At 56.8% G+C, this 56,315-nt stretch carries 55 protein-coding genes, 2 tRNA genes and 1 pseudogene (1 of these 58 only partly in view); 40 read left to right on the top strand and 18 right to left on the bottom strand.

Annotation, left to right across the window (positions count from 1 at the left end):
* Positions 1 to 168 precede the first annotated feature (168 nt).
* From JMN22_RS14905 to JMN22_RS14860, 10 genes are all read left to right on the top strand, one after another.
* Positions 169 to 2,394: an AsmA family protein gene (locus JMN22_RS14905; protein WP_198797087.1), complete on the top strand. Its 2,226-nt coding sequence runs from the start codon at positions 169 to 171 to the stop codon at positions 2,392 to 2,394.
* Entirely contained in the window at positions 2,391 to 3,458 is a 1,068-nt protein-coding gene (gene mutY, locus JMN22_RS14900) for an A/G-specific adenine glycosylase (RefSeq protein WP_198797086.1), read from the top strand. The genes JMN22_RS14905 and mutY overlap by 4 nt, the downstream gene beginning before the upstream one ends.
* A complete protein-coding gene (locus tag JMN22_RS14895; protein ID WP_030141485.1) occupies positions 3,455 to 3,727 on the top strand; it encodes an oxidative damage protection protein in 273 nt (90 codons plus the stop codon). The genes mutY and JMN22_RS14895 overlap by 4 nt, the downstream gene beginning before the upstream one ends.
* 102 nt (positions 3,728 to 3,829) lie before the next feature.
* Positions 3,830 to 3,905: transfer RNA gene (locus JMN22_RS14890), tRNA-Phe, on the top strand.
* 118 nt (positions 3,906 to 4,023) lie between these two features.
* Positions 4,024 to 4,353 (top strand): DHCW motif cupin fold protein, encoded by a 330-nt coding sequence (locus tag JMN22_RS14885; protein ID WP_030141486.1) that lies wholly within the window; start codon positions 4,024 to 4,026, stop codon positions 4,351 to 4,353.
* A gap of 61 nt (positions 4,354 to 4,414) precedes the next feature.
* A complete protein-coding gene (locus tag JMN22_RS14880; RefSeq protein WP_030141487.1) occupies positions 4,415 to 4,822 on the top strand; it encodes a hypothetical protein in 408 nt (135 codons plus the stop codon).
* Between the two features lie 223 nt (positions 4,823 to 5,045).
* Positions 5,046 to 6,095, top strand: a complete 1,050-nt coding sequence (locus tag JMN22_RS14875) for a PDDEXK nuclease domain-containing protein (protein WP_030141488.1) — start codon at positions 5,046 to 5,048, stop codon at positions 6,093 to 6,095.
* A 98-nt stretch (positions 6,096 to 6,193) separates the two neighbouring features.
* Entirely contained in the window at positions 6,194 to 6,799 is a 606-nt protein-coding gene (locus tag JMN22_RS14870; RefSeq protein WP_030141489.1) for a biliverdin-producing heme oxygenase, read from the top strand.
* Positions 6,796 to 9,030 (top strand): ATP-binding protein, encoded by a 2,235-nt coding sequence (locus JMN22_RS14865; protein ID WP_198797085.1) that lies wholly within the window; start codon positions 6,796 to 6,798, stop codon positions 9,028 to 9,030. Before JMN22_RS14870 ends, JMN22_RS14865 begins: the two co-directional genes overlap by 4 nt.
* A gap of 40 nt (positions 9,031 to 9,070) precedes the next feature.
* Positions 9,071 to 9,517 (top strand): hypothetical protein, encoded by a 447-nt coding sequence (locus JMN22_RS14860; RefSeq protein ID WP_030141491.1) that lies wholly within the window; start codon positions 9,071 to 9,073, stop codon positions 9,515 to 9,517.
* A gap of 9 nt (positions 9,518 to 9,526) precedes the next feature.
* Here the strand turns inward: JMN22_RS14860 and JMN22_RS14855 are convergent, their stop codons facing one another.
* A complete protein-coding gene (locus JMN22_RS14855; protein ID WP_198797084.1) occupies positions 9,527 to 9,976 on the bottom strand; it encodes a carboxypeptidase regulatory-like domain-containing protein in 450 nt (149 codons plus the stop codon).
* 175 nt (positions 9,977 to 10,151) lie between these two features.
* Between JMN22_RS14855 and vapB the strand changes: the two genes are divergently transcribed.
* The 15 genes and pseudogenes from vapB to JMN22_RS26855 all read left to right on the top strand — a co-directional run bounded on the left by vapB (position 10,152) and on the right by JMN22_RS26855 (position 24,196).
* Positions 10,152 to 10,382, top strand: a complete 231-nt coding sequence (gene vapB / locus JMN22_RS14850) for a type II toxin-antitoxin system VapB family antitoxin (RefSeq protein ID WP_030141493.1) — start codon at positions 10,152 to 10,154, stop codon at positions 10,380 to 10,382.
* Positions 10,382 to 10,798, top strand: a complete 417-nt coding sequence (gene vapC, locus JMN22_RS14845; RefSeq protein WP_198797083.1) for a type II toxin-antitoxin system tRNA(fMet)-specific endonuclease VapC — start codon at positions 10,382 to 10,384, stop codon at positions 10,796 to 10,798. The genes vapB and vapC overlap by 1 nt, the downstream gene beginning before the upstream one ends.
* Before the next feature lie 360 nt (positions 10,799 to 11,158).
* Positions 11,159 to 11,932 carry an ABC transporter ATP-binding protein gene (locus JMN22_RS14840; protein ID WP_198797082.1) on the top strand — a complete coding sequence of 258 codons (774 nt, stop codon included), beginning with the start codon at positions 11,159 to 11,161 and terminating at the stop codon, positions 11,930 to 11,932.
* A gap of 13 nt (positions 11,933 to 11,945) precedes the next feature.
* Entirely contained in the window at positions 11,946 to 12,701 is a 756-nt protein-coding gene (locus JMN22_RS14835; protein ID WP_030141496.1) for an ABC transporter substrate-binding protein, read from the top strand.
* A 79-nt stretch (positions 12,702 to 12,780) separates the two neighbouring features.
* Positions 12,781 to 13,476 (top strand): ABC transporter permease, encoded by a 696-nt coding sequence (locus JMN22_RS14830; RefSeq protein WP_198797081.1) that lies wholly within the window; start codon positions 12,781 to 12,783, stop codon positions 13,474 to 13,476.
* Positions 13,473 to 14,162, top strand: coding sequence for an ABC transporter permease (locus JMN22_RS14825; protein ID WP_198797080.1), 690 nt, complete (start codon positions 13,473 to 13,475; stop codon positions 14,160 to 14,162). Before JMN22_RS14830 ends, JMN22_RS14825 begins: the two co-directional genes overlap by 4 nt.
* Positions 14,143 to 15,372 carry a methyltransferase gene (locus JMN22_RS14820; protein ID WP_198797079.1) on the top strand — a complete coding sequence of 410 codons (1,230 nt, stop codon included), beginning with the start codon at positions 14,143 to 14,145 and terminating at the stop codon, positions 15,370 to 15,372. The genes JMN22_RS14825 and JMN22_RS14820 overlap by 20 nt, the downstream gene beginning before the upstream one ends.
* Before the next feature lie 421 nt (positions 15,373 to 15,793).
* A tRNA-Thr gene (locus JMN22_RS14815) sits at positions 15,794 to 15,869 on the top strand.
* Positions 15,870 to 16,041: 172 nt separating this feature from the next.
* Complete coding sequence (locus JMN22_RS14810; protein WP_198797078.1) at positions 16,042 to 17,364, top strand: tyrosine-type recombinase/integrase; 1,323 nt, start codon at positions 16,042 to 16,044, stop codon at positions 17,362 to 17,364.
* 911 nt (positions 17,365 to 18,275) lie between these two features.
* Positions 18,276 to 19,264: pseudogene (locus tag JMN22_RS14805) on the top strand (integrase domain-containing protein).
* Entirely contained in the window at positions 19,261 to 19,533 is a 273-nt protein-coding gene (locus JMN22_RS14800) for a hypothetical protein (protein ID WP_045121690.1), read from the top strand. The pseudogene JMN22_RS14805 and the gene JMN22_RS14800 overlap by 4 nt, the downstream one beginning before the upstream one ends.
* A 452-nt stretch (positions 19,534 to 19,985) precedes the next feature.
* Positions 19,986 to 21,293: an ImmA/IrrE family metallo-endopeptidase gene (locus tag JMN22_RS14795; protein WP_139646352.1), complete on the top strand. Its 1,308-nt coding sequence runs from the start codon at positions 19,986 to 19,988 to the stop codon at positions 21,291 to 21,293.
* A 258-nt stretch (positions 21,294 to 21,551) separates the two neighbouring features.
* Positions 21,552 to 22,934, top strand: coding sequence for an adenylosuccinate synthetase (locus tag JMN22_RS14790; RefSeq protein WP_198797077.1), 1,383 nt, complete (start codon positions 21,552 to 21,554; stop codon positions 22,932 to 22,934).
* An 18-nt stretch (positions 22,935 to 22,952) separates the two neighbouring features.
* Complete coding sequence (locus tag JMN22_RS14785; RefSeq protein WP_007952580.1) at positions 22,953 to 23,606, top strand: DUF7002 family protein; 654 nt, start codon at positions 22,953 to 22,955, stop codon at positions 23,604 to 23,606.
* An 11-nt stretch (positions 23,607 to 23,617) separates the two neighbouring features.
* Entirely contained in the window at positions 23,618 to 24,196 is a 579-nt protein-coding gene (locus JMN22_RS26855; RefSeq protein ID WP_198797076.1) for an AAA family ATPase, read from the top strand.
* A 101-nt stretch (positions 24,197 to 24,297) separates the two neighbouring features.
* On the opposite strand, the gene JMN22_RS14775 is transcribed toward JMN22_RS26855, so the two are convergent.
* The 4 genes from JMN22_RS14775 to JMN22_RS14760 all read right to left on the bottom strand — a co-directional run bounded on the left by JMN22_RS14775 (position 24,298) and on the right by JMN22_RS14760 (position 27,530).
* Entirely contained in the window at positions 24,298 to 24,882 is a 585-nt protein-coding gene (locus tag JMN22_RS14775) for a hypothetical protein (RefSeq protein ID WP_198797075.1), read from the bottom strand.
* Positions 24,883 to 25,359: 477 nt separating this feature from the next.
* Positions 25,360 to 25,917 (bottom strand): ImmA/IrrE family metallo-endopeptidase, encoded by a 558-nt coding sequence (locus JMN22_RS14770; RefSeq protein ID WP_139646345.1) that lies wholly within the window; start codon positions 25,915 to 25,917, stop codon positions 25,360 to 25,362.
* Positions 25,917 to 26,288 carry a helix-turn-helix domain-containing protein gene (locus JMN22_RS14765; RefSeq protein WP_052026225.1) on the bottom strand — a complete coding sequence of 124 codons (372 nt, stop codon included), beginning with the start codon at positions 26,286 to 26,288 and terminating at the stop codon, positions 25,917 to 25,919. The genes JMN22_RS14770 and JMN22_RS14765 overlap by 1 nt, the downstream gene beginning before the upstream one ends.
* A gap of 600 nt (positions 26,289 to 26,888) precedes the next feature.
* Positions 26,889 to 27,530, bottom strand: a complete 642-nt coding sequence (locus JMN22_RS14760) for a BRCT domain-containing protein (protein ID WP_198797074.1) — start codon at positions 27,528 to 27,530, stop codon at positions 26,889 to 26,891.
* 261 nt (positions 27,531 to 27,791) lie between these two features.
* On the opposite strand from JMN22_RS14760, the gene JMN22_RS14755 reads away from it, so the two are divergent.
* Positions 27,792 to 28,142 (top strand): hypothetical protein, encoded by a 351-nt coding sequence (locus tag JMN22_RS14755; protein ID WP_198797073.1) that lies wholly within the window; start codon positions 27,792 to 27,794, stop codon positions 28,140 to 28,142.
* Entirely contained in the window at positions 28,139 to 29,194 is a 1,056-nt protein-coding gene (locus JMN22_RS14750) for a hypothetical protein (RefSeq protein WP_198797072.1), read from the top strand. The genes JMN22_RS14755 and JMN22_RS14750 overlap by 4 nt, the downstream gene beginning before the upstream one ends.
* A gap of 180 nt (positions 29,195 to 29,374) precedes the next feature.
* On the opposite strand, the gene JMN22_RS14745 is transcribed toward JMN22_RS14750, so the two are convergent.
* Positions 29,375 to 30,121 (bottom strand): SDR family oxidoreductase, encoded by a 747-nt coding sequence (locus tag JMN22_RS14745; RefSeq protein WP_198797071.1) that lies wholly within the window; start codon positions 30,119 to 30,121, stop codon positions 29,375 to 29,377.
* Between the two features lie 97 nt (positions 30,122 to 30,218).
* Here JMN22_RS14745 and JMN22_RS14740 point away from each other — a divergent pair, with 97 nt between their 5' ends.
* Both JMN22_RS14740 and JMN22_RS14735 read left to right on the top strand, forming a co-directional pair.
* Entirely contained in the window at positions 30,219 to 31,175 is a 957-nt protein-coding gene (locus tag JMN22_RS14740) for a LysR family transcriptional regulator (RefSeq protein WP_198797096.1), read from the top strand.
* 171 nt (positions 31,176 to 31,346) lie between these two features.
* Positions 31,347 to 32,954, top strand: coding sequence for a methyl-accepting chemotaxis protein (locus tag JMN22_RS14735; RefSeq protein WP_198797070.1), 1,608 nt, complete (start codon positions 31,347 to 31,349; stop codon positions 32,952 to 32,954).
* An 81-nt stretch (positions 32,955 to 33,035) separates the two neighbouring features.
* Here the strand turns inward: JMN22_RS14735 and JMN22_RS14730 are convergent, their stop codons facing one another.
* Together JMN22_RS14730 and JMN22_RS14725 are read right to left on the bottom strand one after the other, a co-directional pair.
* Positions 33,036 to 33,713, bottom strand: coding sequence for an RES family NAD+ phosphorylase (locus JMN22_RS14730; protein WP_198797069.1), 678 nt, complete (start codon positions 33,711 to 33,713; stop codon positions 33,036 to 33,038).
* Positions 33,713 to 34,123 (bottom strand): MbcA/ParS/Xre antitoxin family protein, encoded by a 411-nt coding sequence (locus tag JMN22_RS14725; RefSeq protein WP_198797068.1) that lies wholly within the window; start codon positions 34,121 to 34,123, stop codon positions 33,713 to 33,715. Before JMN22_RS14725 ends, JMN22_RS14730 begins: the two co-directional genes overlap by 1 nt.
* A 327-nt stretch (positions 34,124 to 34,450) precedes the next feature.
* On the opposite strand from JMN22_RS14725, the gene JMN22_RS14720 reads away from it, so the two are divergent.
* A complete protein-coding gene (locus JMN22_RS14720; RefSeq protein WP_198797067.1) occupies positions 34,451 to 35,374 on the top strand; it encodes a LysR family transcriptional regulator in 924 nt (307 codons plus the stop codon).
* Here JMN22_RS14720 and JMN22_RS14715 read toward each other — a convergent pair.
* From JMN22_RS14715 to JMN22_RS14700, 4 genes are all read right to left on the bottom strand, one after another.
* Positions 35,291 to 35,608 carry an AzlD domain-containing protein gene (locus JMN22_RS14715; RefSeq protein ID WP_030141510.1) on the bottom strand — a complete coding sequence of 106 codons (318 nt, stop codon included), beginning with the start codon at positions 35,606 to 35,608 and terminating at the stop codon, positions 35,291 to 35,293. The genes JMN22_RS14720 and JMN22_RS14715 overlap by 84 nt on opposite strands.
* On the bottom strand, positions 35,587 to 36,300 hold the full coding sequence (locus JMN22_RS14710) for an AzlC family ABC transporter permease (RefSeq protein ID WP_030141511.1): 714 nt from the start codon (positions 36,298 to 36,300) through the stop codon (positions 35,587 to 35,589). Before JMN22_RS14710 ends, JMN22_RS14715 begins: the two co-directional genes overlap by 22 nt.
* On the bottom strand, positions 36,297 to 36,674 hold the full coding sequence (locus tag JMN22_RS14705) for a GNAT family N-acetyltransferase (protein ID WP_030141512.1): 378 nt from the start codon (positions 36,672 to 36,674) through the stop codon (positions 36,297 to 36,299). Before JMN22_RS14705 ends, JMN22_RS14710 begins: the two co-directional genes overlap by 4 nt.
* 73 nt (positions 36,675 to 36,747) lie before the next feature.
* Positions 36,748 to 37,494, bottom strand: coding sequence for a 2OG-Fe dioxygenase family protein (locus JMN22_RS14700; RefSeq protein WP_030141513.1), 747 nt, complete (start codon positions 37,492 to 37,494; stop codon positions 36,748 to 36,750).
* A gap of 390 nt (positions 37,495 to 37,884) precedes the next feature.
* Between JMN22_RS14700 and JMN22_RS14695 the strand changes: the two genes are divergently transcribed.
* The 7 genes from JMN22_RS14695 (at position 37,885) to JMN22_RS14665 (ending at position 45,687) form a co-directional block, all read left to right on the top strand.
* Positions 37,885 to 38,631, top strand: coding sequence for a DUF4123 domain-containing protein (locus JMN22_RS14695; protein ID WP_198797066.1), 747 nt, complete (start codon positions 37,885 to 37,887; stop codon positions 38,629 to 38,631).
* Complete coding sequence (locus JMN22_RS14690) at positions 38,631 to 43,355, top strand: RHS repeat-associated core domain-containing protein (protein ID WP_198797065.1); 4,725 nt, start codon at positions 38,631 to 38,633, stop codon at positions 43,353 to 43,355. Before JMN22_RS14695 ends, JMN22_RS14690 begins: the two co-directional genes overlap by 1 nt.
* Entirely contained in the window at positions 43,352 to 43,744 is a 393-nt protein-coding gene (locus tag JMN22_RS14685) for a hypothetical protein (RefSeq protein ID WP_198797064.1), read from the top strand. Before JMN22_RS14690 ends, JMN22_RS14685 begins: the two co-directional genes overlap by 4 nt.
* 106 nt (positions 43,745 to 43,850) lie before the next feature.
* On the top strand, positions 43,851 to 44,255 hold the full coding sequence (locus tag JMN22_RS14680; RefSeq protein ID WP_198797063.1) for a hypothetical protein: 405 nt from the start codon (positions 43,851 to 43,853) through the stop codon (positions 44,253 to 44,255).
* A 53-nt stretch (positions 44,256 to 44,308) separates the two neighbouring features.
* Positions 44,309 to 44,698: an Imm50 family immunity protein gene (locus tag JMN22_RS26850; RefSeq protein ID WP_198797062.1), complete on the top strand. Its 390-nt coding sequence runs from the start codon at positions 44,309 to 44,311 to the stop codon at positions 44,696 to 44,698.
* Positions 44,699 to 44,878: 180 nt separating this feature from the next.
* Complete coding sequence (locus tag JMN22_RS14670) at positions 44,879 to 45,271, top strand: Imm50 family immunity protein (RefSeq protein WP_198797095.1); 393 nt, start codon at positions 44,879 to 44,881, stop codon at positions 45,269 to 45,271.
* A 20-nt stretch (positions 45,272 to 45,291) separates the two neighbouring features.
* Positions 45,292 to 45,687: a hypothetical protein gene (locus JMN22_RS14665; protein WP_198797061.1), complete on the top strand. Its 396-nt coding sequence runs from the start codon at positions 45,292 to 45,294 to the stop codon at positions 45,685 to 45,687.
* 163 nt (positions 45,688 to 45,850) lie between these two features.
* On the opposite strand, the gene JMN22_RS14660 is transcribed toward JMN22_RS14665, so the two are convergent.
* The 6 genes from JMN22_RS14660 to JMN22_RS14635 all read right to left on the bottom strand — a co-directional run bounded on the left by JMN22_RS14660 (position 45,851) and on the right by JMN22_RS14635 (position 53,832).
* On the bottom strand, positions 45,851 to 47,137 hold the full coding sequence (locus JMN22_RS14660) for an OprD family porin (protein ID WP_198797060.1): 1,287 nt from the start codon (positions 47,135 to 47,137) through the stop codon (positions 45,851 to 45,853).
* A gap of 249 nt (positions 47,138 to 47,386) precedes the next feature.
* Positions 47,387 to 48,058, bottom strand: a complete 672-nt coding sequence (locus tag JMN22_RS14655; RefSeq protein ID WP_198797059.1) for a DsbA family protein — start codon at positions 48,056 to 48,058, stop codon at positions 47,387 to 47,389.
* 176 nt (positions 48,059 to 48,234) lie between these two features.
* Positions 48,235 to 48,435, bottom strand: coding sequence for a hypothetical protein (locus tag JMN22_RS14650; protein WP_198797058.1), 201 nt, complete (start codon positions 48,433 to 48,435; stop codon positions 48,235 to 48,237).
* Positions 48,436 to 48,678: 243 nt separating this feature from the next.
* Entirely contained in the window at positions 48,679 to 49,785 is a 1,107-nt protein-coding gene (gene aguA, locus JMN22_RS14645; protein WP_198797057.1) for an agmatine deiminase, read from the bottom strand.
* Positions 49,786 to 49,788: 3 nt separating this feature from the next.
* A complete protein-coding gene (gene aguB, locus JMN22_RS14640) occupies positions 49,789 to 50,667 on the bottom strand; it encodes an N-carbamoylputrescine amidase (protein WP_030141523.1) in 879 nt (292 codons plus the stop codon).
* Positions 50,668 to 50,919: 252 nt separating this feature from the next.
* On the bottom strand, positions 50,920 to 53,832 hold the full coding sequence (locus JMN22_RS14635; RefSeq protein WP_198797056.1) for an aminotransferase: 2,913 nt from the start codon (positions 53,830 to 53,832) through the stop codon (positions 50,920 to 50,922).
* A 199-nt stretch (positions 53,833 to 54,031) separates the two neighbouring features.
* Between JMN22_RS14635 and rfbB the strand changes: the two genes are divergently transcribed.
* The 3 genes in view from rfbB to rfbC are tightly spaced (each overlapping or abutting the next) and all read left to right on the top strand, a layout consistent with a single transcriptional unit that may run on beyond the window.
* Positions 54,032 to 55,114 carry a dTDP-glucose 4,6-dehydratase gene (gene rfbB / locus JMN22_RS14630; RefSeq protein ID WP_198797055.1) on the top strand — a complete coding sequence of 361 codons (1,083 nt, stop codon included), beginning with the start codon at positions 54,032 to 54,034 and terminating at the stop codon, positions 55,112 to 55,114.
* On the top strand, positions 55,111 to 55,986 hold the full coding sequence (rfbA, locus tag JMN22_RS14625; protein WP_030141526.1) for a glucose-1-phosphate thymidylyltransferase RfbA: 876 nt from the start codon (positions 55,111 to 55,113) through the stop codon (positions 55,984 to 55,986). Before rfbB ends, rfbA begins: the two co-directional genes overlap by 4 nt.
* Positions 55,983 to 56,315, top strand: the 5' portion of a protein-coding gene (gene rfbC, locus JMN22_RS14620) for a dTDP-4-dehydrorhamnose 3,5-epimerase (protein ID WP_030141527.1). 213 nt of this gene lie beyond the right edge of the window; only the first 333 of its 546 coding nucleotides appear in the window; it begins with the start codon at positions 55,983 to 55,985; its stop codon lies off the right edge, out of view. The genes rfbA and rfbC overlap by 4 nt, the downstream gene beginning before the upstream one ends.

Raw genomic sequence — 56,315 nt, 5'->3', positions numbered from 1 at the left:
CGCCTGGTTTGGGGCCGCTTCGCAGCCCAGCGGGAGCAAGCTCCCTCGCCACGGGGGCCGCGTCTGACCGGTTAACGGCAGGTCGAAAAATCGATCACCCAACGCTCCACCAACCCGGGACGTTATACTCCCAGGCAAAATTTGAACTCAACCTACAAGGATTCGCCCATGAAAGCGTTCGGCAAAATCCTGGGTCTGGTACTTCTCGGGCTGTTGCTGATCATCGTGGCCCTGGGCTTTGCCCTGACCCACCTCTTCGATCCCAACGACTACAAGGAAGAAATTCGCCAGATAGCCCGCGACAAAGCCCACATCGAGCTGACGCTCAATGGGGATATTGGCTGGAGTCTGTTCCCGTGGCTGGGCCTGGAACTGCACGAAGCCAGCGTCGCCACCCTGGCCAATCCGACGCAGCCTTTCGCCGACTTGCAGATGCTCGGCCTGTCGGTGCGGGTCATGCCGTTGCTGCGCCGCGAAGTGCAGATGAGCGATGTCCGGGTCGAAGGCCTGAACCTGCGCCTCAACCGTGACAAGAATGGCCACGGTAACTGGCAGGACATCGGCAAGGCGCCCGCGTCCGCGCCAACCAAGGACGCGCCGACGCCGGTCGAGCAGCCCGCCCCACCGGCCAACGCACCTGCAGAAAAACCCGCGCAGCCAACGCGCCTGGACATCGACAGCCTGACCGTCAACAACGCCCGGGTCGAGTACACCGACGAACAGACGGGTAAACAGTTCACTGCCGAAAGTATCCAGTTGAGCACCGGCCCGGTCCATGACTCGACCAACATCCCGGTCACCCTCACGGCGTTCCTGTCGAGCAACCAGCCCGCCGTGCGCGTGCGCACCGAAATGACCGGCGAGCTGCGCTTCGAACGCGCCGTGCAGCGCTATCGATTCGAAGACCTGAAGTTGTCCGGCGAAGCCACCGGCGATCCGCTGCAGGGCAAGACAGTCAGTTTCGCAGCCCAAGGCCAATTGTCCCTGGACCGAGCGGCAAATGTCGCGGAATGGACCGGCATCAAGCTTTCCCTTAACCAGTTGCGCGCGTTGGGCGAGCTGAAAGTCAACGATCTCGACAAGACGCCGCAACTGAACGGCGGCATTTCGATCGCCCAGTTCGACCTCGCAAGTTTCGTCGACAGTGTCGGTCAGAAACTCCCGGCCATGGCGGAAGGCAGCCTGACCAAGGTCGAACTGGCGAGCCGCGTTGCAGCCACGCCAACCAGCGTCGAATTCAACGACATCAATCTCAAACTGGATGAAAGCAACTTCAGCGGCCGTATCGCCGTGGAGGATTTCGCCAAGCAGTCGCTTCGCGCGCAGCTCAAGGCCGACACCTTCAATGTCGATCGCTACTTGCCACCCAAGTCCGCCGAAGCCGACAGCGCCAAGGCAGCCCGTGAAGCGGAAGTCAGCAACACCGAGGCCAGCGCCATGGCCGGTGCTGGCAGCACCCCGCTGCCCAGCGCCCCGACCCAGGGCGCCTGGAGCAATGACCGGCTGTTCCCGGTGGAGCGCCTGAGCAAGCTGGATATCGATGCCGACCTGACCTTCGGCCAGCTGACCCTCGACAAGCTGCCGATCCAGAATGCCGCCCTCAAGGCCTCTGGCCAAGGCGGTCTGCTGACCCTGGAGAATCTGCGGGGCGACCTGTACAGCGGCAACTTCGAGGCCAAGGGCACGTTGGACGTCCGCCAGCCCACGCCACAGCTGGGCCTGCAAACCAAGATCAACCGGGTGCCGGCTGAAAAGATCATCGAAAGCCAGGGCAAGAATCCACCCGTCAAGGGACTGGTCACGCTCAACAGCGCAATAACCGCCAATGGCAACAGTCAGAAGGCCCTGATCGACAGCCTCAACGGCAACGCCGGATTCGTCATCAACGACGGCGTGCTGCTCAACGCCAACCTTGAGCAGCAATTGTGCAAAGGCATCGCCACGCTGAACCGCAAGACGCTCAGCGGCGAACCGCGAGGCAAGGACACGCCGTTCCGGCAGCTCAACGGTAACCTCACGTTCAACAACGGCGTTGCCAGCAACCCGGACCTGAAAGTGCGCATCCCCGGCATGACCGTCAACGGCAATGGCGACATCGACCTGCGCGTGCTGGGCATGGACTACCGCGTCGGGGTCATCGTCGAAGGCGACAAGAGCGACATGCCCGACCCGGCCTGCCAGGTCAACGAACGCTACGTCGACGTCGAATGGCCGTTGCGCTGCCGTGGCCCACTGGAGCTGGGTGCGAAGGCGTGCCGCCTGGACAACGACGGGCTGGGCAAGGTCGCGGCGAAACTGGCCGGCGATCGTCTCGGCGACAAGATCGACGAGAAGCTGGGCGACAAGGTCAGTCCCGAGCTGAAAGACGCGCTCAAGGGGCTGTTCAAGCGATGACATCCGAGCAGTTTTCCACCGCCGTACTGGATTGGTTCGACCGTCACGGACGCCATGACCTGCCTTGGCAACAAGGCATCACCCCCTATCGGGTATGGGTCTCGGAGATCATGTTGCAGCAGACCCAGGTCAGCACCGTGCTCGGTTATTTCGATCGCTTCATGGCCGCACTGCCCACCGTCGAGGCCCTCGCCGCCGCGCCGGAGGATGAAGTGCTGCACCTGTGGACTGGACTGGGTTATTACACTCGTGCACGCAACCTGCAGAAATCCGCGAAAATCGTTGTCGAGCAATACGGTGGCGAATTCCCCCGGGACGTGGAAAAACTCACCGAACTGCCGGGAATCGGCCTGTCCACCGCAGGCGCTATCGCCAGCATCAGCATGGGCCTGCGGGCGCCGATCCTCGATGGCAACGTCAAGCGGGTGCTAGCGCGCTTCACCGCCCAGGAAGGCTACCCGGGCGAGCCCAAGGTGGCGAAACAGCTATGGGCGACTGCCGAGCGCTTCACCCCACAGGATCGCGTCAACGCCTACACCCAGGCGATGATGGACCTGGGCGCCACACTCTGCACCCGCAGCAAGCCCAGTTGCCTGCTCTGCCCGCTGAAACAGGGCTGTGAAGCACACATGCTGGGCCTGGAAACCCGTTATCCGATTCCCAAGCCGCGCAAGGAAGTGCCGAAGAAGCGCACCTTGATGCCCATGCTGGCTAACCGCGAGGGCGCCATCTTGCTTTATCGCCGTCCTTCCACCGGTTTGTGGGGTGGATTGTGGAGCCTGCCGGAGCTCGACGACCTGGATGATCTGCAACATCTGGCCTCGCAACATGCCTTGGAGCTGGGCCAGCAACAGGCAATGCCGAGCCTGGTACACACTTTCAGCCATTTCCAGCTGGCCATCGAACCCTGGCTGGTCCGGGTCCGGGAAACCGGCCATCACGTGGCCGAGGCCGACTGGCTCTGGTATAACCTCGCCACCCCGCCGCGCCTGGGCCTCGCTGCCCCGGTCAAGACGTTGCTTGAACGCGCGGCCGCCGTATTGAACGCAGGAGAGTTGCAATGACCCGCACCATCATGTGCCGCAAGTACAAAGAACAACTGGAAGGCCTGGAGCGCGCACCATTCCCCGGCGCCAAGGGCCAGGACATCTACGACAACGTTTCGGCCAAGGCCTGGGGCGACTGGCAGAAACACCAGACACTGCTGATCAACGAAAAACGCCTGAACATGATGAACGCCGAAGACCGCAAGTACCTTCAAGGCGAGATGGAAAAGTTCTTTTCCGGCGAAGAATACGCCAAGGCGGAAGGCTACGTGCCGCCGTCCGAATAAGCCGTCCAGCGCGGGGGCGAATCGTAAGCGACGGTAATAATTAAATATTTTTTGATAACTCGCTTGACGCCCCCCTGAAAAACCCGTTTAATGCGCCCCGTTGCCCAGATAGCTCAGTCGGTAGAGCAGGGGATTGAAAATCCCCGTGTCGGCGGTTCGATTCCGTCTCTGGGCACCAAATACCGAAAACCCCGATCAAGAAATTGATCGGGGTTTTTTATTGCCTGTGATTTTCTTTCCTGTGGCCGGGCGACTCGGCTACATTCGTCCGCTCCCCTCCTCGCAAGCGAGTCGCCATGGATATCACCGGCATCCCCTTCGGCACCACCGATTGGTCAACGATCGAGCCCACCGAACATAAAGGCATCACCGGGACCGCCTATTGGCGCACGCAGCAATTCGGGAACATCCGGGTGCGGATGGTGGAGTACACGGCGGGTTACCTGGCCGATCATTGGTGCACCAAGGGCCACATCCTGTTTTGCCTCAAGGGAGAGTTGAACACCGAGCTCGAAGATGGCCGGCAATTTCTGCTCAAGCCAGGCATGAGCTACCAAGTGGCCGACCAGGCCGAGCCCCATCGCTCCTCGACCTCACCTGGGGCCACGCTCTTCATAGTCGATTGAGATTCGAAGCGTTCGCCATGAAGCTGTAGGATAAGCAGCCTTATTCATCAGGAATCCGACCATGTCATCGGCGAACAAGCAGCAGAAACGCAACCAGCGCGCCAAGGCGAAAGCCAAGAAGAACCGCATTCAGCGAGCTGCTGCGCCGAACGATTTCCTGGACCCGAACGACGAACGCATCGATCTGGAAACCGTGGACTTGTCGGATTTGTTCCGAATCATGAGCGCCGCCGAAAAGGTCAGTCAGCAGGCGATGTGCGAAGCATTCCTGGCGCACCCACTGCTGGCCCTCGTGCTGGAACAGGAAGGTGAGGAAGAAGCGACCGACTTCATCATTACCGCATTGATCGAATACCGTCGCCTGACCACCGGAGTCGACGAACAGGCCGCGCTGGATTGGGTGGAAAGCAAGCCATTCCAGGCCGATTACGTGGCTGCGTCCCAGGCGCTTACTCTAGGCCAGGACTGATCATCACGCCGCCAGCGCTTTCGCAATGAAAGCGTTGGCGGTGGATGACAATCTCTAAGGATCTTTTCCCACACGCCGGGTTAACCGATCTCAGGTCGCGTCAAAACCGTCCTGCACGAATCCGCGTCTTTTCCACCTAAGCAATCAGCCTCGTCTGGCATCATCGAAACTTGCTTTGAAGCATCCTTCTGGTCCGCCCCCCTCTCAATGGCTGGACACCTCGATGACCTCGTCACTGCCCCAGGAAGACCCGCAGCTCGCCCCCTTGATCAACGAACTCGGCGAGCTGATTCGCCAGGCACGCCAGAAAGTCCTGCGAGCCGTGGATACCCTCCAGGTCCAGACCTGCTGGCAGATCGGCCGGCACATCATCGAATTCGAGCAAGGAGGAGCCGAACGAGCGGTCTACGGAGCAAAGTTGCTGCCGTCTTTGGCGAAGGTGCTGACGGCGCGGTTTGGGAAAGGGTTTGATGAACGCAACCTGCGCCACATGCGGGACTTTTATCAAAAGTTTCCAATTTGGAACGCAGTGCGTACCGAATTGAGCTGGACTCATTACCGGACGCTTCTACGCATAGAACGCGACAGCACCCGCCATTGGTACATGAACGAAACCGCCACCCAAAACTGGTCCACCCGCGCCCTGGAACGCCAGATTGGCACGTTCTATTACGAGCGCCTCCTGGCAAGCCGCGACCGACGCGCGGTGGAGCAGGAAGCAATCACCAATATAGGGAAACTGGATTTTGGCCCCAGGGACATCGTCAGGGATCCGGTGGTCCTGGAATTCCTCGGCCTGCCCAACGCCGGCATGCTTCAGGAAACCGATCTGGAACAAGCCTTGATCGATCAACTCCAGGGCTTCCTTCTGGAGCTTGGCAAAGGTTTCGCCTTCGTTGCCCGTCAACAGCGCATCAGTACCGAAAGCAAGGATTTCTATCTCGACCTGGTTTTCTACAACTACGTGCTCAAGTGCTTTGTCATCGTCGACCTCAAGCGCGGCGAACTTACCCACCAGGACATTGGCCAGATGGACATGTATGTCCGGCTTTACGATGACCTCAGGCGCGGCCCCGACGACAAACCCACCGTCGGCATCATTCTTTGCGCTCAGAAGGATGAGTCGGTGGTGCGCTATTCCGTGCTGCAGGGAAACGAGCAACTGTTTGCCAGCCAGTACCAAACAGTGCTCCCCACCGAAGAAGAACTACGCCAGGCGCTGGATCGCGAACGGGTGAGATTGGTGCAAGGACCATCGGATGCGGCGACCTGAAAAATCAGAACGGTGCTGATGACCGCAGACTCGAAAAACCCATGTAACATTGATGCGTTTTTTTTCAGCAACGCGCCATTCAACGAGCTTCGTCCTGCATGCCACCGGTCACCCCTAACCCTTCGTTGATCCAGGCATTGCGGACTGAAACCGCTGAATTGCATGTTGCCCTGGAGAAACGCCTGCCGTTTTTCTCGCCACACTTGGACCTGGGCCTGTACCAACGCCTGCTCGCGGCCTACTACGGTTTTTATCAGCCGCTGGAGGAACGGCTTCACAGGTTGGCGCTGATTCCGAGCGGGCTGGATCAATCCCAGCGTATCAAGCTCCCCGTGTTACGCGCCGACCTCATCGCGCTGGGCATGGATGCTGCCGCTATCGAGGCGCTTCCTGTTTGCCGGGAGCTGCCGCAGATCGACTCCCGGGCAGCCGCCCTTGGCGTTTCCTATGTGCTGGAAGGGGCGACCCTCGGCGGGCAGATCCTGCGGCGCAGGGTGGCCGAGCAACTGGGTCTTGATGCGTCCAGCGGGGCGGCCTTTCTCAACGTCTATGGCGAACTCACCGGCCGGCGCTGGAAGGATTTCCTGCAGTACCTGGACGACAGGAACCTTGGCGAGGCGCAGACGCTCGAAGTCACACACGCCGCCAAGGCGACCTTTACTTATTTCGAACGCTGGCTGGACAGCCAAAAGGTATTGTCATGACCCCGGAAAACAAGGAAGTCTTCGAAGAACTGCTGGCCAATTGCGCAGACGAACCGATCCGCTTCCCCGGGGCCATCCAGCCTCATGGCGTGTTGTTGATGCTGTCGGAGCCCGACTTCACGATCCGCCAGGTCAGCGCCAACGTATTGCAGTTGATGGGCCACGATCCCCACAGGCTGTTGGGCCAGACGCTGGATGCGTTGTTGGGCCAGGAGCAGGCAGAGGCGATCCTCGCTGCCTGTCGCACCGCCCCGGAAAGCGACAGCGCGCCGGTGGCCATCGTCGCAAACCAGCAGCGCTTTGATGCCCTGGTGCACCGCCATCAGGGCGCGCTGATCGTTGAACTGGAACAACACCTGAGCGACTACCGTCCCGAGGGAGTCAGCGGCGAGGCCAACCTGGGCCGCATGCTGCAGCGCCTGCAAAGCGCAAAAACCCTCCAGGCCCTCTATGAAATCAGCGTGCGCGAAATCCAGGCCATGACCGGCTACGACCGCGTGCTGATCTATCGCTTCGAGGAAGAAGGCCACGGCCAAGTCATCGCCGAGGCCAGCGCGCCGTCGATGGAACTCTACAAGGGCTTGTTTTTTCCTGCGTCGGACATTCCGGAGCAGGCCCGTGAGCTGTACCGGACCAACTGGCTGCGCATCATCCCCAACGCCGACTATGCGCCGGTACCGCTGGTGCCCGAGCTGCGCCCCGATACCCAGGCGCCACTGGACCTGAGCTTTTCCACCTTGCGCAGCGTCTCGCCGATCCACCGTCAATACATGAAGAACATGGGCGTGCTGTCATCCATGAGCATCTCGCTGATGAAAGGCGAGCGTTTGTGGGGGCTGATCAGTTGCGGTAATCGCCAGCCGCTGCTTGTGCCCCACGAAATGCGCATGGCGTGCCAGACCATCGGCCAGATCCTGTCGCTGCAGATCAGCGCCATGGAAGCCCTTGAGCTGACCCGCCAACGGGACGCCAAGCTCGAAGATCTACAGGCGCTTGCCACCGTCATGGCCGAGTCCAGCGAAAACGTTTTCGACGGTTTGTGCCGCGAACCGCAACGACTGATGAACCTTACAGGTGCCCACGGCGTAGCGATTCTCGAAGACAACAAGCTGCATCGCCACGGCCAATGCCCGGAACCGGAGCAAATCCGCGAGTTGCACAAGTGGATCATGGAAACAGGCCAGCCGACCTTCTCCCACCACAAACTGGGCAGCGTTTTCGCACCAGCCAAGGCCTATCAGGATGTGGCAAGCGGCGTACTGGCGATTCATTTGCCCAAGCCCGTGGAAAATGGCGTGCTTTGGTTCCGCCCCGAAGTGAAGCAGACCATCAATTGGAGCGGCGACCCACAAAAACCCCTCGACCTGGAAACCAGCGAGGCCGGTATGCGCCTGCGACCGCGCACGTCATTCGAGATATGGAAAGTCGAGATGGACGGCATCAGCACCAAATGGAGCCACGGGGATCTGTTCGCCGCCAACGACCTGCGTCGCTCGGCCCTGGAAAACGACCTGGCCCGACAAGTGCGCAAGGAGCGCCAGGCGGTGCAAGCGCGCGATGACCTGGTGGCCGTCGTCTCCCATGACCTGCGCAGCCCGATGACGGTCATTTCCATGCTCTGCGGCATGATGCAAAAGGCCTTCAGTTCCGACGGTTCCCACAGTTCAAAGCGAATTGCCTCGGCCATCGACACCATGCAACAGGCCACCAGTCGCATGAACGCGTTGCTGGAGGATCTGCTCGACACCTCGCGCATAGACGCCGGGCGCTACACCATCCGTCCCAAGCCAACGGACGTCAGCCAGATATTCGAGGACGCGTGTTCATTGCTCTCGCCGCTGGCCTCCGCCAAGGCCATCGACATCTCTTTCCAGGCCGAACCCAACCTGAAGATCAACGCCGACCCGGAGCGGCTGTTCCAGGTGCTGTCCAATCTCATCGGCAATGCGATCAAATTCACGCCGCAACAAGGTCGCGTGGGCGTCAGCGCAATGTCGGTGGGCAATGAAATCGTGTTCAGCGTTCGCGACACCGGGGAAGGCATCGCGCCAGAACAGCTGCCTCATGTTTTCGATCGCTACTGGACCACCAAGGAAGGCAACCCCAACGGTACCGGGCTGGGGTTGTACATTTCCAAGGGGATTGTCCAGGCGCATGGCGGTAAACTGCATGCCGAAAGCCAGCCAGGCAAGGGCAGCGAATTCCGCTTCACCGTGCCGAAAATCGATTGAGCCGGGCACCGTCCCTTAACGAATTGGAAACCGAAGCCCAATGGCCTCACTGAACAAACAGCAGAAACGCGCCAAGCGTGCCAAAGACAAAGCCAAGCAGATCCGCATGACCGGGCGCAAGTCCATCCCCATGTATGGCGATCCGGCTCACGCCACCGCCCAGCCCCCCGTCTACGTGTTGGAGCTGTTTGCCAAGCTGCGCGAAGCCGAGGCCATCAGCCGTAGCGAGATGCTCGACACGTTGCTGGCAAACGTCAGCGAAATGATCATCGAGCGGCCAGGCCTGTTGGACCTGAAGAACGCCGAAAACGAAAGCATGGCCGCCACCAACCTGGCCGCCGACATGCTCGTCGACTACCGCATGTGGGCCGACGACATGGACCGTGAGACAGCACAGCGCTGGCTCAGCACGCCGGAGTTCATCAAGGATTTCAGCGAGGCGCTGGACCGTTATCGCCAATCGATGGAAACATCGGCCAGCGAATAAACCGGCCTGCTATTCACTGCTGTTCCAATGGAACACCAGATTGCGCGCGGCCCCGCTGCCTACCTCGGCGGTGTCGCGACGCTCTTCGCCGTTACGCGTCGCCACCACACTGTACCTGCCCGGTGGCAGTTGCACATACACCAGCGGCCCTGCATCGCTGAGCGTCAGCAATGTCTGTCCCGATGCGCTCTGCACGGTCACGTCCACGTCCGGGACGTACTTGTTCTCCGGGCCGATTGCAAAAGTCATGTGCAGGTTGTAGCCCTGGGCCTGCCCGATGGCTCGGGCTTCGTCCTCGCCGATACCGCCGGACAGGTAGGTGATACCGTTCTGCTGCATGGGTTGGACCTGGACGCCCGTGTTGTCGATAGGCGTGAGGTTGGTGGCGTCTAGCGCGAGGGGGAACAGCAGCATGCTGATGGCGATGAATGGCAATACTAAATATTGAATGGGCTTCATGGCGAGAACTCCAGGTCCTGGAAACAACTCACATGAGTCCTTCTTGGAGCACAGCCAGGCGTTAACGTTTAGATCGATTGGGACTAGCGATTAGGACGGATCGCAACAGGTATATCCCGTTGACATATCCCTTGATTCACCTATGCTTCCAATAGATTTATTGAAGGATCTTCAAATGGAACAAACTACCATTTTCATGAGCAACCGCAGCCAAGCGGTCCGGCTACCCAAGGCAGTGGCGATGCCAAGCGACGTCAAACGGGTAGATGTAGTCGCCATAGGCAGAGCCCGAATCATCACTCCAGCCGGCGAAGCGTGGGACAGCTGGTTCGATGGCGACAGTGCGACAGCAGACTTTATGGCAGAGCGTGAACAGCCTGCCGATCAGGAGCGTGAGTCTTTCTGATGATCAAGTTCATGCTCGATACCAACATTTGTATTTTCACCATCAAGAACAAGCCCCAGGTCGTTAGAGAAGCGTTCATTCGTCATCACGGCCAGCTTTGCATCAGCGCCGTCACGCTTATGGATTTGATATACGGTGCAGAAAAATCATCCGCACCAGAGAAAAACCTCAGCGTCATTGAAGGGTTCTGTGCACGACTTGAGGTCTTACCTTTTGGTTATGACGCCGCCGCACACACCGGAATGATCCGGGCGGAATTGGCCAAAATAGGCAAACCAATCGGCCCCTACGACCAAATGATTGCCGGCCACGCCCGTTCCCTCGGGCTGATCGTAGTCACCAATAATCTGAAAGAGTTTGAGAGAGTGCCCGGACTGCGTGTCGAGGATTGGACTCCCTTGGCTTTAAAGCCTTGATACGATCCAGCTCCAACGAGACTCTTGGAAATCATGGGATGTTCCAATGCGCTCTTGGATAACCTAATAGCGTTCTTGCAGGCGACGCTCATCCGGTTAACCCTTCCCACCCCCGCCCAAAGCTGGCACCATCGCGCCTTTTTTTACGCGACTCCCCGGGCATTTCGCCGATGTGCATGGTTCAAACAGCCGTTCGGTTGTTGATGGCGCGACAGTCTTCTGCGTCGATGCGACAACCTGTCACACATCATCGGCTTACCGTCCGAAGCGCTGTTGGCTGTCATTCGGACGCATGCTAGCTTGGCCGCCTCGCCAGGAAGGCTGCCAATAGCCAGGGAGCACATATCATGAGGACCGCACATGGCCCAGGCCACGCCCGCGCTTGAAATCCGCAACCTGCATAAACGCTACGGACAGTTGGAGGTGCTCAAAGGCGTCTCGCTGACCGCCCGCGACGGCGACGTGATCTCGATCCTGGGTTCCTCCGGCTCCGGCAAATCCACGCTCCTGCGTTGCATCAACCTGTTGGAAAATCCCAACCAGGGCCAGATTCTCGTGGCAGGTGAAGAGCTCAAGCTCAAGGCTGCGAAAAACGGTGAACTGATGGCCGCCGATGGCAAGCAGATCAATCGCATGCGCAGCGAGATTGGTTTTGTATTTCAAAACTTTAATCTCTGGCCGCACATGAGCGTGCTCGACAACATCATCGAAGCCCCGCGCCGAGTGCTCGGCCAGAGCAAGGCCGAAGCCATCGAAGTCGCCGAGGCCTTGCTGGCCAAGGTCGGCATCGCCGACAAGCGCCATGCCTACCCGGCCGAACTGTCCGGCGGCCAGCAGCAACGCGCCGCCATCGCCCGCACACTGGCGATGCAGCCCAAAGTGATTCTGTTCGACGAGCCGACTTCCGCCCTTGACCCGGAAATGGTCCAGGAAGTACTTAGTGTGATCCGCGCCCTGGCCGAAGAGGGTCGCACGATGCTGCTGGTGACCCACGAAATGGGTTTCGCCCGTCAGGTTTCCAGCGAAGTCGTGTTCCTGCACCAGGGCCTGGTCGAGGAGCAAGGATCGCCACAGCAGGTCTTCGAGAACCCGCTTTCGGCGCGCTGCAAACAATTCATGTCCAGCAACCGCTAACGGAGCCGTACCTATGCAGACCTACAGGAAATTTTTATTGGCTGCTGCCGCCAGCCTGGTCTTCTCGGCCAGCGCCATGGCGGCCGACAAACTGAAAATGGGCATCGAAGCGGCCTACCCGCCGTTCAACAACAAGGACGCCAGCGGCCAGGTCGTGGGCTTCGACAAAGACATTGGTGACGCGCTGTGCGCCAAGATGAAAGTCGAGTGCGAAGTGGTCACGTCCGACTGGGACGGCATCATTCCGGCCTTGATGGCCAAGAAATTCGATTTCCTGATTTCTTCGCTGTCGGTCAACGATGAACGCAAGCAAGCCGTGGACTTCACCGACCCGTACTACTCCAACAAGCTGCAATTCATCGCACCGAAAAACGTCGAATTCAAAACCGATAAAGAGTCCCTCAAAGGCAAGATCATCGGTGCACAGCGCTCGACCCTCGCCGGCACCTGGCTGGAAGATGAGCTGGGCAGCGATATCACCGTCAAGCTCTATGACACCCAGGAAAACGCCTACCTGGACCTGACGTCCGGCCGCCTCGACGCCATCCTGGCGGACAAATACGTGAACTACGACTGGCTGAAAACCGACGCGGGTCGTGCCTACGAGTTCAAGGGTGACCCGGTGGTGGAGGGCGACAAGATCGCCATCGCCGTGCGCAAGGGTGACAATGAACTGCGCAACAAGCTGAACGCAGCGCTCAAGGAAATCGTTGCCGACGGCACCTATAAAAAGATCAACGACAAGTACTTCCCGTTCAGCATCTATTGATACTGACGTGCCTGGCCGGTGCCCGCTCCTGCGCGGCGCCGGTCCTTAGCCAAGCCTGCCGCGATATGAACAAATACCCATGATGATCGACCTCTACGGATTCGGCCCGGCGCTTGCCGCCGGCGCGCTGATGACGGTCAAGTTGGCCCTGTCGGCCCTTTGCCTGGGGCTCGTGCTCGGCCTGCTCGGCGCCTTGGCCAAGACTTCCCCGTACAAGCCGCTGCAATGGCTCGGCGGCACCTATTCGACGCTGGTTCGCGGCATTCCGGAATTGCTCTGGGTGCTGCTGATCTACTTCGGCACCGTCAACCTGATGCGTGCCCTGGGTGAATATTTCGGCAACCCCGACCTTGCCCTCAGCGCCTTCGCCGCCGGCGTCATCGCCCTCGGCCTGTGCTTTGGCGCCTACGCGACTGAGGTGTTTCGCGGTGCGATCCTGGCGATACCCAAGGGGCACCGTGAAGCCGGCGTGGCGTTGGGCCTGTCGAAATGGCGGATCTTTACCCGGTTGATCCTGCCGCAGATGTGGCGCATCGCCCTGCCCGGCCTGGGCAACCTGTTCATGATCCTCATGAAGGACACCGCGTTGGTCTCGGTGATCGGCCTGGAAGAAATCATGCGTCACGCGCAAATCGGCGTGACCATTTCCAAGCAACCGTTCACTTTTTATATGGTCGCCGCGCTTATGTACCTGGGCCTGACGGTGATCGCCATGATCGGCATGCACCTGCTGGAACAACGCGCCGCCCGCGGCTTTGCCAGGAGCAACCAATGAACTGGGAAGTCATCATCAAATGGCTGCCGAAACTGGCCCAGGGCGCCACGCTGACCCTGGAGCTGGTGGCCATCGCCGTGATCGCTGGCTTGCTGCTGGCGATCCCATTGGGCATCGCCCGTTCATCGCGCCTGTGGTACGTGCGGGCATTGCCCTACGCCTACATATTCTTTTTCCGTGGCACGCCGCTGTTGGTCCAGTTGTTCCTGGTCTATTACGGGCTGGCACAGTTCGATGCCGTGCGCAGCAGCGCATTGTGGCCGTACCTGCGGGATCCGTTCTGGTGCACCACGGCCACCATGACCCTGCACACCGCCGCCTACATCGCCGAAATCCTGCGCGGCGCGATCCAGGCCATCCCCCGTGGCGAAATCGAAGCCGCACGAGCCCTGGGCATGTCGCGGCCCAAGGCGCTGCTCTACATCATGCTGCCCCGCGCCGCGCGCATCGGCCTCCCGGCCTACAGCAACGAAGTGATCCTGATGCTCAAGGCCAGTGCGCTGGCAAGTACGGTGACCTTGCTGGAGCTCACCGGCATGGCCCGCACCATCATTGCCCGGACCTACCTGCCGGTAGAAATCTTCTTCGCGGCCGGCATGTTCTACCTGCTGATGTCCTTCGTATTGGTGCAAGGCTTCAAGCAGCTGGAACGCTGTTTGCGCGTCGATGCCTGCCAAGGACGCTGAAGGCGACGTGCTGACGGGCGAGGCATTGCTCGCCCGCTTCACCGCGCTAGACGTTTTTCTCACCGCTCATCAGGCATTGTGGAAACCGCGTCCGTTCACCCATCTGCAACTGCCTTGGGAAACGTCCCATCCGAAATTGGCCCGATGGCTACGCCAGCGCTCGCTGGAAGCTGCGGAAAACGACCATCATCAACCGGGGTTGATTGAGGGCGCGCCAGCGCCATTCCCGGAGTTGGCCGCTATCTCCCGCACACTGAGCGCGGTCGCACAATTATCAGCCCGTGTATTGGAAGCGCCAAGCCATCGCCTCAATGTCGATGTACCCGGGCGCAAATGGCAGCAGATCGAAGCGTTCGCCAGCTGCCTGCACTTCACCACCCAACCGACCCATTGGCTCGATTGGTGCGCCGGCAAAGGCCACCTCGGTCGACGTCTACTGCGCGGCGAGCAGCAACTGACCTGCCTGGAATACGACCCAGCCTTGGTCGCCAGCGGCCAACGACTGAGCCAACGCCACCACCTGCCCGCCACACACTTGCAACAGGACGTGTTGGCGGCAGACGCAGACCAGGCGCTCCACTGCGAACACACACCTGTCGCCCTGCATGCTTGCGGCGACCTGCATGTACGCTTGATGCACCTGGCTAGTCGCGCGGGCTGTGCACAACTGGCTATCGCTCCGTGCTGCTACAACCGCATCAGCACCTCGGAATATCAGCCTCTGTCCGACGCCGCCAAAGGCTCTGCCCTACACCTGTCGCTCGATGATCTCAGCCTACCGCTGACCGAAACCGTCACCGCTGGCGCCCGTGTAAGAAAACAGCGGGACCAATCCATGGCCTGGCGCCTGGGCTTCGACCTGCTGCAACGACAAATCAGAGGGCACGACGACTACCTGCCCACCCCCTCCTTGCCCAGCGCCTGGCTGGAAAAATCCTTCGCCCAATACTGCACCGACCTGGCGGCCCTGAAAGACTTATCCACAGTCGGCACGCCTGATTGGACCACTCTGGAAGCAGCCGGCCATCAGCGTTTGGCCGAGGTGCGTAACCTGGAATTGGTGCGAGGCCTTTTCCGTCGGCCGCTGGAGCTTTGGCTGGTATTGGACCGGGCGCTTCTCCTCAATCAGAACGACTACGACGTCCGCCTTGGCACCTTCTGCGAAACACCTCTGACACCGCGCAATCTGCTGTTACTGGCAGAGCGTTAATGAGGCGAAACAGCCTGTGGATAACTCTGTTGATGAATTAAACCTGGATCCAAGAAAACCGCGATTTCTGGATCGAATCTTAGCTGGTCATTTTTTGTTCGCATGGATAAAAAACCATGAAAACAGCAGCTTGCAAGCAAACGGGAAAGCGGTCACAAAACAGAAAGATAACCCTCGCAGCGTCCTTTCGATTGTGCATAAGCGGCTGAGCAAACCAGCATAAAGGTTGGGTCTGGCGCCTTTTGCGCGCGGGCATCAAGTGCTTTGGCTTGCCTCGATTCAAGTCAGGCAACCGCACGCTACCAAGCCCCTCGCGCCCCGCCCAGCGGCGCCACATCCACCAGAACTGCAGCTCGTCTAAAAATAGTCAGAATTCAGGGGTTTACAGAAACTTCCCAATCGCTATAATCGTCGCCCACACGCCGGTATAGCTCAGTTGGTAGAGCAACTGACTTGTAATCAGTAGGTCCCGGGTTCGACTCCTGGTGCCGGCACCATACAAGGTTCCAGAGAAGGCTTTCAAAATCTCTGGAACCCCCGAAAAACCCGCCTTCTGGCGGGTTTTTTCGTTTTGGCGTTCCATCGGTTTCCGTCAGAAACTGGTGGATTCCAACCGTTTTAAGGGTAGAGTTTGGGATACAGGTCACTTCGATAAAAGGGAGTACCCTTATGTCGCGCACCACAGCTCCGCTCTCCGACGCAGCTTGCCGCCTGGCAAAACCTACAGACCGCGCCTACAAGCTTTTCGACGGCGATGGCCTCTACCTCCTAGTCCAACCCAATGGCCGCAAAGGCTGGCGGCTCCGTTACGTCAAACCCGACGGACGGGAAGGACTGACCTCGTTCGGCAACTACCCCGTCATTGGCCTCGCCGATGCGCGCCGCAAGCGCTTGGAGGTCAAGCGAATGCTGTCGGATGGCATTGATCCCATAGAGACCAAGCACCAAGCCAAGGCGGAAGCCGTGATCAAAGGCAGAACCTTTGAAAGCGTTGCGCTGGACTGGCACACGGAAATGTCGGCCAAGTGGGCGCCGGGCCACTCCAAGACTGTGATGAGCCGCCTCAAAACCCACGTATTCCCGCTGATCGGCGCCCGCGCCATTGTCGACCTCGACACCCATGACCTCATGCAGCCCTTGGAAGCGATCAAGAAGCGCGGAACGATAGACGTTGCTTTAAGGGTACAAAATTACCTGCAGAGCATCATGCGCGAGGCAAAACGCCTCCGGCTTATCACCATAAACCCTGCTTACGACCTCGAAGGCTCGATCAAGGCCCCGCGTGTGGTCCATCGCCCGGCTCTACCCTTATCGCGACTGCCGGAACTGCAGGAGCGGATCGACACCTATAAAGGCCGGGCACTTACCCGTCTGACGGTGATGCTGTCGCTGCATGTGTTTGTACGTTCCAGCGAACTGCGTTTCGCACGCTGGAGCGAGTTCGACCTCAAGCGCGGTACATGGGAGATACCCGACACTCGACCCGCGTTGGAGGGAGTACCCTTTTCCACAAGGGGTACGAAGATGGCAGGGGATATCCATTTAGTACCCTTATCGCCGCAAGCAGTGGCACTACTCGAAAAAATCCATGCACTCACGGGTAAATTCGCATTGGTCTTCGCAGGTGATGCCAAACCCTGGAAACCCATGTCCGAAAATACCGTGAACAACGCGCTACGGACGATGGGATACGACACCAAAATCGATATCTGCGGGCATGGGTTTCGTTCGATGGCCTGTAGCGCACTGATCGAGTCAGGACTGTGGTCCGAGACCGCCATTGAAAGGCAAATGAGCCACAAGGAACGCAACAACGTCCGCGCCGCTTACATCCACAAGGCAGAGTTCATCGAGGAGCGCAGGCTGATTATGAACTGGTGGAGCCGGTACCTGGAGGCCAACCGGCAGGAGCATGTGACTCCACACGAATTCGCAAACCAGACCGGAGCGAACGTCACTCGCCTAAAAGCAAAACGTGGCGCAACTGAGTAAGTGCTCGGTCTACATATATCAGTGGTCCGCTTGTCCACGCGGGTCCATCCAAACAGGGCTGCAAAGCCGCCCTGTTTGGATGGACCTCACTTAAAAAATCTAAAGCCCACGCAACTATCTGTGGAAAACCACTGACTTCCACCGGTGGATAATTTCATCCACAGCCGCAGAACGCCCGAAAATTCGAGCCTTGACCCGAATTATCCACAGGCGTAGAAAAGATCGGGCAAAGCGCTGTCGTTGACAGCAACCCAGGTAGCCAGAACCTTTAAGGCTACGCCACACCGTGGTGGTTCTCCCAAAGTGCGATTAGCGTCCGGCGGCTCGCACGGTCACAGCGATGTGATGGATGCCTACTTTTACCAGTGTGCCCACTGCGGCAACTCATCCCCTTTCATAGCTGCCCTGCAGCAACCTATCCGCTTGGCCATTTCCTTGCGCCAACCTGCGCCCGTCTCTTTCTTCCGGAAAGAGACGGGCGCTCCTACCGCTGCTGCAGCCCAACTCGTACAAGGCTTTGCGGCATTTCCCCTCGCGACAATCGGCGTGACAAACACCGAAGTCACCAGCAACAGCGATGCAGATGATGGTGCCGCAGCCCACGGAATGGACTGCACCTGACTGACAGTCAGGCATGCCCCGGTCATCGCATCACTGCCTTCACCTGACTCAGGATCTCGCGGCGCCGGTCTCGTCAGCCAGCGTAGCCTCCACCCGCCCACTTCTGCGGAAGTGTTCAGGAGGCCAGATCATGAGATGCCCAAGCTCCCGGTCGTAAAGAGCCGTCAGTCCCGCGTTAGTGGACAACCCTCACAGGTCGCAGGGGCCTTGATCCCTGATAACACTCAACATTCTTGGCGGGATGACGTGGGGAAAGTTTCAAAGGTTTTGGGTTCGAGAGGAGTTTGATCATGGCATTGGTAGGTAGACGGGATGGACGAAATTTTGGCTATGGCCGACAAATGAGTTATGCCGGGCCGCAGGCGCTACGTGATCTGTTTGGCGGCGGGCATTACGGCACGGTGAAGGCGCACGGTGATCGCTGGCAGGCGTTTGTGCGGTGGTGCCGGTCGGACGATGGGCCGGGGTTTAACGATGCGCGGCAGATAAATCGGCAGATCTTATTGGACTACGCCGGACATCTGCGCCAACAAGTTGACCAAGGTGAACTCGCCATTGCCACCGCGCAAAACCGGCTGTCCAGCGTGAACCGAACCATGGCCGCGCTTCGCGGTGATCAATATATGAAAGTGCCGAGCCCGAGCAAGGCGCTGGGAATGCGGCGCACCAGTATCCGGATCGTGCCGCCGCAAGGCCAAGACCGCGAACATGTGAAGCGGGTCGTAGAGGCGCTCTATGGACATCAGCAGTCGCGCGCAGCCGCTATCGCATTGTTGGCCCGAGCCACCGGTATGCGCTTACGCGAGACGATTTTGGCCGACCTTCCCCGTCTAAAACGTGAAGCAGAGCAATTCGGCAAGATCAACATCCAGGACGGTACCAAAGGTGGTCGTTCAGGCGCTTCAGCACCTCGTTGGATTACGGTAGATGATCATATTCGTGACGCATTGAGGTTTGCCGAACAGGTCTCGCCCGACGGTAGTCGCAACCTGCTTGCACCGAACGAACGCTACCTCGATTTCTTGCAGGGAATCGTCCGACCCGCACGGGACATCCTCCATAAGCACAACCTCGAAGGCTTCCACGAGTTGCGGGCAGCCTATGCGTGCGAACGCTATGAGCAAATCATCCAGCATCCTGCGCCCATCAACGGTGGCCGTTACTACCAACTCGACCGACACCTCGATCAGGAGGCCCGGGTGCAAATCAGCTATGAGCTGGGGCACCGTCGTACCGACGTACCGACGTAGTTTCAGCTTACATCGGGGGTCGAGCATGAGTAAGGCATTCGATATAGAGCTGTTCCTGGCGAGCGTCCTAACTGGATCTCATACCACACGCCAACGCCACCTGCGTCAGGCGAAGGCTATCCAAACAGCAATAGCTGATCGCTGGCAACGCGACAATCCATGGGCCTGGCAGCAAAAGCATCTCGCATGGTTTCTGGAAAACCACGTAGGGGACAGGAGTGAAGCCACGCGGTATTACTACAAGCTAACGATCAAGCGGCTGATCTACCGGCTCGGAAAGTCGTGGTCGTTACCTTAGAGCAAGATTGAGGCGCGGCTGGTTTTGCCGCGTTACTCAGCTGCCCCTCAAGTCATTGGCTATCCATTCTTGAGCGCGCAGATGCCCGATGAGTCCCGGCCAATATGCTGCACAGTAAGCTATCGATGAGGTTACACCCAATGCACTCAATAACGTCCATCGAACCATACGAGCAGGATTTCTTCGTCCACGAAATGGTGATGGTACGCTCACACAAAATTCGCTACTGTTGAGTTACCGCTCGTCTGGCGAATCACAAGGTGTAACCTCCATAGTGAGAGGCGACCAGCCTTAGAGACGTTGAGCTTAGCGGGTTTGCTTGAGTTAACCGGTACCTTGGGTTGCTGCAATGGCACCTGCGAAATGCACGTTGAGCACTTCACCTGGCCAGGAGGGCAAGGGACAATGGGAAATCAGCACGACCGGCAATTTCTCTTCGGAAACGATTTCCTATGACCAGAAAATTTAAGTGGACCAACGCATCGGTGCTGTCTTTTGCCGAGGGTGTTAGCCCAGTTGAGGCTATGGAAACAAAAGCCAGGAATTTGGTGCTCCGCGCTATGGATGATGGGTGGGGCGGCCCCCCTTTTGATCCGTTAGCTCTGGCGAAATGGCTAGGTATCCGAACCGAGGCGCGAGGCGACATACCTGATGCCCGTCTATTAGCTTCAGAGGACGGTGGAAGGCATCTCGAGTACAACCCCATGAGACCACGAGGCAGACTTCGATTTTCGATCGCTCACGAAATCGCTCACACGCTTTTTGATGATTGGGATCACGAGGTTCGTCACCGTAATGGAGATACTGCTACTCAGAAAGACAACTGGCAGCTCGAAGTTCTATGCAACATCGGTGCTGCTGAGCTCTTGATGCCGCTAGGAAGTTTTACGGAATTAGCAGGCGAAGAGTTATCCATCCAGAAGGTGATGGATGTCAGGAAGTCTTTTGACGTATCAGTTGAAGCCTGTCTTATTCGCTTAATAAAACTTGCACGCACCCCGTGTGCCGCTTTCTGTGCGTCCATGCACGATCATGAAACTTATCGCATCGACTACATCATCCCTGCGACAGGATGGGACTGCCCCCTGCCAGTGGGACAATCCTTTTCACACGACGGCCCAGTGGCCGAAGCGAGTGCAATTGGTTTTACCTCTGTAGGCCAAGAAGAAGTTTTGGGCTCAAACTATCGAGTTGAATGTGTTGGGCTAGCTCCCTACCCAGGACAAGTAGTACCACGTGTCGTCGGTTTTTTGACTCCATCACAACCGACAGACTACGAAGCTCTCGTGGTTACTGAGGTAGACGGGGACGCCCTCGTCCCGCGGGGTAGTGGCCCAAAATTGGTAGCTCACGTGATTCCAGACACTAGCTCTACCTGGGGAGGAAATGGTTTCGCTTCTCAGGTCCGCAAGAAATTCCCTCACGTATGGGAACAATTTCGTAGTGAGACTTGCGCACTAGATAAAACGCCTAAGCTTGGACAAGTCTTCGTTGCCAGAATGGGAGAAGGTATCAGCGTCGCCCATATGGTCGCACAGCGAGGCTACGGGGCATCGAAAGGTCAGCGACTCGGCTATGAAGCTTTTGCAAAGTGTTTGTCTGAAGTGCGCGTAAAAGCCCTTGAAATGGGCGCCACAGTGCATATGCCAAGAGTTGGGACAGGCCACGGGGGAGCTAACTGGGAAATAGTCAGAGAACTCATCACTGAAGAGCTTGTTGATAAGGGCGTTCCTACGACGATTTACCGGCTGCCGGTATAACCTTAACAAGACGGCCGACAGGGATGACGGATGAAGCATAGAGCGATTGTGTTATCGGGTCGAGTTTGCGCAGGTAAGTCAACACTTGCCAGCCTACTTACAACTCGCGCGAACGCGACTTTGATCAAGACGAAAGACTTGATTTACCAATTTCTACCGAAGACTAAACATACAAGGCGAGCCTGTCATAGTGCGGGAGTACGACTTGATCGAGACAGCAAAGGCAGCTGGATTTCTGATGCATTGAACGAACGGCTAATGAATGAGAAGGAATTAGGCCTGATCGTAGTTGACTCCGTTCGCACTGCTGCACAAATCGAGTATTTGAGGCACAGCGGATGGATTGTCACGCATGTTCATCTAGACGCCACCCCCAATACGTTGGCAGGTCGATTCTCTTCTCGCCCTGCCAACGAGGAGGGATTGACTTACGCACAAGTTGCCAATATCCCCACTGAAAAACATGCGGCAGATCTAGCCAGGGTCGCAGACGTGTTAATAGACTCGGATCGGTGCAACGCCGACGACGTCTATGCACGCGTGATCGCACGTATAGAGACCCGCCCTCTACTGACCTCTCCCGTTATTGATGTGCTTGTCGGGGGACAATATGGAAGCGAGGGAAAAGGAAATATTGCTCATTTTATGGCACCTGAATATGACGTTTTGGTGCGCGTAGGTGGGCCTAACGCGGGACACAAGGTGTACCGCTTCGATGAGGAGCCTTATACGTTTCGTCAGCTCCCATCCGGCGCCCTAGGCAACAAAGATGCAACACTTGTCATCGGCGCAGGTGCCGTAATCGGACTTGATGTACTTCTTAGGGAGATCAGTGAGCTCTCCATCAGTTACGACAAACTGTTGATTGATCCTCAGGCCATGATCATTAACGCCCATGATATTAGGTGGGAAGAAAAAATCCTCAAAAACGCTATTGGATCGACGGCACAGGGGATCGGCCGTGCAACGGCTAGAAAAATCCTGGGACGAACACCTGGTAGTAGCGTTAAAATGGCGAAAGATATCCCGGCGCTAAAACATTACCTTAGAGACACGGTTGAGTTTTTTGCAGGATGCTTATCCGGCGGAAAAAGAGTCATGCTGGAGGGGACTCAAGGAACATCGTTGAGCCTACATCATGGACATTACCCCCATGTAACATCACGTGCTACCACTGCAGCTGCTTGTTTGGCTGAAGCGGGTCTTTCGCCTCGTCATGTAAGACGAATCGTTATGGTGTGTCGAACCTATCCAATAAGGGTGGGCGACTCGGTTACAGGACAAACCTCTGGCTTTATGAGCCAGTTCATCGATTTCGCAGAAATCGCGCAACGATCAGGAATAAAGCTTGAAGAGCTAACTGGAGCCGAAGTCGGATCGGTTTCTCATCGTCCTCGTAAGGTGGCTGAGTTTGATTGGGCGCAGCTACGGAAGTCGCTACTACTGAATGGACCTACAGACATAGCTCTGACTTTTGCAGACTATTTAGGTGTGTCTAATCGCCGCGCGTATCGGTACGAGCAACTGACGGACCAAACCCTACGTTTTATTGAAGAAATTGAGAAAGTCAGCGGCATTCCTGTGTCTATGATTTCAACTGCATTCAACGAAAGAAATATCATCGACCGCAGAATGTGGTAATCGATTCGGAGATTTAATATGGATGTCGCCGCACTTATTAATAACTACCCTCGACTCTTCCACATGGCGGAAGAAGGTTCTTGGCCATCGATCAAAAAGCACGGTCTTTTGAGCACCGCCGCGGCTTTAGATCGCTATTCCATACAGGGAGCGAGCCGGCTAACGCTCGAAGAGGGACATCGCGCGGAGAAAGTTAAAGTCGGAGCTCCCGCAGATTTTATCGTATTACGAGATCAAAAACCTATGGAGCCATCCCGCTTGGCACGGGCATTGACCGATGGAACGACTCCAGCTGAATGGTACAAATTTTTGAACTCGAAGGTTTTCATGTGGGCTGAGGAAACGCGGCTTTTTAAACTGTTGAATGCTCGTGGCTATGGAAAGCTAACCCACGACGTGCTGACTATTGATACTGCTGCCTTGATGGCTCAGTACGAGAACGCAGTTTGGTTATGCCATATGAACTCAGGTAACACGTTCCCAATGTGGCATGCGCGTGGAATGGATACGTTCAAACGAATTGCGAACTATCCAACAAAAAAAAGATCTGAAGCGCCAGCAAAAAAAGTAGTCGAAGTTGTTGTGGATTACCATATCCCTAACATTGCTGACTTTGTAGTCGAAGTCAGGTCAATTCAAGGCAAGAACATTCTTGGAAATATTGCATTGTAAGGTTGGTGACCATGACGACCACAAAGAAACTAATAGTTCTTTTAAGCGGTCCAATCGCTGTCGGAAAGACATCGTTGCGCGAAAAATTGATTTCGGACTTTGATTTTCACACAATTCAATCGAGCACTTACCTTAAAGACCTGGCAACAACACGAAAAATTGACCCAACTAGACACAACCTTCAAGAGCTTGGTGACTCTCTGGACAGGGAAAGCAACTTTCGATGGATTGTAGACAACGTCGCATTGCCGCTAATAAGTTCAAATCCTAGCTATTCGCGATGGATCATTGACGCCGTCCGAAAACCTGAGCAAGTCGAGCATTTTCGCGACGCGTTCGGGGATAGCGTTCTACATGTTCATCTAACCTCTACGGAAGAGATTCTCGAATCTCGCTACAACGCACGGAAAAAATCAGAAAATAGCAGTGACAGAAACATCCCTTACAACGAAGTAACTTCACATCCAAACGAGCAGTGTTCACGCAGTCTAATTACTTTAGCCAATATAGTTATAGACACATCAAAGCTATCTCCGTTAGAAGCAGCCAACCATATCTGCAAAAAACTCAAAATAAATACAATAAACTAAACTTTCAAATACTCACTTTAACGAAAGTCAAGCGCACACATCAGAACGAAGCCCATACCTAAAATTGGTATGGGCTAATATAGCATACAAGAAGTAGAGCACTATCGTTGAAAACGATGAGTTTCTCTGTTCATTTGAATTGCAAGCAAATGCCCTTTTGGATCATCCGCCTGAAGTACCATCGAATCCTTTTCAAGTTGGACGATAGTAAACTCATCCGAGGTTCCTTTAGGTATTGCGTCGCTGAGAGCAGGAAAGTCTTTACCTGTGATAGCAACGATCATTTTTGGGTCAATTCTCTTAGAGTCAATCTCAATAAACTTCGGATGAGACTTTATATCCATCAGTTTAATAATGATACTCTTCGAGTCCGCAGACCACTCGCCGGCGCCATCCACATCGTAGAGGATGCGAAACTCTTGCTTATCCACTAACCCCTCAAGTTTCATTTGGCCGGTGAAGTTATAGCTTCCATTCTTCAAGTACTCTGTCGTACCATTAATCTCCACCGTACCGTTGGAGGAAGGATAGGAATACCTGCTAGACCAAATGCCATAGACACCAGGATTTCTTGGCTCACTCGGTGCTGATGGAAGAACTACAGCTAAAACCGCAAATACTCCTCCAACAACGGTTGATACTGCCACTGAGACCTTCGTAAAGGTTGAAAGATTAACTTTATACATATTATCCTTTGAATTAATTATTATCTTAGTGATACACGAAGCCCTCGCCACCATAGAAATAGCAGCTTGGACATTATTTTGGGAAAAGGTAGCCAGGGAGACGTAACGTCTCCCCAAAATCCACCTTGCTAGAAGTCGAACGAGAGTTGCCCTGGGGGGCTACGATAGTGATCAGTGACGTCCTCCCACCTCCCAAAGCGAAAGCGAGGATAGCGATGGACGTAAACAGTTTTGACGCGTTGTGCCGGCGAGCGGCGGTACTTACGGACTGACGCCATTTTGGTCAGATCTCCTTGCTGTGTTAGGCCGGAGAACTGCTCTTACCGACCAGCGGGCACAAGGTTTCCTTGCGCTGGCGCTGGTAGGCTGCTAAATTTCGCACGCGAACTTGAAATCAGCGGAACAGAGCGATGGTAGCCATTCCATCGCTTTTATTTGATAAGGGCCACTCGAAGCGCCAACTTCTGTGGTCCTTTTTCATTCCAGGTAGCCTTCTTTCCTTAAAGAGTAAATTCGAATCCCTGCGGATTTTTTTGATACTCCATATTTAACTGCAATTTGAGAGGCATTTAGTCTCATACCCGAAAGCTCACTTGCAGGAATAAGCAGCTCCGCAGCAAATCTATCTGCCTGCCACTCAGAGTCTTCGTAAAAATTGTGACTTCGCGGAGAAGAGGGATGATGTCTCGCGAAACCAAGCCTGTCAGAATTATGCAGAATTAGATGACCTAGTTCGTGAGCCAACGTGAATCGAGACATTCGATCCCCCCGTACCGCACCAGACCATACTGACTGTTTCACTCGAATCAGATGCCTATCGGGAAAAGCAAGGGCAAGGACATCTGAAGGGAATAAGTTGTCCTCCTGAATATCGTAGTCCCATCCTTTCGACTGCAAACCAAACTCATAGAGTTCAATAATATCTACGTTACCGGGTGGCAAAGAGAATATAACTCTAAACTCCTCAGCCACCTCCCTAATTTTACGGCTACTCAAAGGGGCGACCCTAACCCCTCGCGGCTTCGATTTCTCCATCAACTCACATCCTCTAGTACCTTATTCAAACGATCCAAAATTTCTAATCGTACTTGGTCTGTAACGCCAGGCAGCTTCCTGGCAAAAGCTCCCAGAACTCCCTTCTCTAAATCCTCAAGCTTTTCCACATTTATTGCCGATTTACTTTCGTCAGCCGCTCTTACAAGATCATCTTTATTAAAGTTACTGTTAGTAGCCGAAAAATATTCAATAGTTTTTTCTAGTAGTTCATCATTCACTGGCTTCCTACCGGTCTCCACGGCGGAAAGGTAGGCTTCTGAGTAGCCTATAGCCTCTGCCATTGCATTCAGCCTTACTCTGGCCTGAATGCGTAATTCACGCACTTTTTGGCCGAAAGGCGTCAGGTTCATGTTTTCCCCTCCATTGTTAGTCTCCATGACCTCCCCGGCGGGAAGGACTACAGAGCATTGCTTTGATACTTGTAGGGAATCTACACCCTAAAGAACGGAAAAACAACCTACAAGGAAGATTTTCTGCCAGCCTAGGTTCCTTCGGTGCTTGGCACGCCACTGTTCGCAGAAGAAGGCCCCAGCGGTGGTTTTCCTGAACGATCCTTAGGAATGGGGGGTAGTAGGATTTAATAGTTCAGTATTCGCTCTGGGGCGATATCTCTCTCAAACGATCACTGGCCACGCAGCTTCCGCTGAGGGCTTAGACGGAAACGTAAGGTGAAAACCAAGCGCTTAAGGATAGAAATAGGGGTAGACGAGAGCTCTCAATCATCATAACTTATTGATATGATTGTAATTATTTTTGTTTTTCGACTCCTGGTGCCGCACCATACAAAACGAAGCCCTCGCAGAAATGCGGGGGCTTTGTTGTTTATGGGGTGCTCAATTTTCCTCCGCCCCCCCTGAAAAATCTGTGGGAGCGAGCTTGCTCGCGATGAAGCCATCAACCCACCGACAATCTTCTCGTCCAAGACAACGGGCAGCCTTTCCTAGGCCAGCTCAACCAAACAACATCTTCTGCCAATGATCCTCACCCACAATGGCAATCGAAGCACCCGCCTCCCGCAGTTCCACTGCCTTCATGATCTTCGTTCCGTAGGTACTGTGGCGCCACTGCTCATTACCCACGCTGCCGACCACCAGGTAATGCACCTTCTTACTCACCCCGCCCCCAATCAAACCGCCACGCTCCTCGACCAGAGTCTGACAATCCTTGCGCGGCCCGTAGGCCATGATGCCTGTGAATACAAATGTCCGGCCGCCCCACACCAAGTCAGGGACTGGGGAATTGAACGGAAGGTCTGTCGGAGCGAAGGCAACAGCGCCGCCGACTTGGGATCTATAAATGTCCACGCCAGAAAAACCGCGCAGGATGTTAAGCAACTCAAGAGACTCATCCGGGTCTAGGGCCTCGTCATGAAGCATGGACGCCAAACGCGAATACAGCAGATTGATCACCGGGTCGTTCAGATGAGCGAGGTTGTTTTCCAACCACTGCTTTAGAAAGATCACTTCGTGGGTGTTCACGACGCCGTCTGCCGTAATCCCAGCGGCCAGCCCAACCAGGGCGTCGGCGGCGCGCCGATCGATACGGGACTGGTGGAAGAATTTGCTGTTTTCGAATTCGTTGTGTAGGTCCATTACGGGGGCTCCCTAGGGTGTATTGACGAGGCTGAAGCATTGCCGATTGAAAGAAATGTTGTGTTCAAACCTAGCAATCTGCGCGCAATTTCCGGGACATTGAATACGGCTTGAAGCCTTTAAACCGAGCACGAACGACCAACCAGCACCCGCATGCCAAGCGCCACCGCAGGACATTCATCCTGACAAATGATGGCCACTAATTTGACAGCATTCAACCGAGCAACTATAGATCAAAAGCCCGCTCAAAAAGGACTCGGTATGCGCTTACTTCTCACCCTGTTGGGCTTGAGCTTGGGCTTGTCTGGTTGTTCGTTTGTCTCGGTCACTGGTGCTGCCACAACCGAACGCTTTATCAACGTTGGCCCCGTGCTACTCAGAACCGATCAACCCGCACGCGCGATAGTCACCTCTACGCTCGGCGTGGGCGCAACAAACTTTCAAGGCACCACCAACATCGGCTATGTCGACCAAGAAGTGGTTGTTATTCCTAATGCTGCCGGATGTGAACTCATCCTCATAGTTAGAAACCACCAAGAGCTCGAACGAGCGAAACAGATCCTGGGGGATGCCCTCAATCATGCCTGCACCAACTACAAGGAAGCACTATGAAGGCACTACGGCTAACCTCACTGATCGTATCGGCAGCGCTGGTGACAGCCTGCGCAAACGAATCGCCCTTGCTTTTTGTTTCAAAATCCTCGGTGGGTCTTGATGTTTCAACACCTACCACAGGTAGTACCGAACTCAGCGTCAACTTTGGTTGGAAGTCCATTGACGCGGCGTACGTACCAGTTGTTGAGATTGTTGACAAAGACGGTAGGGTGCTGCATCAAATATTATCAGGCGATTCCGAAGCGACCAGGCAACAAACCCCGACCCCCAACCCTCTTGCCGTAAAACTCAAAGAGGAGGTAGATTTACTAGTTGAAAAATCTGAAACCCTAGCGAAGATCGACAAAACAAATGATCCCGCAGCCGTTGCAGAACTAACGCAACAGGAAGAAAAAGTTACCAACTTGGCCGAACAATTAAGCTTGGAAAGTATTAAATCCGAACAAAAACCTTCAGCAGCACCAAACCTTTCCAGAGAGCTCAAAGAACAAGTAGGCCTACTAGTAAAAAACACCATCGACTTTAGAAAGATAGCGAACCAGCCGAAAGCTGCTGCCAATCTGGAAAACCAAAAAAAGGTTGTTACCGCCATATCCGAAAAAATAGCCAGCCCTGAAAACACCAAAATTGAGCAACAACCTCCAATCGCATCTACCCTTTCTATCCAGCTTGTCAAAGCATCAGACGCTCTTAATGAAACGACGGAGTTATACAAAAAGGCAACGGATATAGACAAACCCCAGTTTAAGAAACAGATGCAAGTGCAACAAGAAGTCGTGGCAACCATTTCCGAAGCATTAATCAAGTCCATCGACCGTACAGACGCGCTATCCGTGTTCTCCGTGATCGATACGAAGTCGGTATTCCGGGAGTCAGTCGGCGTGGGCAAAGTCTTCGCCACGGGCATGGCGGCGCAGAATGTGTCGCGTGATTTCAACTCCTCACGCGGCTGCGTCACCGCAATCTCCAACGCGGTAGCCAAGCTTGCAGCGTCCACAGACGCTGCCGAGCAAGCCAAAGCCAAAGCACTCATTGAAGCCTGTAAATAACCTCCGCGACGAACACCAATGCCCATTACACCAAAAACTTGAGCGTGCTGCCTCCGTGGTGAGAAAGCACGCTCTCGCTCGGAAGCGAAACCGCTGTAGACCGGTGCGTGTGGTAGAGCCGATAAAAGAACGGTCTCCCAATATCGCCGCCCAGCGGGAGCAAGCGCCATGGGTCCACAGTCAAACCAACCGAGCCCCACCATCAATATTCAACGTGGCACCGTTCATAAACGTATTGGTCATCAAGAAAACCGTCGCCGCGCCTGCCTCAGCGGCAGTGCCCACGCGATGCAACGGCAGCACCTGTTCCCATGCGCGAACGTACGCATCGCGCCCGTCACCCAAGGCTTTGCTGAAGATAGGCGTATCGATCGGGCCTGGAGACAGCGTGTTGACGCGGATGGGCGCCAGTTCCAAGGCCAGGCCACGGGCCAATGCTTCCATTGCGGCCGAAGCGGCAGCAATTACTGCGGTGCCATGGGCATTGGGCCGGTCGGCCAGGCAGCCTGAGATAAAAGTGATGGAGCCTTCCTTGGACAAGCGATCCCCGAGCGCGCGGATCGCATGGATAGAGGCCCACATCCGCTCTTCGAACGCCCGGCGCAAGTAGTCGATTTCTGCATCCAGCACTTTGCCCGCCACGAAGGTGCCGGCGAACAGAACCAGATGGTCCACGTGCGGGATATCCACCAAGGCGGCGTAGATGGCTTCGCTTTGGGTGACGTCGGCGGCGCGCCAGCCGGCAAGGCCGTGTTCCAGGGCGGCTTGCTCGGCACGCTCGGCGTTGGAACCGATCACGATGACGGATGCGCCGGCGGCCTTGGCTTGAATCGCGGCAGCAAGACCGATGCCGGAGGTGCCGCCGAATATCACTACGGTGCGGTCCTGCAGTTGGGCAGGCAATGGTTGGGCGAATGAATGGCTCATGGTCTATCTCCTTGAACGCCTGGATGGCGTCGATGGGCAAAGACTAAAGACTCGAGCCAACGTTGATAATTGGGTCGGAAGTCGCTTTACTAATGCCATGAAGGAACAAATTGGTTTGGACCGCCTGACCGGTCTTATTGCCTTTGCCCGCGCCGCCTCTTTGGGCAGCTATACCGCTGCGGCTCGCGATCTGTCGGTGTCGCCGTCGGCCATCAGCAAAAGCGTGCAACGGCTGGAGCAGCATTTCGGGTTAAGTCTGTTCAGCCGCACCACCCGCTCGTTGACTCTCACCGTCGAGGGCCGGGACCTGTACGAACGGGCGCTGCGGATTCTGCGGGAGGTGGAAGACATCGAGCAGGCCGCCGTGGCCTCGCGCGCTGAACCCTCCGGCACCTTGAAAGTGACAGCGCCACCGCCTATCGGGCTGAACATTTTGGCGCCGGCGATCCCCAGGTTTCGCGAGCGCTACCCCAAGCTCGCCATCGACCTGCGCTTGGGCGATCAGTTTGCCGACATCGTCGAGCAAGGCATCGACGTGGCCGTGCGCGTGGGCAACTTGGCCGATTCCCGTCTTATCTCTCGCACGCTGGGTCCCCATCGAATTTGCGCTTTTGCTTCGCCAGCCTATCTGGCCAAACGCGGCACGCCGCTGGAACTGAGCGACCTGGCCAACCATGATTGCGTGAATTTTCGCTACCAGAGCTCGGGCCAAGCGCTGCGCTGGCCGTTCAGCGTGGGGGATCGCACGGTGGAGATCGCGCCCGACGCCTCCATCGTCATCGACGCCAGCGATGCGGTGGCTGCGGTGCTCGCCGCTGGCGGTGGCATCGGCATTTCACCGACCTATGTCGCGGCGCCCTATGTTGCCCGGGGTGAACTGACGCCGTTGTTTCCACAATTTGCCATTGATCGCTCCTCCATTACGGCGTTGTGGCCGGAAAGTCGCCGGGGAAGCCCGAACGTCAAGGCGTTCGTGAGTTTCCTGAACGAGCTGTTTCCCACCCCTACCGCGTGGGACGAGATCGTCGCGAAGGGCTCTTTGAATCCACTCTAGAATGTTTGCTTGCGGAAAAGGACTGCTTCGCAGCCCAGCGGGAGCAAGCTCCCTCGCCACAGCCTCATCTAATCATTTCCCTCGCCGATAGCTTCAGGTATGAGCCGTCCCAAGGCTCTGCTGGCGCTCGACTACACTTGCCCAGACATCTCGCTCCAGGAGCAGTTAGCGATGAAGATCCGCACCAAGGTCATAGGCTCGGGGTTGGTCAGTCTTTCTTTTGCGCTGCTGCTTGGCGGGATCGGCTTGTGGGGCTATCACTCCATGACCGAGGCCCTGGTGCAGAACGAGACCAGTATCTCGGCCATGCGCAAGCACATGGAGGCGGACATGATGCACGACGCTATTCGTGCCGATGTGCTGGCCGCCCTGCTGGTGAAGCCGGGGGATGCGCAGGGGGCGAAGGAAGTGTTGGACGGGTTCGATGAGCATACGCAACGGATGCGCAAGGTCATCGCCGAGAATGCCGAGGCGAAGTTGCCAGGGGATGTCGCCAAGGCGATTGGCGAACTCAAACCGCAAGTCGAGACCTACATCGGTAAAGCCAAGCAGATCATCGACCAGGCGCTGGGCGGCGCCCAGGATGCCCATGCACTGCGGGCGGAGTTCGATGGCGCGTTTTCAGCACTGGAAGAACGCAACGAGGCGGTCAGCGAGCTGATCGAAAACCAGGCGCTATCATCGCGCGAACATCAGGACAGCAGCATTCAGACCTCGGAGCGCTGGCTGATCGTGACATTACTGGCGACCTGTGTCGCCCTGGCGTTGTTGTCATGGAGCCTGCTCAAGGCGGTGCTCACGCCACTGAACAAAATCATCGTTAATACCCAGGCGATTTCCCAAGGCGATCTACAGCGCTCGATGGGGGCTCAAAGCAAGGATGAGCTGGGTCAGTTGCAAGGCGTGATCGAGCAGATGCAGACCAATCTGCGGCAGATGATCGCCACCATTCGCGGTCAGAGCGACGAGTTGCACGGCACGTCGCGGAATCTGGGTGATACGGCGCGGCAGATTGTGTCCAGCGCCGACCAGCAGGCGCAGAGCGCCACCAGCATGGCGGCGAGCATGGAGCAAATGATGGCGAACATCAGCCAGATCCATCAGCACGCCGACAGTGCCCGGACGATTTCGGCGCAATCCGAACAATTGGCGAGCAGCGGCGGCCAGGTGATTCTCGGGGTGGTGGAAGGCATGAATCGGATCGCCGAGGTGGTTAACCAATCGTCCAGCAAGATCACGGCGTTGGACGCGTCATCCGAGGACATTCATTCCATCATCCAGGTGATCAAGAGCATCGCCGAGCAAACCAATTTGCTGGCGCTCAACGCTGCCATCGAGGCCGCCCGCGCCGGTGAGGCGGGCCGTGGTTTTGCGGTAGTGGCCGACGAAGTGCGCAACCTGGCAGCGCGCACGACGCAGTCCACCCAGGAAATCACTGCGATGATCGAGCGCATCCAGTCCAGCGCCCGGGATGCGGTGGCGAACATGCAGGCATGCGTCAGCCGCGTAGATGAAGGCGTCAACCTGGCCCAGCAGGCCGGGGTGTCCATCAGCGAAATCCGCACCGGCGCCCGGCATGCGGCCGAGGTGGTGGAAGAAATTTCCCAGACCATTGCCGAGCAATCCAAGGCCAGTGACGAGATGGCCCAGCGGGTGGAGTCGATTGCCGAGCAGTCCAGGGAGAACACCCGTTCGATTCATAACCTGACGCAAACGGCGGATCAGTTGAACGACGCGGCGGGTTCGATGCAGGCTTCGGTGCAGCAGTTCAAGATTTGATCAATCGGGGCTGCTACGCAGCCCAGCGGGAGCAAGCTCCCTCGCCACGGGTTATTCCGTCCTTGGGAAACGGCGTCGCACTCATACCTGACTCACCTCGAACACAAACGAAATCTCCCGCTTCTGGGCGCTCCAGACATACCGAATATGCTTGCCCTGCACCGGGATCGATACCGCCGGCGGGCGGAACGCGGCCACACATTCGTGACCGGGCAGGCGGACGCTGTTGTACAGGAGCCCCCAGGAAAGGGTTTCACGCAGGTCCCGGGCGAACAACTGCGATGGGCCGTAGGCTGTCGGGTCGGGGTTGTGCAGGTGTGGATAGTCGTGGCGAATGTCATGCAGGGGTTTGACCACTTGGTTGACGTAGGTGCGCATCGTCAATTCCAGATCCGGTTCGTTGGTAGCCCCCAGGAACCGGGCCTGGTGATAACACGTCTCGGCAATCGCGGCTTCTTGGCTGCTGGCGGCGTAATAAACGCCGAAGGTGCCATCGCTGAAGCGGCTGCTTTTGCCAATGTGGGTAAATGCCGCCATCACCGGTGAGGAGCCCGGCCCGGAGACGCGGTCTTCGGGACGCACCCGGGAGAGCACGCCGGCTTCTTCCATGAGCCGGTCGTTGGTCAATGCTTCCAGGGCATAGGCCGTGGGCAAGTCTTCAGGATCGAGCACATCTTCGAACAACGTGATCGGCGGAAAACTACTGTTGACGATCCGATAGGCCCGTTTCCATTGCGGGTCCGCCAAAGGTGGCGTCATTAGCCGCGCACTCCATCGAGGTATCGCCGCACATCGGCAATGTCCACCACCCGGCCGGCCAGCATGTAGGACAATGCCGACTGGCCATTGAACGGCGCAGCGGTGTTAGGACTGCTGATCCACTGATACGCACGGTCCCGGCTGTTGCTGAAGATGATGCTCAACGCCTTGTGTATTCCCATGAGATAGGAAATGCGCTCGAGGGTGTCTCGCGGCAGCCTTACGTTATCGGGCAGCTGTTTGTACTTGTAGAAGGTCGTGTTGCCTACTTTGCCCAACAACGTACGCTGCTGCTCGACGCTGCAACCCCACAGCTCCATGAGATTGAAGAAAAATTTCAACGCGACTCGTCCCGCATCCGGGGAATCCAATTGTTGCTGTGCGTTGAGGCTGACGGAGGAAATCGCCATGAGTCTTGGCTCCCTTGTTGCTGACTGATGCCTAGAGAGTAGTACACATATGGATAAAGTTTAAGTTTTAATTCGCAAGCGGACAAACAAGAGCCCCAGTAACGGCTCATTCATCTCGACGTGATTGTTTTGATAAAGACCGACCTGCAAGCCAAACCAGCAAAAACCTCAAATCCCACATAAGCTCCAGTTATCGGCTGCCGGCGCTTTTCGCTACAAAACCGCGACAACCGTGGCAAGGTGCTTGATGATAGCCACCATCGCACCGCCGGGCCCGGGCCGGGTGCACAACAATAGCGAGCCCACTTGAGCAGAGGGCATTACCTCATGGATAGTAGAACCTTACGTAACCTCATGCGCATCGTTCAGACCGGTTCGTTGTCGGCGGCGGCGGAGCAGTCGTGCCTGACGGTGCAGGCATTGGCGGCGCAGTTGAACAAGGTCGAGGAGCAGTTCGGGTTCAGGTTGTTCCGGCGCTCGAACAAAGGCCTCACGTTGACCAGCCAGGGCTCGGAACTGACGCCTTTCATGGACCAGGTCCTTGCGGCCACTCGGCAATTGGAAGAGAAAGTCACGGCGCTCAAGACGCCCAGGCAACGCAGCCTGAAAGTGGCGCTCAATACCACCCTGCCTGGTGATTTCAATCGTCGGATGATCGATCGCCTGATCGCTGTGTTCCCTCATTATCAATTGGAATTCAGCTACGCCGAATCGATGGAGAACCTGAGCAAACTCAAGAACGAAGACTTTGACCTGGCCATCCTGATCGGACAACAGAGCGGTTTTTCCAGCATTCCGATGCCGGATGTACAGGTGCGGGTGGTTGGCGCCCACTGTGGTGACGAAGACGATTCCCTTGGCCTGCTGGGCGACAAATTCCAGGTGCGTCCTGCGCAAGAATGTCCGTATTCCCACAGCTTTCTTCGCTTTCTCGACGCGGGTCTCGGCGAATATGGGCCAAGCCAGCGAATGGTTTATTCCTGCAGCGAAACGCTGACGCTGTCGTTGATCACCCAGCTTGATGGCTTGGGGCTTGTGTCCCGCGACGCGGCGCTTCGCAACGGTTTGGCGATTTTCCCGGACTTCGAGGATTTCCTTGAAGTACGCCTGGCGGTGAACAATCCCGAACTGTCCGACCAGGCGTTGCACGACGTGGTCGACCTGACGCTACAGGAACGAGCCGAGCGCGATATACGCCGCCGTCCCCACCGCTACGCTGAGAAACAGGTTGCGGCTGAAATACGCACATAGCAGCGTCGGAATCGCGGCATAGAACTCGGGGCGGTCGAGCTGGATGTGCTGATCCTTGATCAGCAACGGCGTCAGGCTGATCGCGGCGACGATCGCCACCGGCAGGTATTCCAGGGCACGTGCGACGAAGGGCGGCCAGTTTTCGGTATTGACCTGCAGCGGCAGGGCCCGTGGCAGGAAGGTCACGGCCATCATCAGCGCAACGGCCAGGATCAGGAACGTTTGGTCAGGCATACGCCCACCCCGCAGCCAACGAACGTGGCGATGAAGACATTGAAGGGCGAACTGCCCACCAGGCTCAGCGCACCCATGCAGACGACTGCCGCCAACGCCGCGATCAGCTTGTTGCGCGTGTTGCACAACGAAACCAGTACGTAGAGCATCATGGCCGTCAAGGCGTAGTCGAGCTGATACTTGATCAGGTGCGCCGCGTATTGGGCGCAGATGGCGCCCAGCAAGCCGCCGAGCACCCAGGATGTATGGCAGAACAAATTGAAACCGATCAGGTAGCGAACACTGACCGGCGCCCCGCTGCCTAGCTTGACGCTGTGAAAGGCGAACGACTCGTCCGTGAGCCCCACCGCATAGCACCAGCGCTCGAAACGACTGAGCCCCAGCGCACGCAATGCCTTGGCCATGTAGACCGACATCAGCATGTGACGGGCATTGATCAGGAACGTGGTCAACACGATGGTGGTCAACGACGCGCCGCTGGAAATCAACGCCAGCGCCGCGAATTGCGAGGCGCCTGCGTAGACGAACAGGCACATCGCGACCGGGAGCCACAAGGGCAACCCGGCGTTGACTGCCATCAGACCGAACACAAACGAAACCGTGAAATAACCTGCTACCACCGGACTGGCTTCAGCAAAGGTTCGTGAGGCTTGTGGTTCGACCGCCAGCGGCTGGCTGGAAGTCTTGTTCATAAATCCCTCTCGAAAGTGATTTCGCCCCGGGGCTCGCAGAACCCCTGGGCAGCCCAGAAACGCTTGCCGGCCAGATTGCTTTCGTCGACGAACAGGAACATGCGCAGCACGCCTACCCGTTTCATGTCGGCTGACGCCGCTTCCACCAGGCGTTGCCCGAGGCCTTGGGTACGATGCCTGGGGCTGACGGCCAGGTGGTTGATCGTTCCACGCGTGCCGAGCATACCGCCGATCACCGCACCCACGACCTCACCCTGGGCATCGAAGGCCATGTAGGCGGTCGTGGTTTCCTGCAACAGCACCCCACGCAAGAACCGGGCATCCTGCCACTCGCAGAATGACACTTCGTCAAAACCGCGAAAGAACTGCTCCAGTCGTTCGGCATCCCTGACCATGGCCCGGCGCAACAGCACTTGTTGCACCGAATCATCCAAGGGCTCGAGTTGCTCAGCGAACAATGTCGAAAGCGGTCCCGGGCCGCGAAAACGAAATCGCCAGAATCTGCCTGAACGCCATTTCATGACTATGGACGTTGCGGGCAGGGGTCACATAGTGGCGCATGTCGCGGTCGAGGAAGAATGTCGTATCGAGGATATCCTCGTAAGTGGTTGCCGCCAGTTGCTCTTCCTGAGCGCTGTACAGACGACTTTCCGCGCCCGCCACATTGTGGCGGCCCCAGAAATGCACGCCGCTGAACGGGTAGCCATCGCAATGAATGCCTTCAGGGGTGATTTCCAATTGCTTGCCCGGCTTGATCTCGATGCGGATCTGATGGATCTGGCACTGCCAAACTTCATCATGCAACTCCGGCGGCAGGACGTTCTTGTACACCTCGAAGTCCGTGTCGATCAGGCTGCGCATCACGGGCGAGTTGATCACTTCATTGGAAAAGTCCTGGAAGTGCCGCTCCAATCCGCCGACATAGCTGTTATTGGCCTTGGACTGGACGTAGGCCCGGTGTTCGAGCTGCTTGAGTTCACGGGTCGCGGGGTTGTATTCGAAGTCGCTGTAGCGGCGAAAACGCATGCCTGACTCGGCCTGGCCGTAATAACTGTCGGGCTCCATGTTTTCCCAGCTTTTGGTCAGCCGGACAAAGTCGCCGAAATGACCGTAGAGATTGAAGTCTCCACCACGGACGTTGACGTATTTGTCTCGTCGTAGCGCTTCGCCCACTTCCCTGTTCAGAACGATCATTTTTCAAAGGTCTCCACTGCATTGAGCGGACTAATCTAGTAGGTGCAGGATTTGCGTCCATGAGAAAGTATTTGAAGCATTTCAAGCCGTACTTGAAACGGTACAAAAAGTTTCGTCAGTACGACTTTTTTGCACGGAAAAACGCGTTTGCGACGTCATTTTTGCAGTGAGCGACGGCGAATTTCGTTTTCGTCCTCACTGCGCAAGAAGTGACGCAGCACTGCGCAATTTACTAGGCGTTTTCGCCCCGCACGACTTGCCTTCAAACATCCAAAAAACGCTTCAGCCCGGCTGTTCACGGGCCTTCCTGAAACCTGGCTCATTCCTTGATAGATGTGCGGCCCTCACCGGGGCAATCCCCGGCCTCGCACCTTCGGCAAGGAGAGCCCAATGGCCACCCCGACGTTCATTCCACTCGACCCCAGGACATGGCTGGCGCAACAGCCATTGCAGGAAAACGAGCACCTTTATCTGATCATCAGTGCGGCAAGCGAGGCCGATGCGCTGCAAGCCCTTCGCACTTCGGTCCCGCTCCATCCGTTGCAACCCGTCTGGAGCGACACCCCCTACGCCACCTGGCAAGCCGTGATGCCCTACGTGACCGAACTCGACCCCGGCTCGGCATTCCTGTCCTGGATTGCCGAAACCGACAGCCTCGACTGGGGCTGGCTGGCCGTTTCCCGGTGTGATCCGGAAGAAGTGTTGGCGCACCTGCGCAGCCTCACGCAAGTGAAGATGCCGGACGGCAGCGAGGTCTTTTTCCGGTTCTGGGATGGGCGCTTCATCCATCCGATCCTCGAACACCTCGGTGAAGCCGCCGGGGATATGTTGCCGGTGTTTGAGCGTTATTTGATCAACGGCAAATGCTTGGAAAACCCTGCGAGAAAGGTTCCGGCGGTCAAGGATTGGCCGTGGTGGGAGGTGCCGAAGGAGCTGTCGGACGCACTGGCGGAGCAGAACCCCTCGGCACGGGTGGACGGCCTGATGCAGTGGCTTGAGGAGGAGCGCCTGGATCTTTATAGCGCTTGGCCCACGGACAATCTGAGATTGAAAGTCAGCCGCTGCGTACGCCGTGCAAAGGTTCAGGAAGCGCTGCAGGCAACCCTGCTGAGCGAGCTGATCCTGGAGCAATGTTGATGTCCGCAACGGATCACATTGCTTTCGTCGATGAGGAACTTGCGGCCTTCAAGGACAGTTTGAAGCGCTATCAAGAGCAGACCCGAGCCTGGTATTCGCAGTGGGCCGATGACGTCAGCAGACTCAACGACCTGCCTTCTCTGATGGGCATGGAGCGGGTCATCAAGGTCGGTGACAGCCAAAAAACCGTGGCCATGACTGACGGCGAATTCAACTCGAATGTAGCGCGGTGTCCGCTGAAGGGGCCGTTGCTGATCGAGGGCAAATTCGAGTCGGTCTACGACATCCCGATCGGCGATATCGACGTTGAAATCATCGATGTGGAGAGTGGGGCCACCAGCAAAATCAGACTCGACGCCCAGGGAAAGGCCAGCTGGACCGACGGTGTACCCGGCAAGTACTACCAGATACGCGTGCACAGCAACGTCACGCCTGCCCAGATCGACGCGTTGTTCAGCACTTATGACGGGCTGACGGGCGAGCTGGAAAAATTCCTGCGCAATAAATGGGAAGGCCCGGCGGGGCACAGGCAGCAATGGTCGAGCCTGTCTTTGTCCGGCACGGCCCTGGCGGTGGGCAGCGGCATCCTCGAAGGCGGCTGGGAAGCCATCAAGGGTGTGTGGGACGGCATCAGCCTGGTGCTGGAAATGCTGAAAAACCCGGCGAAGTTCATGGTTGAACTGGGCGAAGGGGCCGATCGGCTCATTGAAGTCGCCAGGCAAACACCCGAGGTCATGAAAAAGGCCATGCTGCTGGCCAGCGACGAGGCTGCGCTCTTCCTGATGATGCGTTGTGCGCTGATCTGGTTGGCAAGCCTGCCGCCGATGCAAATGGCCGGCGATGCCGCAAGGATGACCACCGCTGCGGTCATGGGAATCGTGATCGACATCGTGTTGGCAATTGTCCTGACGGTGGTTGCCGAGGGTACCGGAGTCGTTTATCTCGCGGCACGGTTGAAGAAATATGGGGAAATCATCCTCAAGGCGGTGATCGGTTTCGTAGAGTCAGTGTTTGCCATCATCGACGGCTTCATGGGGTACGTCGCCAAGTACATTCCAGTAGCGGTGCGGGGCACGGCGGCGCCCATGAAAAAAGGCGCGGTCGAGCTGCGCATCGATGGCAAGAGGAACGCCAGGATCGCCGCTGGCAAGACGGTCGACGATGCTTCGAAGCAGGCGACGACGCCGACCGGCAAGAGCGCCGAGCCCGCCGCCCGTACCTGCACCGACAAATGCCCGGTCTCGATGGTGACCGGCGAAGAACTGTTGACGCTCAACGATGGCCAACTCGATGGCCTGCTGCCGTTCGAGTGGACTCGCCTGTACCGAACCAGCGCAGCGGAAATCGACTGCGGCCTGGGTTATGGCTGGAGCCACGCACTGGCCCATCGGCTTGAAATCAATGCTGAAGAAGTCATTTGGACCGATCACGAAAATCGATCCATCCGCTTCCCGCGCCCGAGCAAGCAGCGTCCAGCGATTAGCAACAGTCTGTCCCGTGCGGCTATTTACCTGGGCGACGCTCCCAACGAGCTGATCGTGGCTCAAGCCGGGCAACGGCCCTCGTTCTATCACTTTCATTTGCACAACGATGGCGCGAGCTTGGTTGCCATCAGCGACAGCTATGGCAATCGGCTGCGCGTTACTCGCGACGTGCTTGGGCAGATCAAGCGCCTGGACAACGGTGCCGGGCGCGGGTTGCTCTTGCGCTACAACGGCAGTCGCATCGTCGCGGTCGATTACCAACAACTTAATGCTCAGAACATGCTGGAACGGTGCTGGACGACCGTCCAGACGCTGGTCTCCTACCACTATGACGCCCAGCATCGTCTGGTCGAGGCGACCAACGCCAGCGGGGAGACGGAGCGTTATCGGTACGACGAGCAACACGTCATCACCGAACGACAGCTAGCCGGTGGCGCCAGTTTTTTCTGGGAATGGGAGAACCAGGGAAAGCAGGCCCGTTGCGTTCGTCACTGGGCCAGTTTCTCGCAAATGCATGCCCGTTATACCTGGGACGACAAGGGCAGCGTCACCGTTACCCATGGCGACGGCAGCGTGGAGATCTACACCCACGACGACAAGGCCCGGCTCATCAGCAAGACCGATCCGGACGGCGCGCAACATCGAAAGGCCTATAACGAAAAGGGCCAGCTGATCGCAGAAAAAGATCCGCTGGGCGCCGTGACCGAATACCGCTACGACGAGGACGGTTTGCTGACAGCCGTCATCCCGACGGAAGACGAAGCGGTCGTCTACGAACACATCAACGGCTTCGTGAGCGATGTACATCGCGGCAAAGCCAGTTGGAAATACCGCCGCAATCGGCAGGGCGACATAACCCGGCAGATCGATCCTGACGGAAACATCACGTACTACCACTACAGCGACCAGGGGCGCCTGAGGCTCATCAGCCACCCCGACGGTAGCGCTCACTCATTGGCTTGGAACAACCTCGGTCAACTGGTTGAAGAAGGCCTGCCCGACGGCAGTCAGCTTCTATACACCTACGACACGCTCGGCCGGCAGGCCAGCCGCCAGGACGAACACGGCGCCATCACCCATTACCAATGGGACGCCGTGGGCCGTTTGCTGCAAACCACCTTGCCCGGTGGCGCCACCCGCACCTGGCGCTACAACGCCTACGGCAAGGTCATCGCCGAACGGGACGAACTGGGCCGCACCACCCGCTACGAATACGCCGACGATTTGCACCTGATCAGCCGTCGGCTCAACCCCGACGGCAGCGAACTCAAATATCGCTACGACTCGGCGCGGCTGTTGCTGACGGAAATCGAGAACGAATCCGGCGAACACTATCGGCTGGACTACACGCCCAACGGACTGATCCGACAGGAAACCGGATTCGACGGCCAGCGCACCGGTTATGCCTACGACCTCAACGGTCACCTGCTGGAAAAGACCGAGTTCGGCGCCGATGGCAGCCAACTGATCACCGCCTATCAGCGCGACAGCGCCGGTCGCCTGCTGCGCAAGACCTTGCCAGATGGCGAGGCGGTCGATTACTGCTACGACGCCCTTGGCCGTTTGGTCAGCGTCGACGACGGCCATTGGCCGCTGGCCTACGAGTACGACGCCCAAGACCGTCTCGTCGCCGAACACCAGGGCTGGGCCACCCTGCGTTATCGCTACGACAGCGTTGGTCGCCTGATCCACTGTCGCCTGCCCGACCGCAGCACCCTCGACTACCGCCACGCCCGCGGCGGCGCGCTGATCGCCATCGACCTCAACGGCACCTGCCTGACCGAACACCGCTTCAAGGGCGGCCGCGAAACCCAACGTCAGCAAGGCCTGCTGCTCAGCGACTACCGCTACGACGAACAGGGTCGCCTCAAAGCCCAAACCGTGTGGCAGACCCAGCAGCACCAACTGTTCTGGCGTGACTATTCCTACAGCGCCAACGGCAACCTCGCCGCCCTTTCTGACAATCGAAACCGCCGCAGCTACCAATACGACGCGCAAGATCGCCTAGTCCGCATCGACCATGCCCACAGCCAAGGCCCCGAACGCTTCGCCCACGACCCAGCGGGCAATCTGTTGCTACAAGACCGCCCCGGCCCGACCACCCTCAAGGCCAACCGCCTGCTCATGGAGGGTGACCGCCACTACGACTACGACGCCTACGGCAACCTCATCCGCGAACGCCGCGGCAAAGCCCAGTGCCTCGTCACGCACTACCGCTACGACAGCCAACACCGCCTCATCGGCGTCACCAGCCCGGACGGCAACGAAACGTCCTACCGCTACGACGCCTTCGGCCGACGCATCGAAAAGACCGTGGCCGGCCAGACCACGGAATTCATCTGGCAAGGCGAACAAGTCATCGCCGAAAGCAGCGACCGCCATTACCAAAGCTACGTCTACGAACCCGGCACCTTCCGCCCATTGGCCCTGCTCGAAGGCGAAGGCCCACAAAACGCCACGCCGTTCCACTACCACAACGACCACCTCGGCACGCCCCAGGAACTGACCAGCCACCAGGGCGAAATCGTCTGGGCCGCGCGCTACAACGGCTACGGCAAACTCACCGAACTAAGGCACGGCAACGGCAAGCGCCTGGAACAGCCGCTGCGTTTCCAGGGCCAATATCACGACCGGGAAAGTGGTCTGCATTACAACCGGCACCGGTACTACAATCCGGAGACGGGGCGGTATCTGACGGCTGACCCGATAAAGCTGGCAGGTGGGTTGAATGCCTACCGGTACGTGCGCAACCCGACGGGGTGGGTGGATCCGTTGGGGTTGGATGGGTGTCCTCCTGATGGAGATCAGGAGAAATCGACCTCTCCTGAGAAGAGAGCCAGAGTTGACACCGGGGAACCGCCGCTTCCAGATATCAAGTGGTCAAGCCCTAGTGTAAGGAGAGCTTCTGAAGCTCTGGATAGAGGTGAAATCTCTGTCACCGTAAAGAGCCGTGCGGAAGCAGAAGAGATTTTTTTAGGTAGATATGTAGGCGACGGATACAGAAACGCCGAAGAATTTAATTCAGCAACAGCAAAAAAGCATTTCAGAAAAACAAAAGAGCCAGAGAACTATTACCATTGGGACGACACACCGATTTCGAATATAAAAACCAGGAAAGTAACAATGGCAAATCATGACCCTGCCGACCCACATGGCGATCATCCACACTTACAACTTCACCCAACAAAAGGCGAAGCTATAAGAATCTATTGGCAAAACCCATACGAGAACCAAAAATGATTAAGGTAAATGTTCCAAAAAAAGTATGGTGGGGTTTAGAAGCAAAGTCGTATACCGAAATCGCACAAGAATTGCCATCGCCAGATAATAGCTTGCGAAGATGGATAGCTATTTATGCAATTTATCACCTAAATTTTAATAATAGACTGCCTGGCAGACGCTATTACAGCTTTCTGGAAAAGGCTAGAGGCTCAAAATATTTAGTCGTTGAATTCACAATTGAAAAAATACTACTTGAGACTAGAGATAGCATTGGCGCCAACGACACAACCATTACATATAGTCAAACAATGGATAGCGAAGAGGAAATAAATGTTTTCCTAACAAGCAAAGGAGTGGACCCACAACTATTTACACCTCCGTGGACATGCGACTACCCACTGGACTAACACCAGCCTAGACAATGGGCACAAAAAGCTTCATTCAACAGCAAGAGGTTAAAACCCTGGACATATCACATAACAAACCAATCACCCCAGACATATAGGTATCACAATGAGCTATATAGCGAACGAAATCGATATTGCAATCGAAACCAATTTTCTACCGCACAAAAAATTAAGCACTCAGGCTGTCGAAAAATTAACATTGAAATTAATAGAATCGTTCTTGGTTTTTGGGACAAAAACCCTCGACCCGACCAATCTGAAAGACCCTAAAAAAACGTATGACCCTGCCTTCTGGAATAAAATCGACAAGATAAATCATGTACAAGCCCCCATACTAATAGTACAAGACACAAAAACTCACGGATGGGAATTCGAAACCTCACGCGACTTGACGACATTATTGAGTGAAACCACCGGATATCCATTCTGGATCACCAGTAAAAATTTAAACTTCCTCACCTACATGGATGATCACGATTGCGTGTATACCAGTGAAGCCACACCCATATAGCGCAACAGTACAGGAAGCGCATTCGCCAGATAACATTCAGCGAGAAGTAAGCCATGTGGCCATATAACATTCAAAACAATGCACAGTGGATCTATGTATTTGGAAAAAACCACACACCAAAAAACATCAACATCTCTTATGCGATTTTTGAAAACCAATCAATGAGATTAAAATTAAACAGCCCAATAGAGCCCGACCACTGCCCCTCTAAATGGACCGATAAAGGGTACAATGAATTTGAATTCGAACTACTACTTGACCAGGTCAACTCAATTACCATCAACGAATTTAATTTTTCCGGCCCCATCTGCATATTCATTGAAAAGAACAAAATAGATCACGAAATACATTTGAAGACTTTAGACAATTGCATAACGAAATGTACGGCAAGAGGCGTGTACATCTCCAACATAAAAGCCTACCACAATGACCACAGCGAATAATGCCCCCAGATAAAACTATATACCCTAAGAAAATTAAACTCGGAGCAAGAGATCAATAAGTCTCAAAACAAGCAACACCTAAAACTGCTCACCTCCTCCGAGGCGACGTGACCACCCTCTATGAATCTTGAAATTTAGGCATGCCTTATGTTACCCATTTCATCGCCCCTCGGAAAAATCGTGCCCTTTTGGAACGAACTTGACGGAACTATATTTTTTAATAGGATTTTTTCCGGCCCCATTACCATTGGCGAAATTGAACTATCCTCGCTCACTTTGGACAACGACATCCCTACAATAATATTAGAATTCGATATAGCGGAATACCCCGACGCTCCTCCGCAAAAATGGAAGCAAGCAGGTTTCAACATATGCCGAATAGGTCTAAACTGCGGCACACCAAAAAAAGTAAAAATTATCAACATACCAACAAACAACAAGCTAACCGTTCAGATAACCCAACAACAAGATAGCCTTTTGGTTCAAGCCTTCAACGACACTTCACTTATAGAACTAGAAACCAAACATTTGCTGTTATGTGGCCCCTCGGCTTATAAAAACATAATAGATTAATCTTGATATCAGGCGCATCGATGAACAACGATCAAAAAATCATTCAACGAAAAGTATGGTGGGGTTTGGAAGCAAAATCATACACTAAAATCGCACAGGAGCTGCCATCATCGGATGAAAATTTAAGAAAATGGATCGCTATCTATGCGGTTTATCATTTTAATTTCGACAACAGGTTCCCTTGGAGCCGTTACTACGACTTTTTGGAGAATGCTAAAGGATCGAGGCATGTCGCAATTGAATTTACAATTCAAAAATCAATTCTTGAATTCAATGACGGCATCGACACCAGTAACGTGACCATTATATATAGCCAAACAATGGATACAGAAGAGGAAATAAATGATTTCCTGACGAGCAAAGGAGTCGACCCGCAACTATTTACACCTCCATGGAGGTGTGACTACCCCTTATAGCGATTAGCCCACCCTAACTTCTGGCACGGAACGCTCCGAAGACCACCTGCTAAAAAAATGGCACGCAAAAAAATTATTCACCGAACAGCGAAACCCACAATAAAAAACCCCGGCCAATCGCCATGCCGGGGTTCCATGGAAGGCTTTTAAACCCCATCACCCATCAAAAAACATCAATCGGATAATCCACAAACACCCGCAGCTCATTACCGCTGACGTTGTACTCACTGGACTTCTGCGACACACGCAACACCGAACTGCGCAAGCGCACGCTCAGGTCCTTGGCCGGGCCGCCCTGGACGACGTATTTGAACTGGTTGAAGATTTCGCGCTCGGTACCGCCTTCGCTGGTGGAGGTGGTGATGTTGTCGCCGCGCACGTAAGCCACATTATAGGTCAGGCCCGGGACGCCGAAGGTGGTGAAGTCCAGGCCGTAGCCCAACTGCCAGCTGCGTTCGTCTTCGGCGTTGAAGTCCGACCAGTAGGAGTTGGCCAGGTAGATGGTATTGCCGCCATCGCCGACACGATTCTGATCCCGTTGGTAGCCGCCGTAGGCGTAGCCGAGGTTGCTGTCGCCGGTACTGCGCTGGTGGGCGAGCGTGAAGCTGTGCGGACCGGTGGCGAAGGTGGCCGCCAGGCTCCAGATCTTGTTGTCGTCGCCGGTGACGTTGTTTTCCCGCACGTAGCTGTTATCCAGCTTGGTGCGATAGCCGTTGAAGTCCAGGGTCAGGGATTGGTCCTTGGCCAGCGGGAATACGTAGTTGGCGTTCACGTATTGTTTCTTCAGCACGTCCTCGACGTCCGAGGCGTAGAGCGAAGCCTTGAACTGTTCGGTGAATTGATAGCTGCCGCCCAGGACGTTGATCGACTTCAAGCCACCGCTGTCACGGCCTTCGGCGCTTTTACGCGACTCGGCGGTGAAACGACCGGCGTTCAGTTCGAGCCCTTTGATTTCCTTGGAGGTGATCAGTGTGCCGGTGTAGCTTTCCGGCAGCAGGCGCCCGTTGTCATAACTCAATACGGGCAGGGCCGGCATCTGGTCGCCGTAGGCCAGTACGGTGTTGGAGACGCGGAACTTCACCGCGGCACCGAACTTGGACAGGTCATCGGCCGCATTGCCGCTGTCGCCTTTCTTGAAGAAATCGATGCCTTGCGCACCCGTGCGTCCTTTGCCGCCGTCCAGACGCAACGCATACAAGCCGAATGCATCCACACCCACGCCCACCGTGCCTTGGGTGAAGCCGGACGAGAACGTACCGATGGCCGCCTGGCCCCATTCGGCCTTGTCCTCGTTACCGTCCTTGTAGTCACGGCTGATGTAGGCGTTGCGCAACAGCACTTTCAAGCTGCTGTCTTCAACGAAGCCCTTGGACTCAGCCTGGTCGTTGGCCATGGCGTGTGTGGTGCTCAATATCCCCAGTGCGATCAAACTGATGCGCTTGTTCAACATGATTATTTTCCTTATACGGGTTGATTCGCACTGCAACCGGCAACCGGAATGGCGCTTTTGCGCTCTTTATTCGGACTCTTGCTCCTGAAAATAATGAAAAGGCCCGCCCACGATGATCGTGTCGGGCCCTTTTATTATTTAAGAGTCATGGCTGTTGGCCACAGGCGTGGACGAATCCTAGTCGCGCCATGAACCCTGTGTCAATTTCGTGAATCATCTGTGATTAGGCGAAAAACGTCTAAGAACAGATCAGTTTGAACAACCGTCCAAGCCACAGACCGCTGCGGGTGCAGAATCGTGCAATGGCGTGGCTTGCTTCAGCCATTGGGCGAACGCCTCGGGCTTGCCCAGCCAGGGACCGATATCGATCAGCGTCAGCCGGCCGTCCCGCTCCAGGGCGAGCGTCGGGAAACCCTGCCCGCCGACCTTGGCCAACAAGGCACGGCTTTCAAGAAAATGCGCGTGCACATCGATTTCGGTGAATGACCGCCGGAATGCCTCGGCCTCGAAGCCAATGGAGTTGGCCAATTCCAACAGCACCGTTTCGTCAGCAATTCGCCGGTCTTCAACGTAATGGGCCGTTTGCAAGCGCTCCAACAACGCCAGGCCTCGGCCCTCGAGCTGTTCAGCCGCAAGAACCGCCGCAGTCGGAGGCGCAGAGTCGAAGACCGCCTCCTCGTCCCGCAAAAGCCCCTCGAAATAAGCCTCGCCAAACGGCTGCCCGGTGTATTCAGCGATTCTCCGGTCATGGGGCATCACGTAATTGCGCAACTGGGCGGAGACTTTCTGGCGATTAGCGCCGGTCATCATGCCGCCGCCATGGGCAATAACCGGCAATACTGTCCTGGCGGCCTGGATCAGCGGCTTGGCGCCGTAGCACCAGCCGCACAGTGGATCATAGATATAGTGAAGTTGGGTCATGAAGACTTCCGCCGGGGCTTTGGTTTCTGTAGCGGCAGGTTAGCCTTGGAGGACCGCGCGGAAAAACGCCGGAATGGTGTTCAGTCTGTTTCGTGGATCGGTCGAATCTGTGGGAAATCCACAGGCATAAAAAAACGCCGCCCTTGCGGGCAGCGCCTTGATCAATCCGTTGAATTCTATCCCTGCATCACATCCCACAACGCGTCCATTTCCGCCTCGCTGAACAGGCCAGCGGGGTAGCGCTCCATGATCGTCCGGCGCGGATCAGGCTCCCTGATCTGACGCGTTCCATTGGACTTCAACCACTGCGCCACGGCTTGGAGCGACTCACCATTAACAGCCAAAGGATGGCATGTGCGCTCGCTTATCATGTTCATTCCAGCGCCCTCCTGGTTGATGAGCGGCCAATCTATCCGAGGTTTATGACAAAACAACGCAGCTCCTCTCTTCAGAACTGCCTGTATGCCGATACAAGAGCTATGCCAATGTCATCACGTCGGCAACAAGCCAGACACAAAAAAGCCCGCGCTCCAATTGGGGCGCGGGCTTGCTCTGCATGGATCCAAAAACAGCGGCACCGGACCGCTGCGATTGATATCACCAGGCTGTTACATAGCCACTCATTTCATGCGCGGCGCCGGTTGTTGTTGGGTAAGGCAATGGATGTTTCCGCCCCCCAGTAACAGTTCCCGTCCCGGCACCATGACGACTTCATGCTGCGGAAACAGCGTCTGCAGGATCTCCCTGGCCGTGGCGTCCAGTGGGTCGTCGAAACTCGGCGCGATAATGCCGCCGTTGACGATCAGGAAGTTCACATAGGAGCCCGCCAGTCGCACGCTCGGATTGCGCTCCTGGGAACCTTCTACCGCGTCCACGCCGGCACATTCTTCTTCGGTGGCATACAACGGCCCGGGGATCGGCATTTTATGCACCGTGAACGGGCGGCCCTTGGCGTCGGTGCTGTTTTGCAGGACATTCATGGCCGCTTGGCAACGGGCGTAGTTCGGGTCCTGCGGATCGTCGGTCCAGGCGAGCAAGACTTCACCCGGGCGCACGTAGCAGCAGAAGTTATCCACATGACCGTCGGTTTCGTCATTGAACAGACCGTCCGGCAGCCAGATGACTCTATCCACAGCCAATTGAGCGCCGAGTACGGCCTCGATCTCTTCGCGGCTCATGTGCGGGTTGCGATTGCGGTTTAGCAGGCATTCCTCGGTGGTGATCACGGTGCCTTCACCGTCGACATGGATCGAGCCGCCTTCCAGCACGAAACCTTCGGTGCGGTAACGCGGGCTACGCTCGATTTCCAGAATCTTGCCGGCCACTTGCGAATCGCGGTTCCACGGCGAATACAGGCCACCGTCGAAACCACCCCAGGCGTTGAAATCCCAATCGACACCGCGTATTTCACCGTTGTCGTTGATGACAAACGTCGGGCCCGTATCGCGGACCCACGCGTCGTCGCTGGACATTTCTACCAGGCGGATATTCGGCACATCGAGGCGCGCCCGGGCGTTTTCATATTGGGCTGCGGACACCGCCACGGTCACCGGTTCGAAGCGGGCGATGGCCTTGGCCACCGCTACATGGGCGGCCTGCGCGGGCTTGCCGCCCAGGCGCCAGTTGTCCGGCCGCTCGGGCCAGATCATCCAGACCTGGCTCTGGGTCGCCCACTCGGCAGGCATGTGGAAACCGTCCGCGCGCGGAGTGCTGTACAAAGTTGTCATCAATCAGGACTCCAATGAGCCGTCGAGGGTTTTGATCGCGCCGTACAGGTTCGGCCGCCGATCACGGAAAGTGCCCCAGGCACTGCGAATGTGTTCCAGCTCGTCGAGGTCGAAGCTGTGTACTAGCACACCTTCTTCGGTTTCGTTCAGTTCCTGGACTTTTTCACCGAACTGATTGGCGATGAACGACGAGCCGTAGAATGTGATGTCGTAGCCATCCTGCTCTTCATTGCCGATGCGATTGCTCGCCACCAGCGGCATCAGGTTGGCGCCCGCATGACCTTGTTGAACGCGTTGCCAGTGGTCACGCGACGAGATGGTCTTGTCGTGCGGCTCACTGCCGATGGCGGTCGGGTACAGCAGGATTTCCGCGCCTTGCAGCGCCATGCTGCGGGCGCATTCCGGAAACCACTGGTCCCAACAGATGCCTACGCCAATTTTTGCGTAGCGGGTATTCCACACTTTGAAACCGGTATCGCCAGGATTGAAGTAGTACTTTTCATGGTAGCCAGGACCGTCCGGAATGTGGCTCTTGCGATAGACGCCCAGGTTCCGCCCGTCGGCATCGATGATCGCAATACTGTTGAAGCGCGCACGACCGGCCAGTTCAAAAAAACTGATGGGCAACACGACTTGCAACTCTTCGGCGACTTTCTGGAAATGCTTGATGGCAACGTTGTCGTCAACCGAAGTCGCCAGCTGCAAGTAGTCCGGGTTCGGCTTCTGGCAGAAGTATGGCGTCTCGAACAACTCCTGGATCAGGATGACCTGCGCGCCTTGGGCGGCCGCCTGGCGAACCAGCTTCTCGGCGGTCTCGATATTGGCTTCGAGATCCCAGGAGCAGGCCATTTGAGTAGCGGCTACGGTAACGATACGACTCATGAATCATCTCCTGGGCGATGGACAGAGGCGTATTTATAGCCGATAAAAATCGGCTTTTAAAGGAAATAAAATCAAAACTCCTATAATCAAGACTTAAAATCCCGACAAAAATCGATTTTAAGAGCACCGAAAAACCTGTGGGAGCGAGCTTGCTCGCGATAGCGGTAGGCCAACCAAATCACTATCGGCCTTGAACCGCTCATCGCGAGCAAGCTCGCTCCCACAGGGGAACAGCGTGGCGTGTCAGATTGGCTACAACCCCTCCTCCAATACCTTCGCCAGCATATCGACGAAGAAATCCACGCTCTGACGACTGGTGACCATCGGCGGCTTGATCTTGAGGACGTTCAAGTAATCACCGGTCGGTTGCATGAAAATGCCCAGCTCCCTCAAGCGATTGCACAGCGCCGTGGTTTCTTCGGTGGCCGGCTCCAGGGTGACGCGGTTGCGGATCAGCTCCACGCCCAGGTAGAAGCCCGAACCATGCACCGCTCCGACCAACGGGTATTGGTCGATCAAGGCTTCCAGGCGGGCTTTGAAATGTCCGCCGACCACCCGGGCGTTTTCCCAGAGGTTTTCTTCCTCCATGACATCCAGCACGGCCATGCCGATCTGGCAGCTGACCGGACTGCCGCCGGCAGACGAGAAGAAATACCCTTCGGCTTCCAGCGCCTCGGCGATCTCCCGGCGGGTGATGACGGCACCCAACGGCTGGCCGTTGCCCATGCCCTTGGCCATGGTGATGATGTCCGGCACCACGCCTTGCTCTTCGAAGCCCCAGAAAAACTCGCCCATGCGCCCGTAGCCAACCTGCACCTCGTCGGCGATGCAGACGCCACCACGCTCGCGCACCATGGCGTAGACCTGTTTAAGATACCCCGGCGGCAGCGCGATGCCACCGGCGTTGCCGTATACCGGTTCGCAGATGAAGCCGGCGAGCTGGCGTTTCTGCTCGGCGATTTTCGCCAGGTTGTGTTCGACGCTGCGCACGTAGTCCGGCGCACTGTCGGCCCCACGGAATTCACCGCGATACGTGTTCGGCGCCGTGACCGGATGCACCCAATCCGGACGACTGCTGAGGGCCTTTGGATTGTCGGCGATGGACGTCGAGACCGCGTCTGCCGCCACCGACCAGCCGTGGTACGCCTCCAGCACGCTGAGCATGTCGCGCCCGCCGCTGTAGGCCCAGGCCAGGCGAATCGCCAGGTCGTTGGCCTCGGTGCCGCTGTTGACCAGGAACACGCGATCCATGTTCGACGGCGCCAACGCCAACAGGCGTTCGGAGAACTCGGCGATCGCCGCGTAGTGGAAGCGCGAGTTGGTATTGAGCAGCGACCACTGCCGGGCCGCAACCGCTGCCATGCGCGGATGACCATGGCCCAGCACCGCGACGTTGTTGAGCATGTCGAGGTAGGAGCGGCCTTGCATGTCGATCAGGTGGTTGCGCCAGCCGCGCTCGATGCGCGGTGGATCGACGTAGTAGTGCTTCTGCGAACGGGCAAAACTCGCATCGCGACGGGCCAGCAGCGCCTCGGGATCGATTTCCGGCTCGGCATCACACGCCAGCCCCAGCAGGGCCGCGGGGGACGGGCATAGCGCTTGCCACGCTTGCGCCCGCGCCGGCGAGCAGAACAGCGGGGGATTCAAATGCGCGCCCCGGCACAGTTGGACCCGCAACGGCCCGGTCACTTCGCCGATCACCTGCCCCTTGACCAGCGCGGCCCCGGGCAGCAACGACGATGCCACGCCCCACAGGCACACGCTCAACTGCGGGCCATCGAGCCGCAGCAGGCCATCGACGCCCTTGTGCACCACGCCGGCGAAGGGTGACTCCAGTGGTGCGCCTTGCGGTACGTGCAATTCGACATGCAGCGGATAAGTATCGGGCTCGACGGCGTTGTCTGGCTGGGTGCGGGATAAGCGGTACTGGCCGTAACGGCTGGCCGCCAGACCGTGTACGGCGGCGGCTTCGCTCAACAGGCGTTGGTCGATTCCCGCCTGCTCCCAGTTACCGGCCTCGAAATGCGGGCTGAGGACGCCGAGATCGATCAAGGCAAAGTCGCGCCCCACCAGCGTCGGCAACAGCGGCGCGAAGCCCTCGTTGGCAACGGGCGGCAGGCTATGGCCGGCGGCAGTGAGAATCGCCGTCTCCATCAGCTCAAGCGGCACGGAACGGGCGACGTTGAAGATTTCCCACTCATGTTCAAGATTGTCACGGGAGTATTGGTTGTCCGGGTCGATCGCGACTTGTTGTTCACCGCTGAGTACCAGCACAGCGGCGCGGGCCACGATCAACGGCCAGAGCGCCAGGAGTTCTTCGCGCAGCAACGGATTGGTCGAGTGATAGGCCTTGATCGCGGGCAGGATGAAAAACGGATCGCCATCGGCATGGTGCAGCAGCGCTGCACAGGTCACCGACAGGTCGGTGATGCGCCAGGTGCGGATCAAGTCGCCAAAATCAATCACGCCCTGCATCTGCCACTGGCGCTGGGCGTCGCGCTGCCAGACCACGTTGTCATCCGTGATGTCCATGTGGATCGCCTGTATTGGCAGGCTGGCCTTGAGTGGCTGCAAGCGTCGTTCGGCCTGTTGCGCGACGTCGGCGATCAATTGGCGCCGCTGGTCATCCTGGATGACAGGCAGCAGGTGGTCGATCAACGCCGGGGCATGGCGCGCATCCCATTGCAGGGTGCGCTCCAGGCCCGGATGATCGAAGGTGGCAAGGGCCAGGTTCATCTCCGCACACAGCCGTCCCAACCCGGTTACCAGGTCCGGGGTCAAGTGCTTGAGCTGGGTCAGGGATTGGCCGTCGATGTATTCCAGCAGGCGTACATGGACCGTTTGTCCGGCGACTTCAAGCGTCAACAGATCCTCGCCACTGCTGGCCGCGATAACCGCTGGCACCTTCACCGCGCCGTGCCCGGCCAGCGCCTTCAAGGCCGCATGCTGGGCCTGTAGTTCCTGGATGGCGTAGTCGCCATGGCAAATTTTCAGCACATACCGGCCGCGCTCGCTATCGACGCGGTAGTTGAGGTCCTGGTGGCTGCCGAGGGGTCGCAGGTCGCCGCTGAGTCCGTAATTCAAGCGCAACAGCACCAACGCCTGTTCGGCGCTGATCTGTGGGCTTGGCAAACTGGCACGGTGAACCAACGTAGCGAGCGGCATACAACGACCCCTGTGTGGTTTTGTTTTGGATGCCTATCACGCCATTGAGTCGGGGGAATTAGCAACCCCTTCTTTTTGCTCCGCCGATAGCCCGCCTGCCATGACGCGCTCCTTGCGGATATTCGCTTGCACCCTCTTCGTCATGCCGACAAGCTATGCTCCATCGCTGTATCGTCTTATCGAAAAAAGGCTTAACCGGATGCGCATTCTCATTACCGGCGGCGCCGGCTTCATCGGCTCGGCTTTAATACGACATTTGATTGGCCATACTGACCATCAGGTCCTGAACCTCGACAAACTGACCTACGCTGGCAACCTGGAGTCGCTGAGCAGCATCGATCACGATAGCCGCTACGAGTTCGTGCAGGCCGACATCGTCGACCAACCGACGATCAGCGCGGTGCTGGGGCGATTCAAACCTGACGCCATCATGCACCTGGCCGCAGAATCCCATGTGGACCGCTCCATCGACGGTCCGGCGGATTTCATCCAGACCAATATCGTCGGCACCTACAGCCTGCTGGAAGCCACCCGTGCCTATTGGCAAACCCTGGCCGAACCGCAAAAGCGGGCGTTTCGCTTCCACCACATTTCCACCGACGAAGTGTATGGCGACCTGCATGGCGTGGATGACCTGTTCACCGAAACCACCGCCTACGCCCCAAGCTCGCCGTATTCGGCCAGCAAGGCGGCGTCCGACCATCTGGTCCGCGCCTGGCAACGTACGTATGGCCTGCCCGTGCTGCTGACCAACTGCTCGAATAACTACGGACCCTTTCACTTCCCCGAAAAGCTGATTCCGCTGGTGATCCTCAACGCCCTGGCCGGTAAACCGCTGCCGGTGTATGGCGATGGGCTGCAAGTGCGCGACTGGCTGTTCGTCGAGGACCACGCGCGGGCGCTGCTCAAAGTCGTCACCGAAGGGGTGGTCGGTGAGACCTACAACATCGGCGGCCACAATGAACAAAAGAACATCGACGTGGTGCGCAACATCTGTGCACTCCTTGAAGAGCTGGCGCCGCACAAGCCCGCGGGCGTCGAGCACTACGCCGACCTGATCACCTTCGTCAAGGATCGTCCCGGCCACGACCTGCGCTACGCCATCGATGCCGGCAAGATCGAACGGGAGCTGGGCTGGACACCATCGGAAACCTTCGAGAGCGGACTGCGCAAGACCGTGCAGTGGTACCTCGAAAACCTGCTGTGGTGCCGGCGCGTCCAGGATGGCAGTTATCAGGGCGAGCGCCTGGGCTCACTCGACAACAAGGATACGATTGCATGATGAAAGGCATTGTTCTGGCCGGCGGTTCCGGTACGCGGCTGCACCCGATTACCCTCGGGGTTTCGAAACAACTGCTGCCGATCTACGACAAACCGATGATCTATTATCCAATCTCGGTGCTGATGCTCGCTGGCATCAAGGAAATCCTGATCATCTCCACCCCACTGGACTTGCCGCAATATCGCAACCTGCTGGGCGACGGTTCTCAGTTCGGCGTGCATTTCAGCTACGCCGAACAGCCCGCCCCCGACGGACTGGCCCAGGCATTCCTGATTGGCGAGCAATTCATTGGCAGCGACCCGGTGTGCTTGATCCTCGGCGACAACATCTTTCACGGCCAGCATTTCGGCGAGCAGTTGCAGACCGCCGTAAATCGCGAGCGCGGTGCGACGGTGTTCGGTTATTGGGTCAAGGACCCCGAGCGTTTCGGCGTGATCGACTTCGACCCTGAAGGACGCGCCGTTTCCATCGAAGAAAAACCCACCGAGCCCAAGTCCAGCTATGCGGTGACCGGCCTGTATTTCTATGACAACGATGTCATACAGATCGCCAAGACCATCAAGCCGTCCAAACGAGGCGAACTGGAGATTACCGACGTCAACAACGCTTACCTGCAACGCGGAGATTTGCATGTCGAGCGGTTTGGACGTGGTTTTGCCTGGCTGGATACCGGTACCCATGACAGCCTGCTGGAGGCCTCGCAATACGTACAGACCATTGAGCATCGACAGGGCTTGAAGGTCGCGTGCCTGGAAGAAATCGCTTACCAGCAGGGTTGGGTCAGTCGAGAGCACGTTCTTGCGCGCGCCCAATATTTTGGCAAGACCGGTTACGGCCAGTACCTGTTCAAGATCGCCGGAGAGACACGTTGAACGTCATCGCCACGCGCCTGCCGGACGTCCTGATCATCGAGCCGAAGGTCTTCGGCGACGAACGCGGCTTTTTCTATGAAAGCTTCAACGCCCAGGCGTTCGCCGAAGCCACTGGCCGCGTGGTGCAGTTCGTCCAGGACAATCATTCGCGCTCGGCCAAGGGCGTGCTGCGCGGCCTGCATTACCAGATCGAACATTCCCAGGGGAAACTGGTGCGCGTCACCGAAGGTGAGGTCCTGGACGTTGCGGTGGACATTCGCCGCAGCTCCCCGACTTTCGGCCAGTGGACAAGCGTACGCCTGTCGGGACAGAACCATCGGCAGCTGTGG

This window comes from Pseudomonas sp. HB05, assembly GCF_016756915.1.
Taxonomy (GTDB): domain Bacteria; phylum Pseudomonadota; class Gammaproteobacteria; order Pseudomonadales; family Pseudomonadaceae; genus Aquipseudomonas; species Aquipseudomonas alvandae.
This window is presented reverse-complemented; position numbering and strand designations above follow the sequence as displayed.

What these genes read in the sequence shown, in the direction of transcription:
- JMN22_RS14905 (WP_198797087.1), top strand. Translation starts at nt 169, where the DNA reads ATGAAAGCGTTCGGCAAAATCCTGGGTCTGGTACTTCTCGGGCTGTTG.
- mutY (WP_198797086.1), top strand. Translation starts at nt 2,391, where the DNA reads ATGACATCCGAGCAGTTTTCCACCGCCGTACTGGATTGGTTCGACCGT.
- JMN22_RS14895 (WP_030141485.1), top strand. Translation starts at nt 3,455, where the DNA reads ATGACCCGCACCATCATGTGCCGCAAGTACAAAGAACAACTGGAAGGC.
- JMN22_RS14885 (WP_030141486.1), top strand. Translation starts at nt 4,024, where the DNA reads ATGGATATCACCGGCATCCCCTTCGGCACCACCGATTGGTCAACGATC.
- JMN22_RS14880 (WP_030141487.1), top strand. Translation starts at nt 4,415, where the DNA reads ATGTCATCGGCGAACAAGCAGCAGAAACGCAACCAGCGCGCCAAGGCG.
- JMN22_RS14875 (WP_030141488.1), top strand. Translation starts at nt 5,046, where the DNA reads ATGACCTCGTCACTGCCCCAGGAAGACCCGCAGCTCGCCCCCTTGATC.
- JMN22_RS14870 (WP_030141489.1), top strand. Translation starts at nt 6,194, where the DNA reads ATGCCACCGGTCACCCCTAACCCTTCGTTGATCCAGGCATTGCGGACT.
- JMN22_RS14865 (WP_198797085.1), top strand. Translation starts at nt 6,796, where the DNA reads ATGACCCCGGAAAACAAGGAAGTCTTCGAAGAACTGCTGGCCAATTGC.
- JMN22_RS14860 (WP_030141491.1), top strand. Translation starts at nt 9,071, where the DNA reads ATGGCCTCACTGAACAAACAGCAGAAACGCGCCAAGCGTGCCAAAGAC.
- JMN22_RS14855 (WP_198797084.1), bottom strand. Translation starts at nt 9,976, where the DNA reads ATGAAGCCCATTCAATATTTAGTATTGCCATTCATCGCCATCAGCATG.
- vapB (WP_030141493.1), top strand. Translation starts at nt 10,152, where the DNA reads ATGGAACAAACTACCATTTTCATGAGCAACCGCAGCCAAGCGGTCCGG.
- vapC (WP_198797083.1), top strand. Translation starts at nt 10,382, where the DNA reads ATGATCAAGTTCATGCTCGATACCAACATTTGTATTTTCACCATCAAG.
- JMN22_RS14840 (WP_198797082.1), top strand. Translation starts at nt 11,159, where the DNA reads ATGGCCCAGGCCACGCCCGCGCTTGAAATCCGCAACCTGCATAAACGC.
- JMN22_RS14835 (WP_030141496.1), top strand. Translation starts at nt 11,946, where the DNA reads ATGCAGACCTACAGGAAATTTTTATTGGCTGCTGCCGCCAGCCTGGTC.
- JMN22_RS14830 (WP_198797081.1), top strand. Translation starts at nt 12,781, where the DNA reads ATGATGATCGACCTCTACGGATTCGGCCCGGCGCTTGCCGCCGGCGCG.
- JMN22_RS14825 (WP_198797080.1), top strand. Translation starts at nt 13,473, where the DNA reads ATGAACTGGGAAGTCATCATCAAATGGCTGCCGAAACTGGCCCAGGGC.
- JMN22_RS14820 (WP_198797079.1), top strand. Translation starts at nt 14,143, where the DNA reads ATGCCTGCCAAGGACGCTGAAGGCGACGTGCTGACGGGCGAGGCATTG.
- JMN22_RS14810 (WP_198797078.1), top strand. Translation starts at nt 16,042, where the DNA reads ATGTCGCGCACCACAGCTCCGCTCTCCGACGCAGCTTGCCGCCTGGCA.
- JMN22_RS14800 (WP_045121690.1), top strand. Translation starts at nt 19,261, where the DNA reads ATGAGTAAGGCATTCGATATAGAGCTGTTCCTGGCGAGCGTCCTAACT.
- JMN22_RS14795 (WP_139646352.1), top strand. Translation starts at nt 19,986, where the DNA reads ATGACCAGAAAATTTAAGTGGACCAACGCATCGGTGCTGTCTTTTGCC.
- JMN22_RS14790 (WP_198797077.1), top strand. Translation starts at nt 21,552, where the DNA reads ATGAATGAGAAGGAATTAGGCCTGATCGTAGTTGACTCCGTTCGCACT.
- JMN22_RS14785 (WP_007952580.1), top strand. Translation starts at nt 22,953, where the DNA reads ATGGATGTCGCCGCACTTATTAATAACTACCCTCGACTCTTCCACATG.
- JMN22_RS26855 (WP_198797076.1), top strand. Translation starts at nt 23,618, where the DNA reads ATGACGACCACAAAGAAACTAATAGTTCTTTTAAGCGGTCCAATCGCT.
- JMN22_RS14775 (WP_198797075.1), bottom strand. Translation starts at nt 24,882, where the DNA reads ATGTATAAAGTTAATCTTTCAACCTTTACGAAGGTCTCAGTGGCAGTA.
- JMN22_RS14770 (WP_139646345.1), bottom strand. Translation starts at nt 25,917, where the DNA reads ATGGAGAAATCGAAGCCGCGAGGGGTTAGGGTCGCCCCTTTGAGTAGC.
- JMN22_RS14765 (WP_052026225.1), bottom strand. Translation starts at nt 26,288, where the DNA reads ATGAACCTGACGCCTTTCGGCCAAAAAGTGCGTGAATTACGCATTCAG.
- JMN22_RS14760 (WP_198797074.1), bottom strand. Translation starts at nt 27,530, where the DNA reads ATGGACCTACACAACGAATTCGAAAACAGCAAATTCTTCCACCAGTCC.
- JMN22_RS14755 (WP_198797073.1), top strand. Translation starts at nt 27,792, where the DNA reads ATGCGCTTACTTCTCACCCTGTTGGGCTTGAGCTTGGGCTTGTCTGGT.
- JMN22_RS14750 (WP_198797072.1), top strand. Translation starts at nt 28,139, where the DNA reads ATGAAGGCACTACGGCTAACCTCACTGATCGTATCGGCAGCGCTGGTG.
- JMN22_RS14745 (WP_198797071.1), bottom strand. Translation starts at nt 30,121, where the DNA reads ATGAGCCATTCATTCGCCCAACCATTGCCTGCCCAACTGCAGGACCGC.
- JMN22_RS14740 (WP_198797096.1), top strand. Translation starts at nt 30,219, where the DNA reads ATGAAGGAACAAATTGGTTTGGACCGCCTGACCGGTCTTATTGCCTTT.
- JMN22_RS14735 (WP_198797070.1), top strand. Translation starts at nt 31,347, where the DNA reads ATGAAGATCCGCACCAAGGTCATAGGCTCGGGGTTGGTCAGTCTTTCT.
- JMN22_RS14730 (WP_198797069.1), bottom strand. Translation starts at nt 33,713, where the DNA reads ATGACGCCACCTTTGGCGGACCCGCAATGGAAACGGGCCTATCGGATC.
- JMN22_RS14725 (WP_198797068.1), bottom strand. Translation starts at nt 34,123, where the DNA reads ATGGCGATTTCCTCCGTCAGCCTCAACGCACAGCAACAATTGGATTCC.
- JMN22_RS14720 (WP_198797067.1), top strand. Translation starts at nt 34,451, where the DNA reads ATGGATAGTAGAACCTTACGTAACCTCATGCGCATCGTTCAGACCGGT.
- JMN22_RS14715 (WP_030141510.1), bottom strand. Translation starts at nt 35,608, where the DNA reads ATGCCTGACCAAACGTTCCTGATCCTGGCCGTTGCGCTGATGATGGCC.
- JMN22_RS14710 (WP_030141511.1), bottom strand. Translation starts at nt 36,300, where the DNA reads ATGAACAAGACTTCCAGCCAGCCGCTGGCGGTCGAACCACAAGCCTCA.
- JMN22_RS14700 (WP_030141513.1), bottom strand. Translation starts at nt 37,494, where the DNA reads ATGATCGTTCTGAACAGGGAAGTGGGCGAAGCGCTACGACGAGACAAA.
- JMN22_RS14695 (WP_198797066.1), top strand. Translation starts at nt 37,885, where the DNA reads ATGGCCACCCCGACGTTCATTCCACTCGACCCCAGGACATGGCTGGCG.
- JMN22_RS14690 (WP_198797065.1), top strand. Translation starts at nt 38,631, where the DNA reads ATGTCCGCAACGGATCACATTGCTTTCGTCGATGAGGAACTTGCGGCC.
- JMN22_RS14685 (WP_198797064.1), top strand. Translation starts at nt 43,352, where the DNA reads ATGATTAAGGTAAATGTTCCAAAAAAAGTATGGTGGGGTTTAGAAGCA.
- JMN22_RS14680 (WP_198797063.1), top strand. Translation starts at nt 43,851, where the DNA reads ATGAGCTATATAGCGAACGAAATCGATATTGCAATCGAAACCAATTTT.
- JMN22_RS26850 (WP_198797062.1), top strand. Translation starts at nt 44,309, where the DNA reads ATGTGGCCATATAACATTCAAAACAATGCACAGTGGATCTATGTATTT.
- JMN22_RS14665 (WP_198797061.1), top strand. Translation starts at nt 45,292, where the DNA reads ATGAACAACGATCAAAAAATCATTCAACGAAAAGTATGGTGGGGTTTG.
- JMN22_RS14660 (WP_198797060.1), bottom strand. Translation starts at nt 47,137, where the DNA reads ATGTTGAACAAGCGCATCAGTTTGATCGCACTGGGGATATTGAGCACC.
- JMN22_RS14655 (WP_198797059.1), bottom strand. Translation starts at nt 48,058, where the DNA reads ATGACCCAACTTCACTATATCTATGATCCACTGTGCGGCTGGTGCTAC.
- JMN22_RS14650 (WP_198797058.1), bottom strand. Translation starts at nt 48,435, where the DNA reads ATGAACATGATAAGCGAGCGCACATGCCATCCTTTGGCTGTTAATGGT.
- aguA (WP_198797057.1), bottom strand. Translation starts at nt 49,785, where the DNA reads ATGACAACTTTGTACAGCACTCCGCGCGCGGACGGTTTCCACATGCCT.
- aguB (WP_030141523.1), bottom strand. Translation starts at nt 50,667, where the DNA reads ATGAGTCGTATCGTTACCGTAGCCGCTACTCAAATGGCCTGCTCCTGG.
- JMN22_RS14635 (WP_198797056.1), bottom strand. Translation starts at nt 53,832, where the DNA reads ATGCCGCTCGCTACGTTGGTTCACCGTGCCAGTTTGCCAAGCCCACAG.
- rfbB (WP_198797055.1), top strand. Translation starts at nt 54,032, where the DNA reads ATGCGCATTCTCATTACCGGCGGCGCCGGCTTCATCGGCTCGGCTTTA.
- rfbA (WP_030141526.1), top strand. Translation starts at nt 55,111, where the DNA reads ATGATGAAAGGCATTGTTCTGGCCGGCGGTTCCGGTACGCGGCTGCAC.